This window comes from Pseudomonas sp. GW822-FHT05A08 (assembly GCF_058800485.1).
This window is the reverse complement of the sequence record NZ_CM179511.1, coordinates 281854-335722: the sequence shown is the minus strand read 5'-3', so window position 1 is coordinate 335722 and position 53869 is coordinate 281854. Positions and strand designations below refer to the sequence as shown.

Annotated in this window: 57 protein-coding genes (1 of these 57 cut by a window edge); 23 read left to right on the top strand and 34 right to left on the bottom strand. The window is 63.3% G+C overall.

The genetic code is table 11. The features are described from left to right. From AC3RCP_RS01610 to AC3RCP_RS01580, 7 genes are all read right to left on the bottom strand, one after another. Nucleotides 1–1243 carry the 5' portion of an EAL domain-containing protein gene (locus AC3RCP_RS01610; RefSeq protein ID WP_007924284.1) on the bottom strand. It extends 380 nt beyond the left edge of the window, so 1243 of the gene's 1623 nt are visible here — the first part of the coding sequence; its start codon is at nucleotides 1241–1243; the stop codon falls past the left edge of the window. A gap of 72 nt (nucleotides 1244–1315) precedes the next feature. Continuing rightward, a complete protein-coding gene (locus AC3RCP_RS01605; protein ID WP_007924286.1) occupies nucleotides 1316–2095 on the bottom strand; it encodes an N-acetylmuramoyl-L-alanine amidase in 780 nt (259 codons plus the stop codon). A gap of 105 nt (nucleotides 2096–2200) precedes the next feature. Then, nucleotides 2201–4351, bottom strand: coding sequence for a GGDEF domain-containing protein (locus tag AC3RCP_RS01600; protein ID WP_492570488.1), 2151 nt, complete (start codon nucleotides 4349–4351; stop codon nucleotides 2201–2203). Beyond that, nucleotides 4348–5226 (bottom strand): endonuclease/exonuclease/phosphatase family protein, encoded by an 879-nt coding sequence (locus tag AC3RCP_RS01595; RefSeq protein ID WP_101336398.1) that lies wholly within the window; start codon nucleotides 5224–5226, stop codon nucleotides 4348–4350. Before AC3RCP_RS01595 ends, AC3RCP_RS01600 begins: the two co-directional genes overlap by 4 nt. 13 nt (nucleotides 5227–5239) lie before the next feature. Next, complete coding sequence (locus AC3RCP_RS01590) at nucleotides 5240–5869, bottom strand: thiol:disulfide interchange protein DsbA/DsbL (RefSeq protein WP_009041530.1); 630 nt, start codon at nucleotides 5867–5869, stop codon at nucleotides 5240–5242. 195 nt (nucleotides 5870–6064) lie between these two features. Then, a complete protein-coding gene (locus AC3RCP_RS01585; protein ID WP_009041529.1) occupies nucleotides 6065–6670 on the bottom strand; it encodes a c-type cytochrome in 606 nt (201 codons plus the stop codon). Nucleotides 6671–6715: 45 nt separating this feature from the next. Then, nucleotides 6716–7006 (bottom strand): c-type cytochrome, encoded by a 291-nt coding sequence (locus AC3RCP_RS01580; RefSeq protein WP_009041528.1) that lies wholly within the window; start codon nucleotides 7004–7006, stop codon nucleotides 6716–6718. Between the two features lie 191 nt (nucleotides 7007–7197). Between AC3RCP_RS01580 and yihA the strand changes: the two genes are divergently transcribed. Next, nucleotides 7198–7839: a ribosome biogenesis GTP-binding protein YihA/YsxC gene (gene yihA, locus AC3RCP_RS01575; protein WP_007924293.1), complete on the top strand. Its 642-nt coding sequence runs from the start codon at nucleotides 7198–7200 to the stop codon at nucleotides 7837–7839. A gap of 423 nt (nucleotides 7840–8262) precedes the next feature. Here the strand turns inward: yihA and polA are convergent, their stop codons facing one another. Further along, nucleotides 8263–11061 (bottom strand): DNA polymerase I, encoded by a 2799-nt coding sequence (gene polA, locus AC3RCP_RS01570; protein WP_492570489.1) that lies wholly within the window; start codon nucleotides 11059–11061, stop codon nucleotides 8263–8265. Nucleotides 11062–11135: 74 nt separating this feature from the next. On the opposite strand from polA, the gene AC3RCP_RS01565 reads away from it, so the two are divergent. Continuing rightward, nucleotides 11136–11423, top strand: coding sequence for a DUF2782 domain-containing protein (locus tag AC3RCP_RS01565; RefSeq protein WP_007924295.1), 288 nt, complete (start codon nucleotides 11136–11138; stop codon nucleotides 11421–11423). A gap of 62 nt (nucleotides 11424–11485) precedes the next feature. Further along, complete coding sequence (locus AC3RCP_RS01560; RefSeq protein ID WP_007924297.1) at nucleotides 11486–12436, top strand: homoserine kinase; 951 nt, start codon at nucleotides 11486–11488, stop codon at nucleotides 12434–12436. Nucleotides 12437–12509: 73 nt separating this feature from the next. Here AC3RCP_RS01560 and AC3RCP_RS01555 read toward each other — a convergent pair whose 3' ends face one another. Then, nucleotides 12510–13439: a zinc ABC transporter substrate-binding protein gene (locus tag AC3RCP_RS01555; RefSeq protein WP_492570490.1), complete on the bottom strand. Its 930-nt coding sequence runs from the start codon at nucleotides 13437–13439 to the stop codon at nucleotides 12510–12512. 57 nt (nucleotides 13440–13496) lie between these two features. Here AC3RCP_RS01555 and zur point away from each other — a divergent pair, with 57 nt between their 5' ends. The 4 genes from zur to AC3RCP_RS01535 are packed head-to-tail and all read left to right on the top strand — an operon-like array spanning nucleotide 13497 to nucleotide 16296. Continuing rightward, nucleotides 13497–13979 (top strand): zinc uptake transcriptional repressor Zur, encoded by a 483-nt coding sequence (gene zur, locus AC3RCP_RS01550; protein ID WP_007924301.1) that lies wholly within the window; start codon nucleotides 13497–13499, stop codon nucleotides 13977–13979. Continuing rightward, on the top strand, nucleotides 13979–14764 hold the full coding sequence (gene znuC, locus AC3RCP_RS01545) for a zinc ABC transporter ATP-binding protein ZnuC (protein WP_007924302.1): 786 nt from the start codon (nucleotides 13979–13981) through the stop codon (nucleotides 14762–14764). Before zur ends, znuC begins: the two co-directional genes overlap by 1 nt. Next, on the top strand, nucleotides 14757–15545 hold the full coding sequence (gene znuB, locus AC3RCP_RS01540) for a zinc ABC transporter permease subunit ZnuB (RefSeq protein ID WP_007924303.1): 789 nt from the start codon (nucleotides 14757–14759) through the stop codon (nucleotides 15543–15545). The genes znuC and znuB overlap by 8 nt, the downstream gene beginning before the upstream one ends. Before the next feature lie 37 nt (nucleotides 15546–15582). After that, complete coding sequence (locus AC3RCP_RS01535) at nucleotides 15583–16296, top strand: PA5502 family lipoprotein (RefSeq protein WP_101336394.1); 714 nt, start codon at nucleotides 15583–15585, stop codon at nucleotides 16294–16296. A gap of 120 nt (nucleotides 16297–16416) precedes the next feature. Here AC3RCP_RS01535 and katE read toward each other — a convergent pair whose 3' ends face one another. After that, the gene (gene katE / locus AC3RCP_RS01530) at nucleotides 16417–18609 is read right to left on the bottom strand and encodes a catalase HPII (protein WP_492570491.1); all 2193 of its coding nucleotides are present in this window, start codon (nucleotides 18607–18609) and stop codon (nucleotides 16417–16419) included. A 213-nt stretch (nucleotides 18610–18822) separates the two neighbouring features. On the opposite strand from katE, the gene AC3RCP_RS01525 reads away from it, so the two are divergent. The 3 genes from AC3RCP_RS01525 to AC3RCP_RS01515 are packed head-to-tail and all read left to right on the top strand — an operon-like array spanning nucleotide 18823 to nucleotide 21333. Beyond that, on the top strand, nucleotides 18823–19830 hold the full coding sequence (locus AC3RCP_RS01525) for a methionine ABC transporter ATP-binding protein (protein WP_007924306.1): 1008 nt from the start codon (nucleotides 18823–18825) through the stop codon (nucleotides 19828–19830). Beyond that, the gene (locus AC3RCP_RS01520; protein WP_007924307.1) at nucleotides 19830–20504 is read left to right on the top strand and encodes a methionine ABC transporter permease; all 675 of its coding nucleotides are present in this window, start codon (nucleotides 19830–19832) and stop codon (nucleotides 20502–20504) included. Before AC3RCP_RS01525 ends, AC3RCP_RS01520 begins: the two co-directional genes overlap by 1 nt. Before the next feature lie 55 nt (nucleotides 20505–20559). Further along, nucleotides 20560–21333, top strand: coding sequence for a MetQ/NlpA family ABC transporter substrate-binding protein (locus tag AC3RCP_RS01515; protein WP_492570492.1), 774 nt, complete (start codon nucleotides 20560–20562; stop codon nucleotides 21331–21333). Between the two features lie 189 nt (nucleotides 21334–21522). On the opposite strand, the gene AC3RCP_RS01510 is transcribed toward AC3RCP_RS01515, so the two are convergent. The 5 genes from AC3RCP_RS01510 to AC3RCP_RS01490 are packed head-to-tail and all read right to left on the bottom strand — an operon-like array spanning nucleotide 21523 to nucleotide 25431. Beyond that, nucleotides 21523–22158, bottom strand: coding sequence for an SCO family protein (locus AC3RCP_RS01510; protein ID WP_009041520.1), 636 nt, complete (start codon nucleotides 22156–22158; stop codon nucleotides 21523–21525). Beyond that, the gene (gene cyoE / locus AC3RCP_RS01505; RefSeq protein ID WP_007924310.1) at nucleotides 22155–23054 is read right to left on the bottom strand and encodes a heme o synthase; all 900 of its coding nucleotides are present in this window, start codon (nucleotides 23052–23054) and stop codon (nucleotides 22155–22157) included. Before cyoE ends, AC3RCP_RS01510 begins: the two co-directional genes overlap by 4 nt. Next, nucleotides 23042–24121: a COX15/CtaA family protein gene (locus AC3RCP_RS01500; protein WP_492570493.1), complete on the bottom strand. Its 1080-nt coding sequence runs from the start codon at nucleotides 24119–24121 to the stop codon at nucleotides 23042–23044. Before AC3RCP_RS01500 ends, cyoE begins: the two co-directional genes overlap by 13 nt. Nucleotides 24122–24131: 10 nt before the next feature. Then, entirely contained in the window at nucleotides 24132–24725 is a 594-nt protein-coding gene (locus AC3RCP_RS01495; RefSeq protein WP_053263248.1) for a PA_0111/PP_0108 family redox-active disulfide protein, read from the bottom strand. Next, nucleotides 24691–25431: an SURF1 family protein gene (locus AC3RCP_RS01490; RefSeq protein ID WP_007924317.1), complete on the bottom strand. Its 741-nt coding sequence runs from the start codon at nucleotides 25429–25431 to the stop codon at nucleotides 24691–24693. The genes AC3RCP_RS01495 and AC3RCP_RS01490 overlap by 35 nt, the downstream gene beginning before the upstream one ends. A 69-nt stretch (nucleotides 25432–25500) precedes the next feature. On the opposite strand from AC3RCP_RS01490, the gene AC3RCP_RS01485 reads away from it, so the two are divergent. Beyond that, nucleotides 25501–25704, top strand: coding sequence for a twin transmembrane helix small protein (locus AC3RCP_RS01485; protein ID WP_007924318.1), 204 nt, complete (start codon nucleotides 25501–25503; stop codon nucleotides 25702–25704). An 8-nt stretch (nucleotides 25705–25712) separates the two neighbouring features. Here the strand turns inward: AC3RCP_RS01485 and AC3RCP_RS01480 are convergent, their stop codons facing one another. The 4 genes from AC3RCP_RS01480 to coxB all read right to left on the bottom strand — a co-directional run bounded on the left by AC3RCP_RS01480 (nucleotide 25713) and on the right by coxB (nucleotide 30043). After that, complete coding sequence (locus AC3RCP_RS01480; RefSeq protein ID WP_007924319.1) at nucleotides 25713–26600, bottom strand: cytochrome c oxidase subunit 3; 888 nt, start codon at nucleotides 26598–26600, stop codon at nucleotides 25713–25715. A gap of 27 nt (nucleotides 26601–26627) precedes the next feature. Then, complete coding sequence (locus tag AC3RCP_RS01475; RefSeq protein WP_007924321.1) at nucleotides 26628–27182, bottom strand: cytochrome c oxidase assembly protein; 555 nt, start codon at nucleotides 27180–27182, stop codon at nucleotides 26628–26630. 49 nt (nucleotides 27183–27231) lie between these two features. Next, on the bottom strand, nucleotides 27232–28833 hold the full coding sequence (ctaD, locus tag AC3RCP_RS01470) for a cytochrome c oxidase subunit I (protein WP_007924322.1): 1602 nt from the start codon (nucleotides 28831–28833) through the stop codon (nucleotides 27232–27234). An 82-nt stretch (nucleotides 28834–28915) separates the two neighbouring features. Then, complete coding sequence (coxB, locus tag AC3RCP_RS01465; RefSeq protein ID WP_053263243.1) at nucleotides 28916–30043, bottom strand: cytochrome c oxidase subunit II; 1128 nt, start codon at nucleotides 30041–30043, stop codon at nucleotides 28916–28918. A gap of 372 nt (nucleotides 30044–30415) precedes the next feature. On the opposite strand from coxB, the gene AC3RCP_RS01460 reads away from it, so the two are divergent. Next, nucleotides 30416–31066: a hypothetical protein gene (locus AC3RCP_RS01460; RefSeq protein ID WP_101336392.1), complete on the top strand. Its 651-nt coding sequence runs from the start codon at nucleotides 30416–30418 to the stop codon at nucleotides 31064–31066. A gap of 124 nt (nucleotides 31067–31190) precedes the next feature. Here the strand turns inward: AC3RCP_RS01460 and AC3RCP_RS01455 are convergent, their stop codons facing one another. From AC3RCP_RS01455 to AC3RCP_RS01430, 6 genes are all read right to left on the bottom strand, one after another. After that, complete coding sequence (locus AC3RCP_RS01455; RefSeq protein WP_101336391.1) at nucleotides 31191–32768, bottom strand: SulP family inorganic anion transporter; 1578 nt, start codon at nucleotides 32766–32768, stop codon at nucleotides 31191–31193. Nucleotides 32769–32858: 90 nt separating this feature from the next. Then, a complete protein-coding gene (locus AC3RCP_RS01450) occupies nucleotides 32859–33593 on the bottom strand; it encodes a carbonic anhydrase (protein ID WP_007924326.1) in 735 nt (244 codons plus the stop codon). Between the two features lie 244 nt (nucleotides 33594–33837). Further along, nucleotides 33838–34896: a PA0069 family radical SAM protein gene (locus AC3RCP_RS01445; protein ID WP_101336390.1), complete on the bottom strand. Its 1059-nt coding sequence runs from the start codon at nucleotides 34894–34896 to the stop codon at nucleotides 33838–33840. Between the two features lie 101 nt (nucleotides 34897–34997). After that, entirely contained in the window at nucleotides 34998–36323 is a 1326-nt protein-coding gene (locus AC3RCP_RS01440; protein WP_101336389.1) for a cytochrome c, read from the bottom strand. Nucleotides 36324–36335: 12 nt separating this feature from the next. Next, nucleotides 36336–38120, bottom strand: coding sequence for a GMC family oxidoreductase (locus AC3RCP_RS01435; RefSeq protein ID WP_101336388.1), 1785 nt, complete (start codon nucleotides 38118–38120; stop codon nucleotides 36336–36338). Nucleotides 38121–38122: 2 nt separating this feature from the next. Further along, on the bottom strand, nucleotides 38123–38866 hold the full coding sequence (locus AC3RCP_RS01430) for a gluconate 2-dehydrogenase subunit 3 family protein (protein WP_009041509.1): 744 nt from the start codon (nucleotides 38864–38866) through the stop codon (nucleotides 38123–38125). A gap of 298 nt (nucleotides 38867–39164) precedes the next feature. On the opposite strand from AC3RCP_RS01430, the gene AC3RCP_RS01425 reads away from it, so the two are divergent. Then, on the top strand, nucleotides 39165–39821 hold the full coding sequence (locus AC3RCP_RS01425) for a phosphatase domain-containing protein (RefSeq protein ID WP_101339370.1): 657 nt from the start codon (nucleotides 39165–39167) through the stop codon (nucleotides 39819–39821). Nucleotides 39822–39956: 135 nt separating this feature from the next. Here AC3RCP_RS01425 and AC3RCP_RS01420 read toward each other — a convergent pair whose 3' ends face one another. After that, a complete protein-coding gene (locus AC3RCP_RS01420; protein WP_007926162.1) occupies nucleotides 39957–40244 on the bottom strand; it encodes a YheV family putative zinc ribbon protein in 288 nt (95 codons plus the stop codon). Further along, nucleotides 40241–42319, bottom strand: coding sequence for an oligopeptidase A (prlC, locus tag AC3RCP_RS01415; protein ID WP_178081041.1), 2079 nt, complete (start codon nucleotides 42317–42319; stop codon nucleotides 40241–40243). The genes AC3RCP_RS01420 and prlC overlap by 4 nt, the downstream gene beginning before the upstream one ends. 75 nt (nucleotides 42320–42394) lie before the next feature. On the opposite strand from prlC, the gene AC3RCP_RS01410 reads away from it, so the two are divergent. Together AC3RCP_RS01410 and AC3RCP_RS01405 are read left to right on the top strand one after the other, a co-directional pair. After that, on the top strand, nucleotides 42395–42940 hold the full coding sequence (locus tag AC3RCP_RS01410) for a gamma carbonic anhydrase family protein (protein WP_101336387.1): 546 nt from the start codon (nucleotides 42395–42397) through the stop codon (nucleotides 42938–42940). Nucleotides 42941–42967: 27 nt separating this feature from the next. Next, nucleotides 42968–43618 carry an HAD family hydrolase gene (locus AC3RCP_RS01405; protein WP_492570494.1) on the top strand — a complete coding sequence of 217 codons (651 nt, stop codon included), beginning with the start codon at nucleotides 42968–42970 and terminating at the stop codon, nucleotides 43616–43618. A gap of 57 nt (nucleotides 43619–43675) precedes the next feature. Here AC3RCP_RS01405 and AC3RCP_RS01400 read toward each other — a convergent pair whose 3' ends face one another. After that, nucleotides 43676–44755 carry an aminopeptidase gene (locus AC3RCP_RS01400; RefSeq protein ID WP_101336385.1) on the bottom strand — a complete coding sequence of 360 codons (1080 nt, stop codon included), beginning with the start codon at nucleotides 44753–44755 and terminating at the stop codon, nucleotides 43676–43678. Nucleotides 44756–44814: 59 nt separating this feature from the next. Here AC3RCP_RS01400 and AC3RCP_RS01395 point away from each other — a divergent pair, with 59 nt between their 5' ends. Both AC3RCP_RS01395 and AC3RCP_RS01390 read left to right on the top strand, forming a co-directional pair. Continuing rightward, a complete protein-coding gene (locus tag AC3RCP_RS01395; RefSeq protein WP_007926170.1) occupies nucleotides 44815–45228 on the top strand; it encodes a PA0061/PA0062 family lipoprotein in 414 nt (137 codons plus the stop codon). Between the two features lie 42 nt (nucleotides 45229–45270). After that, nucleotides 45271–45690, top strand: a complete 420-nt coding sequence (locus AC3RCP_RS01390; protein WP_007926173.1) for a PA0061/PA0062 family lipoprotein — start codon at nucleotides 45271–45273, stop codon at nucleotides 45688–45690. 4 nt (nucleotides 45691–45694) lie between these two features. On the opposite strand, the gene AC3RCP_RS01385 is transcribed toward AC3RCP_RS01390, so the two are convergent. Together AC3RCP_RS01385 and AC3RCP_RS01380 are read right to left on the bottom strand one after the other, a co-directional pair. Then, on the bottom strand, nucleotides 45695–45934 hold the full coding sequence (locus tag AC3RCP_RS01385) for a DUF1161 domain-containing protein (RefSeq protein ID WP_007926174.1): 240 nt from the start codon (nucleotides 45932–45934) through the stop codon (nucleotides 45695–45697). Nucleotides 45935–46144: 210 nt separating this feature from the next. Further along, nucleotides 46145–46576 carry an OsmC family protein gene (locus AC3RCP_RS01380; protein WP_007926175.1) on the bottom strand — a complete coding sequence of 144 codons (432 nt, stop codon included), beginning with the start codon at nucleotides 46574–46576 and terminating at the stop codon, nucleotides 46145–46147. A gap of 242 nt (nucleotides 46577–46818) precedes the next feature. Between AC3RCP_RS01380 and AC3RCP_RS01375 the strand changes: the two genes are divergently transcribed. Continuing rightward, nucleotides 46819–47820, top strand: coding sequence for an LLM class flavin-dependent oxidoreductase (locus tag AC3RCP_RS01375; protein ID WP_009041499.1), 1002 nt, complete (start codon nucleotides 46819–46821; stop codon nucleotides 47818–47820). Between the two features lie 164 nt (nucleotides 47821–47984). Here AC3RCP_RS01375 and AC3RCP_RS01370 read toward each other — a convergent pair whose 3' ends face one another. Beyond that, nucleotides 47985–48209 (bottom strand): DUF1161 domain-containing protein, encoded by a 225-nt coding sequence (locus tag AC3RCP_RS01370; RefSeq protein WP_053263232.1) that lies wholly within the window; start codon nucleotides 48207–48209, stop codon nucleotides 47985–47987. A gap of 128 nt (nucleotides 48210–48337) precedes the next feature. After that, nucleotides 48338–48553, bottom strand: coding sequence for a dodecin (locus AC3RCP_RS01365; RefSeq protein WP_007926178.1), 216 nt, complete (start codon nucleotides 48551–48553; stop codon nucleotides 48338–48340). Between the two features lie 156 nt (nucleotides 48554–48709). Between AC3RCP_RS01365 and AC3RCP_RS01360 the strand changes: the two genes are divergently transcribed. Then, a complete protein-coding gene (locus AC3RCP_RS01360) occupies nucleotides 48710–49036 on the top strand; it encodes an ElaB/YgaM/YqjD family protein (protein WP_007926179.1) in 327 nt (108 codons plus the stop codon). On the opposite strand, the gene AC3RCP_RS01355 is transcribed toward AC3RCP_RS01360, so the two are convergent. Continuing rightward, nucleotides 49033–49926: a LysR family transcriptional regulator gene (locus tag AC3RCP_RS01355; protein WP_053276818.1), complete on the bottom strand. Its 894-nt coding sequence runs from the start codon at nucleotides 49924–49926 to the stop codon at nucleotides 49033–49035. The two genes, AC3RCP_RS01360 and AC3RCP_RS01355, sit on opposite strands and share 4 nt — an antisense overlap. Nucleotides 49927–50055: 129 nt before the next feature. Here AC3RCP_RS01355 and trpB point away from each other — a divergent pair, with 129 nt between their 5' ends. The 3 genes from trpB (at nucleotide 50056) to AC3RCP_RS01340 (ending at nucleotide 52692) form a co-directional block, all read left to right on the top strand. After that, a complete protein-coding gene (gene trpB, locus AC3RCP_RS01350) occupies nucleotides 50056–51291 on the top strand; it encodes a tryptophan synthase subunit beta (RefSeq protein WP_009046242.1) in 1236 nt (411 codons plus the stop codon). Further along, the gene (gene trpA / locus AC3RCP_RS01345; RefSeq protein ID WP_097306349.1) at nucleotides 51291–52103 is read left to right on the top strand and encodes a tryptophan synthase subunit alpha; all 813 of its coding nucleotides are present in this window, start codon (nucleotides 51291–51293) and stop codon (nucleotides 52101–52103) included. Before trpB ends, trpA begins: the two co-directional genes overlap by 1 nt. A 121-nt stretch (nucleotides 52104–52224) precedes the next feature. Further along, the gene (locus tag AC3RCP_RS01340) at nucleotides 52225–52692 is read left to right on the top strand and encodes an anti-virulence regulator CigR family protein (protein WP_053276815.1); all 468 of its coding nucleotides are present in this window, start codon (nucleotides 52225–52227) and stop codon (nucleotides 52690–52692) included. Nucleotides 52693–52801: 109 nt separating this feature from the next. Here the strand turns inward: AC3RCP_RS01340 and AC3RCP_RS01335 are convergent, their stop codons facing one another. After that, nucleotides 52802–53128 (bottom strand): DOPA 4,5-dioxygenase family protein, encoded by a 327-nt coding sequence (locus tag AC3RCP_RS01335; protein ID WP_492570495.1) that lies wholly within the window; start codon nucleotides 53126–53128, stop codon nucleotides 52802–52804. An 80-nt stretch (nucleotides 53129–53208) separates the two neighbouring features. Between AC3RCP_RS01335 and AC3RCP_RS01330 the strand changes: the two genes are divergently transcribed. Continuing rightward, nucleotides 53209–53859 carry an NAD(P)-dependent oxidoreductase gene (locus tag AC3RCP_RS01330; RefSeq protein WP_492570496.1) on the top strand — a complete coding sequence of 217 codons (651 nt, stop codon included), beginning with the start codon at nucleotides 53209–53211 and terminating at the stop codon, nucleotides 53857–53859. Nucleotides 53860–53869: the final 10 nt, after the last annotated feature.

The window sequence follows — 53869 nt, the reverse complement described above, 5'->3', positions numbered from 1 at the left end:
GGGCGACCACCACATCGATCAGCCCGCGCTCGGTGACTTCGAAGGCGATCTGCCGCGCCGCCACCCGATGCAGCGCCAACAGGCGCGCCATCACTTTGCCGATCCGCGGCACCATGACATCGCAGGCCGCCAGGTTGACCGAGATGTACAGCTGCGGGTTGGCCCGCAACAGATGCCCCAATTGTTCGAGCAGGCGTTGCAGGACAAAATCGGTGATCGGGCGGATCTGCCCGGTATTCTCCGCCATGGGAATGAACAGGTCCGGGCTGGTCAGGGTGCCGTCCGGACGGCGCCAGCGCAGCAGGGCCTCGGCGCCGACACACTGGCGCGTGCGCAGATCGAAGATGGGTTGATACAGCACCTGCAGCTCACCGCGGCGCAGCGCCCCCTGCAATTCGGCGCCCAGGGATTGGCGCTGCCCGGCCAGCTGAAAGGCCAGGCCACCGATGAAGACCGCCAGCACCAGGCTGCTGGGCAGCAGCCACCACCACCCCTCGAAGATTTCTCGGCGCATGTTGGTGCGGGGGGTGACGAGCACCATCTGATACTCCGGATTGCTGGTGGGCATCCGGTAGATCAATTGGTCCTGGGTCACCAGCAACGGGCTGCGTCCCGTGGGCGGCCACGGTTCGGTCGGCGGCCACTCCAGCGCCGGCCCCAGCACCGGGATGGCCCGCGAGCCATGGTCGAGAACCACCATCAGGCTGCTGTTGGCAGGCAGGTCGACCATATCGGTCAGGTGCCCGCGAGACGTCGCCACGCGGAAGTTACCGCGCCCGAGCATCAGCGCCGCGCGGTTTTCATTGGGTTCGGTAGAAGTGTTCAGCCAGTAGCTGTAGGTCGGGCCGCGGATATCCGGCGGTCGCATCACGGCCAGGTTGTCCTGGAGCGGCCAGTTGGTGCAGGCCTGGGCTGAATCGATATAGGCCGCTTCATAAATGAAGCGGTAACTGAAGCTGATCTGCTGCAGGGTCACGACCATCTCGGGGCTGCATCCGCGCAGGGGCTGCGCCTCGAGTACGTCCAGGCCTTCACGCAACTGACCGAACAGTTGCTCCAGGCGTTCGAGAAAACGTTGGCCCTGGGCATTCATCTGCTCGCTTTCGCGCAGTTGCGCCTCGTGCATCGCAATGCCCAGGCTCGCCGCCAGCAGCAGGGCCGCACTCAACACAGCCGCACACATCGCCAACAGCCAGGGGCGATAGAACCAACTGCGTAGGGGTTCGCGAGCGGCCGGCATCATTGGATATCCGAGGGTTACCAATGAGTTATAGCTACTGATTGAGAAAAAACCCTGACCGTCGGGCGGGCGTCATTATTTTGTCTGGTTGAGCACCTGCAGGATCGCAGCGCTTTCTGCATCCGGCTGGCCGTCGAAACGCGACGGCCGGTAATGCATCTGGAACGCGGCCAGCACGTGACGGGTCGCCACATCCAGTTCGCCGGTCTGCGGCGTCTCATAACCCAGACGCGCCAGGCCTTGCTGGAACCAGGCGATGCTCGGCAACTGCGCGGCAAAGAACGCCTGCTGGCGCGCCACCGCCTGGGCGTTCGGCCACCGGCCCAACCCGGCTTCGGCCAGACGCTTCCAGGGGAACAGCGGGCCCGGGTCGAGCTTGCGCAGGGGAGCGATATCACTGTGGCCAATGATGTGCTGCGGCGCGATGTTGTTGCGCTTGCTAATGTCCTTGAGCAGCACGATCAGGCTCTGGACCTGCGCTTCGCTGTAGGGATACCAGACACGCCCGGTGGGCAGGTCGCGAAAGCCCGGGTTGACGATCTCGATCCCGATGGAGCTGGAGTTCAGCCAGGTACGGCCTTGCCACTGGCTCTCGCCGGCGTGCCAGGCGCGGTATTGCTCGTCCACCAGTTTGTAGATGGTCGCCGCCTTGTCGTCGCCGATCAGGTAGTGGCTGCTGACCTGGCCATGGGTCAGCAGTTGCAGGGAGCGCTCCATCGAGGCCGAGGTGTAATGCACCACCACGAATTGCACCCGCTCATCGAAGTTGACCGAAGGGTGGCTGGTATCGAAACGCGGACCGCTGGCGCAACCGGCCAGCAATAGAAGGGACAAAGCGAGGACAAGAACTTTCATGGCAGAAGGCAGTACGCTGGAGAAAATAATGCAACAGTGTAACGTACTGCCTTGGCAGAAAACCGGCGAACACACCGGTTTATACAAAATGGAACAAATTATGCGTCAGCCCAGTTCCACCCGGTTGCGCCCCGCCTCCTTGGCCCGATAGAGCGCCTGATCGGCTCTCTTGAGCACCAGGTCGCTGCGTTCTCCCGGTTTGAACGCACTCATGCCGATGGACATGGTGATGGTCACCCGCTCGCCCTTGAAGTGAAACGGACAGGCTTCGATGGCCGCCCGTAAGGTTTCCGCCAGGCGCGCCCCGACCGGCCAGGTGGTATCGGGTATCAGCAGGACGAACTCTTCACCGCCGAAACGGGCGATGAAATCGTTGCCGCGCAGGCGCTTGCGCAGCACGCCGGCGATGATCTTCAGCACCTTGTCGCCGGCCAGGTGACCGTAGTTGTCGTTGATCCGCTTGAAGTGGTCGAGGTCGAGCATCGCCAGCAACAAGGTGTTGCCGTGCTGCTGCCACTGCGCCACTTCATGCTCCAGACGCTCGCTCCAGGCCGCCCGATTGGGCAGGCCGGTGAGGGGATCGATCAGCGCTTTCTGCCGCTGTTCTTCCAGGTGCTCGCGGTAGCCCTGGGCTTCCTGCTCCATGCTCGACACCCGCTCGGCCAGGCTTTGCAGGCGCGCAGCCACTTCCTTTTCGCGTTCGTCACGCTGCTTCTGGTGATGGTCCATGGTGCCAAGCAGACCTTCCAGGTGGCTTTCCAGCACCTGCTTGAGATCGTCCAGATCCGCCGCTTCCTGAACGCTGCTTTGCAGGCCATCGACCTGCTCGCGAATCTGCGTGTCCATCTCCCGCGCCGCCGAACTGCTGTCGGCATGGCCCTCGCTGGCGGCCTGCAGGTTGCTCTGGAAGGATTCCAGGCGCTCGTTGAGTCGCTTGAGATACGCCTCGAACTCATGCTGGCCGCTGTCGGTGATCGCCAGCATCAATACCGCCAGATCGTCGAGGATCGGCAGCAATTCGTACCAGTTCAACCCATGTTGCAAGCGATCGCGCATGGACTCGGCTTGCGGCCGATGACGTTCTGGCAAGCTCAGGTCATCCAGAAGGCCGAGCAGGGTATGTTCGATGTGCTTGGCCACCGAACTGTAGGAGGGCTCCGGCGTGTCGGGCAGGGCATACAGCACATCCTGCTCGGCCTGCTGCGGGTCGATCGCCGCCAGCGCCTCGGCCATGGCCGCCGGCAACGGCAAGCGATCGAGCAGCACAGGCGCCGGGGCCGCCTCGGCGGGTGCGGCAACGATCAATTCATCCGGGTTGGAAAGAGCAACCGCAGCGTCGACAGTCGAAGGCTGCACGGCCGGCGGCACTTCAATGGGTTCAGGCGCGGCTGGCGACGGCGATTCCTGTGAATCCAGCATCGGCGGGGCCGGCTCGACGGCGATGGGTTTCTCCGACTCCAGCACCGGCGGTACAAAGGCTTCGACCTGGGCAGCCGTGGTTACCTCGGGCAGTGCTTGCGGTTGTGGCTCGGGCGGCTGGCTGACAGCAGCGAGCTCCTCGACTACAGGCGCAGGCACAGGGGCTTCGGACGGCCGTGCGGACGCGGCTTCGACACGAGGCGGGGGCGTTTCAACCGCAGCGCTTTCAGCCGTTGCCAGTGGCTGTACCGCAACCGGGCTCGCCACCACCGCAGGCATTTCGGCCGCGGACAGGGCAGGCGTTTCGTCAGCGTCACGGCCACCAAACAGACGCTGCAGCAAACCTGGGCGGGGCGGCTCCGCGGGGTTCTCCAGCTGGCTCAGCGCCTTGCCTTGCAGGCCGCTCAGCTCACCCAGCAACAGTGGAATTTCCCGGGCTTGGCCGACACGACCATCCAGTTGCTTGGCGAAGTTTTTCAGCGGACGACTCACCTCGCGAGGCAACGGCAGCTTCTGCAACTGGCTGACCAGCGAGGTCAGGGCCGTGCTCATTTGCTCGATGCGGGTCTCGCGGCGCTGCTCGGAGTCCAGCACGGCTTTTTCCAGGCGCGGCAACAGGGCCGCCAAGGCCGCGTCCATATCGTCGGTGCGCACCACCTCGCGCATTTCCTTCATGCACTGATCGACAGCGCGATCAGTACCTTCGGCCGCCAGCGTGCTGCGCACCAGGCCACGGCGAAGCAGGTCGAGGCGGGCATTCCAGCGTCGCTCGAGTTTTTCCTGTTGTTCGATACTTTTGAGGTACTTCTCTTTCCAGCGCTGGGCGTCGTCGCTCATTCATGGGTTCCGCGAGGGGCAGGACTCAGCGCGGGCAATGCATCGGCCGTGAGCGAACCCGGCAGACGAATCTCTACCGCGACCGGCAGGTGATCGGAAATCGGTTGGGCCAGGACTTCGACCCGCTCCAGCGTCAGGCTGGGGCTGAGCAAAATATGATCAAGACAGCGTTGCGGGCGCCAGCTGGGGAACGTCGCTTCCAATTGCGGCGCCAGCAGACCGAGGTCGCGCAACGGCGAATGCTCCAGCAGATCGCTGGCATGGGTATTCATGTCGCCCATCAGCACCTGATGCTTGTAGCCGCCGATCATCTCGCGGATATAGGCCAGTTGCCGGGTACGCGTGCGGGCGCCCAGGGCCAGGTGCATCATCACCACCACCAACGCCTCGGAACCATCGCCGAAGCGCACGAGGATCGCACCACGCCCCTTGGGGCCGGGCAGCGGATGATCTTCGATCGCCCAGGGACGCAGGCGGCTGAGCACGCCATTGCTGTGCTGGGCCAGGCGGCCAAGGTTGCGATTGAGCTGTTGGTACCAGTAGGGGAAGGCGCCGAGTTGGGCCAGGTGCTCGACCTGATTGACGTAGCCCGAGCGCAGACTGCCGCCATCGGCTTCCTGCAGGGCGACCAGATCGAAGTCGCCCAGCAGATCGCCGATCTTTTGCAGGTTGTCGGCGCGCCCGTTGTGCGGCAGCAGGTGCTGCCAGCCACGGGTCAGGTAATGCCGATAACGTTCGGTACTGATACCGACCTGGATATTGAAACTGAGCAGCCGCAGACGGCTGTCTGCCGGCAGGCCGGAGGACGCCACATGGTGCTCGTTGACCCGCGGATCATGCAGGCCAACGATGCGTTCCGTACCCCAACGTCGCATGGCAGGGACTCGCTTACTTGGCCGCCCGCTCTTTGGCGATCAGCTGGTCGGCGACGCTCAGGGCACCTTCAGGGCCACCGGCGGTGCCCAGGTCGAAGCGGTACTTGCCGTTGACGACCATGGTCGGTACGCCAGAGATCTGATAGGCCTGGGCCTTCTTCTTCGCGTCCTCGACCTTGCCTTTGACGGCGAACGAGTTGTAGGTGCTCAGGAATTTGTCCTTGTCGACACCTTCGCCAGCCAGGAACTCGGCCATTTCCTCTGGGGATGCGAGTTTCTTGCCGCCATGGATGGCTTCGAATACCGCTTTGTGGACCTTGTGCTCGACACCCATGGCTTCCAGGGTGATGAACAGTTGACCGTGAACGTTCCAGATACCGCCGAACATGGCAGGGATGCGCACGAAGTTGACGTCGGCCGGCAGTTTTTCAGCCCATGGGTTGATGGTCGGCTCGAAGGCGTAGCAGTGCGGACAGCCATACCAGAACAGCTCGACCACTTCGATCTTGCCAGGCACCGCAACCGGAACGGCGCTGCTCAGCTCTACATATTGTTTACCGGCTTCAAGGGGCTCGGCGGCTTGAGCAGTCATGCCAAACAGGCTGGCGGTGACGAGAGCGGCGCTGAGAATCAGATTACGCATGCTTTACTCCTGAACAAGTAAGGTCGCCTCACGCGGCCTGTTCGCAGACAGGTCATGGCAGGGCTTGAGTTCGCTAGTGTAGCGGCAGACGCCATAAAAAAGGGCGGCCTGAGCCACCCTTTATGCTTTCATCGACAGATTAATCGATCATTAACGTTGCGCAAGATAGACCCTTTCGCAACATGATCGCCGGCCTCAGTGCAGGCCCTGGATGTAGCTGGATACCGCTTCGATGTCCTTGTTGCTCAGCTTGGCGGCGATGCTGCGCATGATCATGGTGTCGCCGTCGTTGGTGCGGTTGCCTTCGCGGAAGTCGGTCAACTGCTTGGCTACGTACTGAGCATGCTGGCCACCCAGGTGCGGGAAGCCGGCAGCGGCGTTACCCGTGCCATTTGGCGAGTGGCAACCGGTGCAGGAAGGCATGCCTTGATCCAGCTTGCCGCCACGGAACAACTCTTCACCGCGAGCCACGACTTTCGGGTCTGCCGCGCCGACGCTGCCTTTCTGGCTGGCGAAGTAGGCGGAGAGGTCGGCCAGGTCCTGATCGCTCAGGTTGGTCAGCAGGCCGGTCATTTCCAACACCTGGCGCTTGCCGGACTTGATGTCGTGCAACTGCTTGTTCAGGTAACGCTCACCCTGACCCGCCAGCTTTGGAAAGTTAGGCGCCATGCTGTTCCCATCCGGACCATGGCAAGCACCACATACAGCGGCTTTCGCCTGACCGGCAGCAGCGTCGCCTGCAGCATGGGCGACACCTGTGATGCCCAAGGTCAACAGCAGACTCACGAGTAATTTGTTCATCAGCTAATCCAACTACGGCTAAGGGTTAAGAGTTATGGACCGGGATCACTCGCTCATCCAAAGGATGATGGCTCGGTAATCCTCGGCACTGCAGTCCATGCACAAACCACGCGGCGGCATCGCCTTGAAACCCTGGGTCACGTGTTGCACCAGCGTCTCCATACCTTGCGCCAGCCTCGGCGCCCAAGCTCCCTGGTCCCCCTTGCGGGGAGCCGTTGGTAGTTGGCCGGAATGACAAGCCCCACAAACACGGTTGTACACAGCTTCCGGATCCTGTGTAGCCTGAGCGCTGTAAAGCGGTATCAGGACGCCGGCAGCCAGCAGCCATTTCGTCATAAAACGACCTTTTCAGGGTTGAGAGCGTGCTGCGTTCTAATGCGCAATCAAGGTCTATCGCTCTCGTGAACTTCATCCTACGCTGGGACAAAGCGCACACAAAATCTGCGGCATTATATACTGGCGCTACTGAAACGGAAACGACACCGCTCGCCGCGTCCATTCTCGGCACCGCCCCTATCGGAAATCCCATGCAACTCAAAAATCCCATTCTTGGTCTGTGCCAACAGTCCACTTTCATGCTCAGCGCCGCCAAAGTCGATCAATGCCCCGACGACGAAGGCTTCGAAGTGGCCTTCGCCGGGCGTTCCAACGCTGGCAAATCCAGCGCCCTGAATACCCTGACCCATGCCAGCCTGGCACGCACCTCGAAAACTCCGGGCCGTACGCAGCTGTTGAACTTCTTCAAGCTAGACGACGATCGCCGTCTGGTCGACCTGCCGGGTTACGGTTACGCGAAAGTACCGATCCCGCTCAAGCAACACTGGCAGCGTCACCTGGAAGCCTACCTGGGCAGCCGCGAGAGTCTGAAAGGGTTGATTCTGATGATGGACATCCGCCATCCGATGACCGACTTCGACCTGCTGATGCTCGACTGGGCCGTCGCCAGCGGCATGCCGATGCACATCCTGCTGACCAAGGCCGACAAACTGACCTACGGCGCGGCCAAGAACACCCTGCTCAAGGTGCAGTCGCAAATCCGTAAGGGCTGGGGCGATAACGTCACCATCCAACTGTTTTCGGCACCAAAACGCATGGGCCTGGAAGAGGCCTACACTGTACTGGCGGGCTGGATGGAACTGGCGGACAAAGGCGCCGAAACCGAGGCCTGAAAGACATACGCAAAACTGCCTGTGGTGTGATCAGGCAAGGCAAAAACTGGCGGAAACGGCTGGGGTCGCATTCGACTTTAGGGGCCTAAATGAGCATTTCCCGCCAGTTTTTAACGCAGCATGATCGCGCCACAGGCAGTTTTTGGGCAAAAAAAACCCCGGACTTCGTATGGGGAGGGGAAGTTCGGGGTCCAAGTTCCGGACCGCTAGGGCGGGGTCCAGATATCTGCCAACACTTAACACAACATAGGAGCATCGAAGGGCTTCACCAGCCATTCAGTTACTCTGAGTGGGCTTTCACTGATTAAGTTCCGGGAGGTTTCAAAAACTATTGGCAATAGTCGATGAAATTTTCCGCACTAATAGCTCTTCGCTAGCCTTCGCCGCGGCACTATGCCGCGGCCAAAGTACTGCCTTCTCGCCTCAGTGCGCCTCATCCCAGTTACTGCCCACCCCGACTTCGACCAGCAGCGGCACATCCAGGGTCGCGGCATTGCTCATGTAGCCGCGAATCTCCTCGCTCACCTTGTCCACCAGGTCTTCGCGCACTTCCAGCACCAGTTCGTCGTGCACTTGCAGGATGACCTTGGCATCCAGGCCTGAGGCCGTCAGCCAGTTGTCTACCGCCACCATGGCCTTCTTGATGATGTCGGCCGCCGTGCCCTGCATCGGTGCGTTGATCGCCGTACGTTCGGCGCCGGCGCGTTCCTGCGGCTTGTTGGAGTTGATCTCCGGCAGGTACAGGCGGCGGCCGAACAGGGTTTCCACATAACCCTGTTCCGCGGCCTGGGCGCGGGTGCGGTCCATGTATTCGCGCACGCCGGGGTAGCGGGCGAAGTAGGTGTCGATGTAGGCCTTGGCAGTCTTGGTATCGACGCCGATGTCCTTGCCGAGCTTCTGCGCGCCCATGCCATAGATCAGGCCGAAGTTGATCGCCTTGGCGCTGCGGCGCTGATCGGAACTGACGTCCTTGAGCTCGACCTTGAACACTTCGGCCGCGGTGGCCGTGTGCACGTCGAGGTTGTTACGGAAGGCATTCATCAGCCCTTCGTCGCGGGACAGGTGCGCCATGATCCGCAGTTCGATCTGCGAATAGTCCGCCGCCAGCAGCTTGTAGCCAGGCGGCGCGATGAAGGCCTGGCGGATGCGCCGGCCTTCGGCGGTACGCACCGGGATGTTCTGCAGGTTCGGATCGCTGGAAGACAAACGCCCGGTAGACGCGACTGCCTGGTGATAGGAGGTGTGGATTCGCCCGGTACGCGGGTTGATCTGCTCCGGCAGGCGGTCGGTGTAGGTGCTCTTGAGCTTGCTCATGGAGCGGTACTGCATCAGCACCTTGGGCAGCGGGTAGTCGTCCTCGGCCAACTTGGCCAGCACTTCTTCAGCGGTGGACGGCTGGCCTTTGGCAGTCTTCTTCAGCACCGGCAGGCCGAGCTTGTCGTAGAGGATGACTCCCAGTTGCTTGGGCGAACCCAGGTTGAATTCTTCGCCAGCGATCTCGAAGGCTTCACGCTCCAGCGCCACCATCTTGTCGCCCAGTTCGATGCTCTGCACGCCCAGCAGGTCGGCGTCCACCAAGGCACCCTGGCGCTCGATCCGCGCCAGCACCGGCACCACGGGCATTTCAATATCGCTGAGCACGCTGGCCAGGCTCGGGATCGCGGCCAGTTTTTCATGCAAGACCTGATGCAGACGCAGGGTCACATCGGCGTCTTCCGCCGCATAAGGTCCGGCCTGCTCAAGAGCAATCTGGTCGAAGGTCAGCTGCTTGGCGCCCTTGCCGGCGATGTCCTGGAAACTCACGGTGGTGTGGCCCAGGTATTTCTCCGCCAGGCTGTCCATGTCATGCCGGGTGGCGGTGGAGTTGAGCACGTAGGACTCGAGCATGGTGTCGAAGGCGACCCCGCGCACCGTGATGCCGTTGGCCTGATCGCCGCCGATGGCGCAGTTGGCCAGGATGTTCATGTCGAACTTGGCGTGCTGGCCGACCTTGAGCTTGTTCGGGTCTTCGAGAATCGGCTTCAGGGCGCGCAGGACGGTGTCGCGATCCAGTTGTTCCGGCGCGCCGATATAAGAGTGGGTCAGCGGAATATAAGCCGCTTCGTTGGCCTGCACGGCGAAGGACAACCCCACGAGCTGCGCCTGCTGGGCATCGATACCGGTGGTTTCGGTATCGAAGGCGAACAGCTTGGCGTTCTTCAGCTTTTCCAGCCAGACATCGAAACGCGCCTGATCGAGGATGGTTTCGTACTGGGCTTCGACAACCACCGGCACTTCGATCTCGACCTGAGTCAACAAGTCGGCCACCGGCTCGGAGGCGGCGACACTCAACTCCAGGCGCTTGGCATCGCGCTGCAGCTCGTCGAGCCAGCTCTTGAACTCCAGCAGGCTGTACAGCTCGACCAGTTTGTCGCGATCCGGTTCGCCCAGGTGCAGGTCGTCCAGGCCGACATCCAGCGGCACATCGACCTTGATCGTCGCCAGCTGATAGGAGAGGAAAGCCATCTCTTTGTGCTCTTCGAGCTTGGCCGGCAGGGTCTTGGCCCCGCGAATCGGCAGGCTCGGGACGATATCGAGCTGTGCATACAGCTCGTTGAGGCCACCGTTCACCCCCACCAGCAGGCCGGAAGCAGTCTTCGGGCCGATGCCCGGCACACCCGGGATGTTGTCGGAGGAGTCGCCCATCAGCGCCAGGTAATCGATGATCTGCTCGGGAGCGACGCCGAATTTCTCCTTCACGCCCTCCACGTCCATGCTGCTACCGGACATGGTGTTGACCAGCGTAATGTGCCCATCCACCAACTGCGCCATGTCCTTGTCGCCGGTGGAGATCACCACCGGCCGGTTGGCCGCCGCGCTGCTGCGGGCCAGGGTGCCGATCACGTCGTCCGCCTCGACGCCCTCGACGCACAGCAGCGGAAAGCCCAGGGCGATCACGCTGGCGTGCAGCGGTTCGATCTGCACCCGCATGTCGTCGGGCATGCTCGGGCGATTGGCCTTGTACTCGGCGTACATGTCATCGCGGAAGGTCCCGCCCTTGGCGTCGAACACCACGGCGAACGGGCTGTCCGGGTACTGCTTGCGCAGACTCTTGAGCATGTTCAGCACGCCCTTGACCGCACCGGTCGGCATGCCTTTGGAAGTGGTCAGCGGGGGCAGCGCGTGGAAGGCGCGGTACAGGTAGGACGAACCGTCCACCAGGACGAGGGGGGCTTGGCTCATGAGCAGGATCAACCTTTTCGGCGGGTCCGGCGCTAGAATAGCGGGACCGTTGACGACAAAGGGACAAGGTTATCATGCGCACACTAAATCGCTTGCTGCTGGCCAGCCTGATTGCAATCGCGCCGATGGCCGTGATTGCGGCGGAGGATGCGCCATCGGCGGATCCGGAAGTAACCATTCGCACGGAAGGCGACAAGACCATCCAGGAGTACCGCCAGAACGGTTTCCTGTACGCCATCAAGGTCACACCGAAGGTCGGCAAACCCTACTTTCTGGTGCGCGCCGACGGTTCCGATGGCAATTTCATTCGTTCTGACCAGCCGGATATGCTGATTCCGGCGTGGAAAATTTTCGAGTGGTAAACCACTCCTAACTTCAACCGGCGCTGGCTCGACAGCGGCGCCCGTACTGGCAGTTTTTAACCATGTCTGTGTTTACTCCCCTGGCTCGGCCCGAGCTGGAAACCTTTCTCGCCCCTTACGGGCTCGGCCGCCTGCTTGACTTCCAGGGGATTGCCGCTGGTAGCGAAAACACCAACTTCTTCATCAGCCTGGAACAGGGCGAGTTCGTCCTGACCCTGGTCGAGCGCGGCCCGGTCCAGGAAATGCCGTTCTTCATCGAACTGCTGGACGTGCTGCACGACGCCGACCTGCCGGTGCCTTACGCCCTGCGCACCACCGACGGCGTGGCCCTGCGCGAGCTGGCCGGCAAGCCGGCGCTGCTGCAGCCGCGCCTGGCCGGCAAGCACATCAAGCAAGCCAATGCCCAGCATTGCGCGCAGGTCGGCGAGCTGCTGGCGCATCTGCACCTGGCGACCAGGGACAACATGATCAAGCGCAAGACCGATCGTGGCCTGGACTGGATGCAGGAAGAAGGCTCGCAGATGCTGTCCCATCTCGACCCGCAGGCGCGGGACCTGCTGCAGCGGGCCCTGGATGAAATCGACGAGCAGAAGGTGAAGATCCTCGCGCTGCCTCGGGCCAACATCCACGCCGACCTGTTCCGCGACAACGCGATGTTCGAAGGCACGCACCTGACCGGGCTGATCGACTTCTACAATGCCTGCTCCGGGCCGATGCTGTATGACGTGGCGATTGCCCTGAACGACTGGTGTTCCGACGCCGACGGCCTGCTCGACGGCTCGCGCGCCCGGGCCCTGCTGGGTGCCTACGCGGCCCTGCGTCCGTTCACCGCCGCCGAGGCCGAGCTGTGGCCAACCATGCTGCGGGTGGCCTGTGTGCGCTTCTGGCTGTCGCGCCTGATCGCCGCCGAGTCCTTCGCCGGACAGGACGTGCTGATTCACGATCCGATGGAGTTCCAGTTGCGCCTGGCCCAGCGTCAGCAGGTCAGCGCGCCATTGCCGTTCGCCCTCTGAAAGCCTCGCGGGCAAGCCCGCCCCTACGCTCTCTTGTAGGAGCGAGGCTTGCCCGCGATAGCGTCAGCCGTCTTTACAACGACTCCAGGCAACCCGCCAGATCGTTGCCCAGCTTCTCCAGCACCTGCTCATAACCCCGCGCCGTGGCCGGGGTGTAGCCGCCCAGCGCATCGAGTTCCGCCAGCTTCACCGGCAAACCCGCCACCAGGGTTTCGGCCAGGCGCGGGCGCAATGGCGGCTCGCTGAACACACAGGTCTTGCCGACCTGCTGCAAGCGCGCGCGCATTGCCGCTACGTGCTGCGCGCCCGGCTGCACTTCGGCCGCCACGCTGAACACGCCCGCATGCTTGAGCCCATAAGCGTCTTCGAAGTAATCGAAGGCTTCATGGAAGACGAAATAAGGCTTGCCGGAGATCGGGGCCAGGCGGGCTTTCAAACGGGCATCCAGGGCATCCAGGCGTGCGTCGAAAGCCTTGGCGTTGCTCTGGTAACGCACGGCGTTGGCCGGGTCCGCGGCGCTCAGGTCGGCCGCCATGCGGTCGGCGATGACCCGCGCGTTGACCGGCGACAGCCACAGGTGCGCATCGAGGCTGCCTGGACGATGATCGTGGTCATGTTCGTCGGCTTCTTCAGCATGCGAGTGGTTATCTTCGGCGAAATGACGGAGTTTCAGGCCTGGCAGGTCCTGCACCGCCAGCGCTGGCAGCGTGCGGCCCTTGAGGACCCGCGGCAGGAAGCTCTCCATGTCCGGGCCGATCCAGTACAGCAAATCCACCGACTGCACCTTGCGCACGTCGGAAGGGCGCAGCGCATAGTTGTGCGGCGAGGCCCCCGGCGGCAGCAGGACCTCGGGCACGGCGATGCCGTCCTGGACGGCGGCGGCGATCAATTGCAGGGGTTTGATGCTGGTCAGGACCCGGACTTCGGCCTGGGCCGAGCTGATCACGAACAAACTGGCGGTAAAAGCGACAAAAAGGGCAAAAAGTCGGGACACAATGACCACTCGAAGAGGCGAGAACGGGTAACATAATAACGTCTCTCACCATTATCGTCGCCGCTCATGCCTAAAACCCCCCTTGCCAGTCGCCCCCACGACCACTCTCACTGCGTACACAGCGCACTGTCCGAGGCCGATGCCCTGTGCGCCCGCCAAGGCCTGCGCCTGACCGCCCTGCGTCGGCGGGTGCTGGAGCTGGTCTGGCAAAGCCACAAGCCGCTGGGTGCCTACGACATCCTCGCCGTGCTCAGCGAACAGGACGGTCGCCGCGCCGCGCCGCCAACCGTGTACCGCGCCCTGGATTTCCTCCTGGAAAACGGCTTGGTACACCGCATCGCCTCGCTCAACGCCTTCGTCGGCTGCAATCACCCGGAACACGCGCACCAGGGCCAGTTCCTGATCTGCCGCGTCTGCCACGCCGCCATCGAACTTGAACAGAAATCCATCAGCGACGCGATCATCAGCAGCGCGCGCGATGTCGGCTTCGTCGTCGAAGGCCAGACCGTCGAAGTGGTCGGCCTCTGCTCGGGTTGCCAGGGGGCTTGATGAGCAATGCCTTGATCCGCCTCGATCAGGTTGCGGTGACCTTTGCCGGGCAGACCGTGCTGGACAACATCCAGCTCAGTGTCGAGCCTGGGCAGATCGTCACCCTGATCGGTCCCAACGGCGCCGGCAAGACCACCCTGGTGCGCGCCGTGCTCGGCCTGCTCAAGCCCGACAGCGGCAGCGTCTGGCGCAAGCCGAAGCTGCGGGTCGGCTATATGCCGCAGAAGCTGCACGTCGACCCGACATTGCCGCTGTCGGTGCTGCGCTTCCTGCGCCTGGTGCCGGGCGTGGACCGCGCGACAGCCCTGGCCGCACTGAACGAAGTTGGCGCCGAACAGGTGATCGACAGCCCGGTGCAGAGCATTTCCGGCGGCGAGATGCAGCGCGTGCTGCTGGCCCGCGCCCTGCTGCGCGAACCGGAATTGCTGGTACTGGACGAGCCGGTACAAGGCGTGGATGTCGCCGGCCAGGCCGAGCTGTACAGCCTGATCACCCGTTTGCGCGACCGCCACGGTTGCGGCGTGCTGATGGTCTCCCACGACCTGCACCTGGTGATGAGCACCACCGACCAGGTGGTCTGCCTCAATCGCCACGTGTGCTGCTCCGGCCACCCGGAACAGGTCAGCGGCGACCCGGCCTTCGTCGAGCTGTTTGGCCAGAACGCGCCAAGCCTGGCGATCTATCACCACCATCACGACCACGCCCACGACCTGCACGGTTCGGTGGTCACCGGGGCCGCGGCCGGCCACGTTCATGTTCACGGAGATAGCTGCAAGCATGGCTGATTTTCTGTTGTACGCCCTGCTCGCAGGCCTGGCGCTGGCGCTGGTGGCAGGTCCCCTCGGATCGTTCGTGGTCTGGCGGCGCATGGCCTATTTCGGCGACACCCTGTCCCATGCCGCTTTGCTCGGCGTGGCCCTGGGCTTTCTGCTGGATGTCAGCCCGGCGGTGGCGGTGACCGTCGGCTGCCTGTTGCTGGCGGTGCTGCTGGTCACCCTGCAACAGCGCCAACCGCTGGCTTCCGATACGTTGCTGGGGATTCTCGCCCCCAGCACCCTCTCCCTCGGGCTGGTGGTACTAAGCTTCATGCATGACGTGCGGATCGACCTGATGGCCTATCTGTTCGGCGACCTGCTGGCGATCAGCCCCGGCGACCTGGCGTGGATTCTCGGCGGCAGCGCCGCGGTCCTGCTGCTATTGGTAGCCCTGTGGCGACCGTTGCTGGCGATCACCGTGCACGAGGAGCTGGCCAGGGTCGAAGGCTTGCCGGTTGCGTCGCTGCGCCTGGCACTGATGCTGTTGATCGCGGTGGTGATCGCGGTGGCGATGAAGATCGTCGGGGTCTTGCTGATCACTTCGCTGCTGATCATCCCGGCGGCTGCGGCCCAACGTCACGCCCGCTCCCCGGAGCAGATGGCGCTGGGCGCGAGCCTGCTGGGCATACTCGCGGTCTGCGGCGGGCTGGCGTTGTCGTGGTTCAAGGACACCCCTGCGGGGCCGTCGATCGTGGTCACGGCGGCCGCATTGTTTCTGCTGAGTTTTGTCCTGCCCCGTCGAGGGGTGTAGACTTGCTCGCTTTTTGCGCAATTAGAGAGTCGCAGGAATGAAGCCGTTCGCCTCCCGTTATCTGCTCCTTGTCGCATTTTCCCTGCTGCTGGGCGCCTGCCAGAGCACGCCGCCGGCTGAAGTGCCCGACGCCCGGGCCACTGCCATCGCACAGCTGCAGCAAAATATCGCCAGCAGCGAACTGGCCACCGCCGAAGACCAGTTGAGCGCCTTGCAGGCCCAGTCGCCCAACGACCCGCAGCTCGAGCAATACCAGCGTCAGCTGGCCGAAGCCTACCTGCAGCGCAGCCAGATCGTGTTGCAAAAGGGTGATGTCAACGCCGCCGCCACGGCCCTGAGCCGCGCCCGCGCGCTGATGCCCAAGGCACCGGCCCTGACCGGCGGCGTCGATGGCGCCATCACCCAGGCCCGTAAAGCCGAGCTGGAAAAAGCCGAAGCCGCACTCAAGGCAGCTGAAGCCCGGCCGCCAGCCAAGCTGATCGACCCGGCCGCCGAGAGCACCACCATTGCGCTGAACCTCAGTGATATCAAGCAACTGCGTCGGCAACTCGATGCGATCGCCGCCGATGTGGTGAATTACCAGTGCGACGTGAGCATCCAGGCGCCACGCACCGAAGATTACCCCTGGCTGAAGACCCTGCTGAGCAAGCGGGTGAAAAAGCTCGACGGCGAGTTCGACCTGCAGGTCAAGCGGCAGATCCTGCGCCACATCCCGGCACAGATGGTGCTGACGCCACGCAAAGCCCAATAACGCCACCTCTGTAGGAGCGAGCGGGTGGCGATCCGACTTGCCCGCGATGCGTGATGAACGCTAACGCGGTGCCAAACCCTTTCGCACGCAAGCTGTGCTCCTACAGAAGCGTCAGCAGCATCAGGCGGGAATCGCCTTGGCCTTCGGCTCCCGCTCCCAGACCCGGTGATGGGCAAGCGCGTTGAAGAACGCCTTCAACGCCTTGGCATCCCCGCCGACGATCAACCCCGCATCCACTTCCAGCTTGAGCACATCCAGCAATTGCTTGGCCTCGCCCTGCAAGGCAATTGCCTTGAGGTGCTTGTAGGCTTCGAGCAGGTAATGCAGGGCCACGCCATCGCCGCTCAAGGCCTGTATCGACTTGGCACCGCCCGGCACGAACACCGCGTCGAACGCCACTGACGGCAGCCCTTCCATGGAAGCGTCCACCGGCAGGGTCTTGCCATCCACCGTGGTCACGGGCGCCGAGGTCGGGCCCAGCAACCTGGCGTGGGCGCCTTCGGCTTGCAGGGCCTTTTTCAAGGCGTCGATCGCCTTGCCGTCGACCCCGTTCGCCGCCAGGATCGCCACTTTGCGGGTCTTGATATCCCCCGACAGCAGGTTGGCCTGGCTCAGGGCCGGTGAGTGATCGGGGGTCAGTTCAGGCACCTCGACAGTGCCCGCCTTGGGCACCGGCAAGCCCAGGTTCTGTGCGACCCGCCTGGCCAGCTCGAGATCGATATTGGCCAGGATCTCGTTGACCTGCCGCGCGCGGATCCACTCGCGCTCGACCTTGCCCAGCTCGAAGCTGTAGGCGGCGATGATGTGTTCCTGCTCATGCGTGCTCATGCTCTTGAAGAACAGTCGCGCCTGGGAGAAGTGGTCGCTGAAGGACGGGCTGCGCTGGCGGATCTTGTGCGCGTCGATGCGCTCGCTGTAGCTCTCGAAACCGCCATCCTCGGCCGCGGGCGGCGTCTCTTTCGGCCAGCCGCCATCGATGGAGTTGGGTTCGTAGGAGGCCCGCCCCTTGTCGATGGTGGTGCGGTGCATGGCATCGCGCTGGCCGTTGTGGAAGGGCGCCAGCGGGCGGTTGATCGGCAGTTCATGGAAGTTCGGCCCGCCGAGGCGGCTGATCTGCGTATCGGTGTAGGAGAACAGCCGGCCCTGCAGCAGCGGGTCGTTGGAGAAGTCGATGCCCGGCACGATATGCCCCGGGCAGAAGGCAACCTGCTCGGTCTCGGCGAAGAAGTTGTCCGGGTTGCGGTTGAGCACCATCTTGCCCAGGGGCGTGATCGGCACCAGCTCCTCGGGGATCAACTTGGTCGGGTCGAGAATGTCGAAATCGAACTTGTGCTCGTTTTCCTCGACTATCACCTGCACACCCAGTTCCCACTCCGGGTAATCGCCGCTCTCGATCGACTCCCACAGGTCGCGGCGATGGAAGTCGGTGTCCTTGCCCGCCAGCTTTTGCGCCTCGTCCCAGACCAGGGAACAGGTGCCCACTGTCGGTCGCCAGTGGAATTTGACGAAGCTGGAGGTGCCTTCGGCATTGATGAAACGAAAGGTGTGCACGCCAAAGCCCTGCATGCTGCGCAGGCTTTTCGGAATCGCCCGGTCGGACATGGCCCAGATCACCATGTGCGCCGATTCCGGCTGCAGCGACACGAAGTCCCAGAAGGTGTCGTGGGCCGAGCCACCGGTGGGGATCTCGTTGTGCGGCTCGGGTTTGACCGCATGGACGAAGTCGGGAAACTTGATCGCGTCCTGGATGAAGAACACCGGCATGTTGTTGCCCACCAGGTCGAAGTTGCCTTCGTCGGTGAAGAACTTCACGGCAAAACCGCGCACGTCGCGCACGGTGTCGCCAGAGCCGCGCGGCCCCTGCACCGTGGAGAAACGCACGAACACCGGGGTCTTCTTGCCCGGATCACGCAGGAAGCCGGCCTTGGTCAGGGCCGAATGATTCTCGTAGGTCTGGAAGTAGCCATGGGCGCCGACGCCACGGGCATGGACGATACGCTCCGGGATCCGCTCATGGTCGAAGTGCGTGATCTTCTCCCGCATGATGAAGTCTTCCAGCAGCGAGGGCCCGCGGGCGCCGGCCTTCAGGGTGTTCTGGTTATCGGCGACCTTGACCCCCTGGTTGGTGCGCAACGCCTGTTCGGTGGCGTCGGAGCGGAAGGTCTCCAGGCTGTGCAGCTTGCTGTTGGTGTTGCCGCGATCCAGGGTCTCGGTCCCGGCCAGCTGGCTTTTCGGTGCGCTTGGCTTCTTGCTGCTCATCAGGCAAAACTCCTCGTTGGCGAAGCCCCGGCGGGGCGGGGCTTCATCGGTCAAAATCGCCAGGCACGGCACCTGGCTTTTTTCGAGTGGCTTATTGAGTGACTGATGAGGTTTGGCGCCGTTCCTTTTTTATGACCTTTGATCGCGTTATTGCCAAATCGAAGGATGAATACAAAATAAATGCTAAGAACCTCTATACGGACAGGCTAAAATGCGCGCCCGGCTAACCGCTGATCCTTTTCTAACGCGCCCCACAAGGTTCGCTACGTGATCGAGTTTCAAAACGTCCATAAAACCTACCGGGTCGCCGGTAAGGATATTCCCGCCCTGCATCCGACCAGCCTGAAGGTCGAGAACGGCCAGGTATTCGGCCTGATCGGCCATTCCGGCGCGGGCAAAAGTACCCTGCTGCGCCTGATCAACCGCCTGGAAAACCCCAGCGGCGGCAAGATCGTCGTCGACGACGAGGAAGTCACCGCCCTGGACGCCAACGGCCTGCGCCGCTTCCGCCAGCAGGTCGGGATGATCTTCCAGCACTTCAACCTGCTGGCCTCCAAGACCGTGGCCGACAACGTCGCCCTGCCGCTGACCCTGGCCGGCGAGCTGTCGCGCAGCGCGATCGACCAGCGCGTGGCCGAGTTGCTGGCCCGCGTCGGTCTTTCCGATCACGCCAAGAAATACCCAGCCCAGCTGTCCGGCGGGCAGAAGCAGCGCGTCGGCATCGCCCGCGCCCTGGCGACCAAGCCGAAAATCCTGCTGTGCGACGAAGCCACCAGCGCCCTGGACCCGCAGACCACCGCGTCGGTCCTGCAACTGCTGGCCGAGATCAACCGCGAACTGAAGCTGACCATCGTGCTGATCACCCATGAAATGGACGTGATCCGTCGCGTCTGCGACCAGGTGGCGGTAATGGACGCCGGGGTGATCGTCGAGCAGGGGTCGGTGGCCGAAGTGTTCCTGCATCCCAAGCACCCGACCACCAAGCGTTTCGTCCAGGAAGACGAGCAGATCGACGAAAGCGAACAGCGCGACGACTTCGCCCACGTGCCAGGGCGCATCGTGCGCCTGACCTTCCAGGGCGATGCCACCTACGCGCCGCTGCTGGGCACCGTGGCCCGCGAAACCGGGGTGGACTACAGCATCCTCGCCGGCCGCATCGACCGCATCAAAGACGTCCCTTACGGGCAACTGACCCTGGCTATCACCGGCGGTGACATGGAGGCGGCCTTCGCCCACTTCACCGCGGCGGATGTCCACATGGAGGTGCTGCGCTAATGGAACTGCTGACAAGTTTCTTCGCCAATATCGACTGGTACGAAATCTGGCTGGCCACCGGCGACACCCTGCTGATGCTCGGTGGCTCGCTGCTGTTCACCGTGCTGCTGGGCCTGCCCCTGGGCGTGCTGCTGTTCCTCTGCAGCCCGCGCCAGCTGCTGGAGCAGAAGAGCCTCTACGCCCTGCTGTCGCTGCTGGTGAACATCCTGCGCTCGCTGCCGTTCATCATCCTGCTGATCGTGATGATCCCGTTCACTGTGCTGATCACCGGTACTTCCCTGGGTGTCGCCGGCGCGATCCCGCCCCTGGTGGTCGGCGCCACGCCGTTCTTCGCCCGCCTGGTGGAGACCGCCCTGCGCGAAGTGGACCGCGGCATCATCGAAGCCACCCAGTCCATGGGCGCGACCACCCGGCAGATCATCACCAACGCCCTGCTGCCGGAAGCCCGTCCGGGTATTTTCGCGGCAATAACCGTGACAGCTATTACCCTTGTTTCCTACACCGCCATGGCGGGCGTGGTAGGCGCGGGCGGTCTCGGCGACCTGGCGATCCGCTTCGGTTACCAGCGCTTCCAGACCGATGTGATGGTGGTCACCGTGGTGCTGTTGCTGGTGCTGGTTCAAGTTCTGCAAACCGTCGGCGACAAGCTGGTGGTGCACTTTTCCCGAAAATAAGTCGGCCCTGGCCGGCAGGCGTCCGGCACCGGGCGCCTCACAAGGAGCTAGCTGGATGAAAAAACTACTCGTCGCTTTCGCCGCCGTTGCCGCGTTCTCCGCGCACGCCGCTGACACCCTGACCGTGGCCGCCACTCCGGTGCCTCACGCCGAGATCCTCGAATTCGTGAAGCCGGCGCTGGCCAAGGAAGGCGTGGACCTGAAGGTCAAGGTCTTCACCGACTACATCCAGCCAAACGTGCAGGTCGCCGAAAAGCGCCTGGACGCCAACTTCTTCCAGCACCAGCCGTACCTGGATGAGTTCAACAAGGCCAAGGGCACCCACCTGGTGAGCGTCGCCGGCGTGCACCTGGAGCCGCTGGGCGCCTACTCCAACAAGTTCAAGAAGCTCGAAGAGCTGCCGGGCGGCGCCAACGTGGTGATCCCCAACGACGCCACCAACGGCGGCCGTGCCTTGCTGCTGCTGGCCAAGGCCGGCCTGATCAAGCTCAAGGATTCCAACAACATCCTGTCTACGGTCAAAGACATCACCGAGAACAGCAAGGACCTGAAACTCCGTGAGCTGGAAGCCGCGACCATCCCGCGCGTGCTGACCCAGGTCGACCTGGCGCTGATCAACACCAACTACGCCCTGGAAGCCAAGCTGGACCCGTCCAAGGACGCCCTGGTGATCGAAGGCAAGGACTCGCCTTACGTGAACATCCTGGTGGCCCGTCCTGACGACAAGGACTCGGACGCCATGAAGAAACTGGTTGCCGCCCTGCACAGCCCCGAAGTGAAGCAATTCATTCTCGAGAAGTACAAAGGCGCTGTGGTACCGGCGTTCTGATCGGTTGCAGAAACACAAACGGGGCGCCTTGAGGCGCCCCGTTTCGTTTCAGTTGCCTGCCGAGTTCCCTGTAGCCGCTGCCGCAGGCTGCGATCGGCTCCACAGGAGACGTGCTCTTGAGGCCCTCGGAAGGCGCTACGCGCCTTATCGCAGCCTGCGGCAGCGGCTACAGGATTCAGGCGTCCCGGGTTACTTGCGCTGCAACATCACCGGCAGCTGGGCCACCAGTTTCTGGTTGTTCAGCGGCGCGCGGATGAAGCCGCGCTGGGTGCCGTCCGGGCCGATCACCGCGAGGTTGCCGCTGTGGTCGACGGTATAATTGGGCTTGCTGGTGTCGGCGGGAATGAACGGGATGCTCACCGCGTTAGCGAGCTTCTGCACGTCCGCCACCGAGGTCGCGGTCAGGCCCTTGAAGTCCTTGTCGAAGTAGCCCAGGTACTGTTTCAGCTGCTGCGGCGTGTCGCGGTTCGGGTCGACGCTGACCAGCACCACCTGCAGGTTATCCACCGCCTCCTTGGGCAGCTCGCTCTTGATCTGGCGCAGCTGGGCGAGGGTAGTCGGGCAGATATCCGGGCAGAAGGTGTAGCCGAAGAACAGCAGGCTCCACTTGCCCTTGAGCTCATTGAGCACCACCGGCTGGCCTTCCTGGTCGGTCATCTTCACATCCGGCAGGTTGCGGCTCTGGGGCAGCAGGATGATCCCGGCGTCGATCAACGCGGTCGGATCCCCCTGGTTCTTGCCGGTCAGCACTTTGTTGACGGTGAGCCCCAGCACCAGGGCCACCAGCGCCACGAGAATAAAGACGGTTTTCTGAGTTCGAGTCATAGGTTCAACAATAGGTAGTGGTCTACGAGCAGCGCGATAAACAGCAGGAACAAGTAATAAATAGAGTACTTGAAGGTGTTGATCGCCGCGTGCGGCCGACTGCCACGGTACAGCACCCAGGCCCATTGCAGAAAGCGCGCGCCCAGGCCCAGGGCACAAATCAGGTAAAGCATGCCGCTCATATGGATCGCATAAGGCAGCAGGCTGACCGCCAGCAAGGCGCAGGTATAGAGCAGGATATGCACCTTGGTGTAGTGCTCGCCATGGGTCACCGGCAGCATCGGGATGTCGGCCTTGGCGTATTCCTCCTTGCGGTGAATGGCCAGCGCCCAGAAGTGCGGCGGGGTCCAGGCGAAGATGATCAGCACCAGCAGCAGCGGTTCGGCGGTCACATGGCCGGTGGCCGCGACCCAGCCCAACAGCGGCGGCGCGGCCCCGGCCAGGCCGCCGATCACGATGTTCTGCGGGGTCGCCCGCTTGAGGAAGCCGGTGTAGATCACCGCATAACCGAGCAACGACGCCAGGGTCAGCCAGGCGGTCAGCGGGTTGGTGAACGCCAGCAGCAAGGCTTGCCCGGCGATGGCCAGCAGCAGGGCGAAACCCAGCGCCGCCGCCGGCGACACCCGGCCTTCGGCCAGCGGCCGTTTGTGGGTGCGCGCCATGACTGCATCGATCCGCCGGTCCACCACATGGTTCACCGCCGCCGCCGCGCCGGCGCACAGGGCGATACCCAGGTTGCCGAACACCAGCACCGTCCACGGCACCCCGGCGCGAGTGGCGAGGAACATGCCCACCAGCGAGGTGATGAGCATCAGCACCACCACCTTGGGCTTGGTCAGTTCCAGGTAGTCACGCCAGATCGCCTGGCGGTGACGCTCGCCGATCAGAGTCGCCATGGCATCTCTCCTTTTATGGTTATGGGCCCGGCGGCGTGTTTGCGCGGGCTCAGGCGCCAGCCCAGCGGCAGGTGCGAGCGGGCGCGGACCAGGCTGGTGCGGGCGTGATAATTGACCAGCACCAGAGTCAGTAGCAGCGCAGCGCCGCCGGCGTTATGCGCCACGGCCACCGGCAGCGGCAGGTGGAACAGCACATTGCTGATGCCAAGGCCAATCTGCGCCGCCAGCGCCACCAGCACCAGCCCGGCGAGGCGGGTCATGCCCACATGCTTGAGTTGCCAGGCCAGGCCGAGCAACACCAGGGTCACCAGCAGCGCGCCGATGCGATGGGTCAGGTGGATAGCCGTGCGCGCGTCACTGTCGAGCTGCCCGCCCAGGTAGTTGGGGCCGATGTGCTGGGTCAGGTGAAAGCCATTGGCGAAATCCGCCGCCGGCCACCACTGGCCGTGACAGGTCGGCAGGTCGATGCAGGCCACAGCCGCGTAGTTGGAGCTGACCCAGCCGCCCAGGGCGATCTGCCCGATCACCAGCACCAGCCCGGCCGTGGCCCAGTATTGCAGGCGCCTGGGCACGATCAGCGCCGGCAGCACCCCGGACAGCCGTAGCGTCAGCAAGAACAGCAGGCTCAGGGTGGCGAAGCCGCCCAGCAGGTGCGCGGTGACGACTTGCGGCCACAGCTTGAGGGTCACCGTCCACATGCCGAACAAGGCCTGGGCGAACACCACCGAGAGCAGGAACAGCGGCAGTTTCAGCGGTTGCCCGGGATGATGCCGATGGGTCCAGGAGCGTGCCGCCAGCAGCACGATCAACAGGCCCAGGGTGCCGGCGAAATAGCGGTGGATCATCTCGTTCCAGCCTTTGTGGGCTTCCACCGGAGTGTCGGGAAAATGCAGTTCGGCATGGGCCAGCTGGGCTTCGCTTTTCGGCACGCCGATGAAACCGTAGCAACCCGGCCAATCCGGGCAGCCGAGGCCGGCGTGGGTCAGCCGGGTATAAGCGCCGAGCAGCACCACGATCAGCGCCAGCAAGGTGGCAAACAAGGCGAGGCGAAATCCAGGTTTGGCCATGACGATGCCCTTATCCGATGTTCGACAGTTTCAGCAGATGACGCAGGTCGTTGAGCAGGTCCTTGCCCTTGACCCGGGCGTCGTAGCGCAGGACCAGGTTGCCGTGCGGGTCGACGATCCACAGCAGCGGTGCGCCCTGGTCGCTGGCGCCCTTGGTGAAGGTCGGCAGGTCCAGTGGATAGCGTTGTAGTTGCGGGTATTCGCGTTGCAGCTTGGCCTGGTAGTCGGCGTCCAGCGGCTGGGCGGCGGCCAGGGCGTGGCTGGCCCGGGAGGCGTCGCGGCCGAGGGAGATCTGGATCTGCCGCGCCAGGTACACCAGTTGCTGGCAATCCACGGCGCAGTCCCTGGGCGCGGTGACCAGGATCTGCCAGCGCGTCTCGTCGGCCTGGACCCCGATGTCGGCGCGGCTCTGGCCGTTGCCGATCAACTCGCCGTGGTAGCTGCGGCTTTCCGGCACCCAGAACTGCAACTTGTACATGCCGGTGGCGAGGATCATCGGACCGATCACCATGGCCACGATCAGCAGCAGCTGCCAGCGTCCGCGACGCCGGTTATGCGGCGCCTGGGCCTCAGAAATGTTGGGTGGATTCATGGCCGCTCCCATGGTGTTTCTCCCTTGCGTTATGCCATCCGAGATAGAGGTACAAAGCGCACAGGGCCAGCGCCATGGCGAACCACTGCACGGCGTAGCCCAGGTGTTTTTCCGGCCCCATGGCCACCACCGGCCATTCGGTCATGTAGGCGCCCGGGCCAGCCTCCTGGCGCAGCTCGTAGGCAAAACCGCTGCGTCCCAGTTCGCTCCAGAGCCTGGCCGGATCGATCGTCGTCACCAGCCGCGGCCACTGGGCATTCAGTGGGTCGGCGTGCAGTTGAAAGGTCGCGCCGGAGGCGACATAGACCCAGGCATCGAGGCTCAACGACTGTTCCGGGGTGTTGAATGCGGGTGGCGTGCGCCGGTCCGGCCAGGGCAGCCAGCCACGGTTGAGCAGCAGCCATTGGCCGCTGGCCTGGTCGAGAAAGGGTTGCAGCAGCTCGACCCCGACCTTGCCTTCATGCATGCGGTTATCCAGCAACAGGCTGTGGGCCGCATCGAAGCGGCCATGCAATTGCACCCGACGGAAAGCCGGATCGCTGGCAGCCTGCAGTTCATCCACGGTCAAAGGCTCGGCCACCCGCCGTTCGGCGTAGCTGGCCAGCAGCTCGCGCTTCTGTTCGCCCCGCCCCAGTTGCCAGAACCCGAGCGTCACCAGCACCGGCAACAACGCCAACACCACCAGGGTCGGCAGCACGCCCGGACGAAAACCGTTCATGGCAGCGCCCGAAAGTGGCGAGATCGACTGGCTATACTCAAGCGCATCGCGTTTCTCCCGGAGCCCACCATGCTTAAAGCGGCCATCGTCCTGTTGCTGATCGCCACGCTCATCAGCCTGTTCAGCGGCCTGTTCTTTCTGGTCAAGGACGACAGCAGCTCCCATCGCCTGCTCAGGTCGCTGACCGTTCGTGTGTGCCTGGCCGCGCTCACCGTCGGCTTGATCGCCTGGGGTTTCTTCAGCGGCCAGCTGGTGTCGCACGCGCCCTGGTAACGCCGCGCTCAGAGCACGTAGACGAAGACAAACAAACCGATCCACACCACATCGACGAAGTGCCAATACCAGCTGGCCGCCTCGAAACCGAACTGATGCTCGGCGTCGAAGTGCCCCTTCATGATGCGCATCAGCATCACGAACAAAATCAGCGTGCCGATGGTCACGTGGGCGCCGTGAAAGCCGGTGAGCATGAAGAAGGTGGCGCCGTAGATGCCCGAACCCAGGGTCAGCCCCAGCTCGTGGTAGGCATGCAGGTATTCCTCGGCCTGGAAGCCGAGAAACGCACAGCCCAGCAGCACGGTGATCGCCAGCCAGATTTTCAGCGCGCCGCGGTGGCCGTTCTTCAGAGCGTGGTGGGCGATGGTCACGGTGACGCTGGAACTCACCAGCAGCACGGTGTTGAGCAGCGGCAGGCCCCAGGGGCTGATGACTTCCTTGGGCGGCGGGAACAGCTTGGAATCGGGGTTTTCGAGCAATGGCCAGACGAACTCGAAGTTCGGCCAGAGCATGTGCGCGATGCCCTTGCTGCCTTCGCCGCCCAGGGCCGGGCCAGCGATATGGCGCACGTAGAACAGCGCGCCGAAGAAGGCGATGAAGAACATCACTTCGGAAAAGATGAACCAGCTCATGCCCCAGCGGAACGAGCGATCCAGCTGGGCGCTGTACAGGCCGGCGCGACTTTCCTTGATCACCGCGCCGAACCAGCCGAACAGCATGTAGGCCAGCAGCAGGCTCCCGACGAAGAAAATCAGCGGGCCATGGGATTCCGGGCGCGCGGCCTTGAGGTCGTTGAACCAGGTGGCCAGGCCGAACACCGTAACGAACATGCCCACCGTGGCGATGATCGGCCACTTGCTCTGGGCGGGAACGTAATAATGCTCATGAGTTGCCATTTATTGTTCTCCTTATCGGGCACCGTCTTAACCGCCGGTGTTGGTGCTCACGGCCACCGGTGGATGACGCGCGGTGATATCGAACAGCGTGTAAGCCAGCGTCAGGTGCTTCACATCCTTGGGCATGTCGCGGTCAACGATGAAACGTACCGGCATCTCGATCTGCTGACCGGGTTGCAGCACTTGCTGGGTGAAACAGAAGCATTCGGTCTTGTGGAAATACATCGCGGCGCTGCTCGGCGAAATGCTCGGGATCGCCTGGGCGCTCATCGGCCGGTCGCTGGGGTTGCGGGCAATGAAGATCATCTCGTTCACTGCGCCGGGATGAACCACGATGTCGTCGGCCTTGGGATAGAAGTCCCAGACCATGTCGATCGCGTTGGTCGACAGGAACTGCACGCGCACCTGGCGCGAGACATCCACTTGCTGCTCGCCGGAATACTGCCCGCCGGTCTTGCCGTTGATGCCCAGCGCCTTGCACATCACGTCGTAGATCGGCACCAGGGCAAAACCGAAGACGAACATCGCCGCCACCACCAGCAACAGGCGGGTGACCAGCTTCTTCATCGAAACCTCGGCCATCAGCGACCTCCTGCTGTTTCAGAGGCGAGCGGGCATCGCACCAGGCTGTTCATTTCACTTCCGGCGGCGTGGTGAAGGTGTGGTACGGCGCCGGCGACGGCACGCTCCACTCCAGCCCTTCGGCACCGTCCCAGGGCTTGGCCGGTGCGGGTTGGCCGCCACGGATGCACTTGATGACGATGAACAGGAAGAAGATCTGCGTCGCGCCGAAGGTGAACGCGCCGATGGACGACACCATGTTGAAATCGGCGAACTGCAGGTTGTAGTCCGGGATCCGCCGCGGCATCCCCGCCAGGCCGACGAAGTGCATCGGGAAGAACGCCATGTTCATACCGATGAAGGACAGCCAGAAGTGCAGCTTGCCCAGGGTTTCGTCGTACATGTGCCCGGTCCACTTCGGCAGCCAGTAATAGGCCGAGGCGAAGATGCCGAAGATCGCGCCCGGCACCAGCACATAGTGGAAGTGCGCAACCACGAAATAGGTGTCCTGGTACTGGAAGTCCGCCGGGGCGATGGCCAGCATCAGCCCGGAGAAGCCGCCGATGGTGAACAGGATCACGAAGGCCACGGCGAACAGCATCGGCGTCTCGAAGGTCAGCGAGCCCTGCCACATGGTGCTGACCCAGTTGAAGACCTTGACCCCGGTCGGCACCGCGATAAGCATCGTGGCGTACATGAAGAACAGCTCGCCCACCAGCGGAATGCCGACCACGAACATGTGGTGCGCCCAGACGATGAACGACAGGAAGGCGATACTCGCCGTGGCGTAGACCATCGAGGTGTAGCCGAACAGCGGCTTGCGCGAGAAGGCCGGGATGATCGCGCTGACGGCGCCGAAGGCCGGCAGGATCATGATGTACACCTCGGGGTGACCGAAGAACCAGAACACATGCTGGAACAGCACCGGATCACCGCCGCCGGCGGCGCTGAAGAAGCTGGTGCCGAAGTGGATGTCCATCAGCATCATGGTCACGCAGCCGGCCAGCACCGGCATCACCGCGATCAGCAGGAACGCGGTGATCAGCCAGGTCCAGACGAACAGTGGCATCTTCATCAGGGTCATGCCGGGAGCACGCAGGTTGAGGATGGTGGCGATCACGTTGATCGCGCCCATGATCGAGCTGATGCCCATCAGGTGGATGGCGAAGATGAAGAAGGTCACGCTTTCCGGCGCGTAGGTGGTGGACAGCGGGGCGTAGAAGGTCCAGCCGAAGTTGGGTCCGCCACCGGGCATGAACAGGGTCGAGACCAGCAGCAGGAACGCCGCCGGCAGCAACCAGAAACTGAAGTTGTTCATCCGTGGCAGAGCCATGTCCGGCGCGCCGACCATCAGCGGGATCATCCAGTTGGCCAGGCCGACAAAGGCCGGCATCACCGCGCCGAAGACCATCACCAGGCCATGCATGGTGGTCATCTGGTTGAAGAATTCCGGCTGCACGATCTGCAGGCCGGGCTGGAACAGCTCGGCGCGGATCACCATGGCGAACGAGCCGCCGAGCAGGAACATGGAGAAGGCGAACCACAGGTACAGGGTGCCGATGTCCTTGTGGTTGGTGGTCAGCACCCAGCGCATCAGGCCCTTGGCGGGGCCGTGGGTGTGGTCATGATCGCCAACGATTGCATGACCGTGCTCATCGCTCACAGCGTTCATGGCCTGTCTCCTGTAAACGGTTGGGCTGGACGATCGAGGGCGACACGCCCCGAGCGGCTGCGGGAACACGCAATGGACCGGGTCATTTGCTTTGCGCCTGTTTCAGAGCCAGGACATCCTTGGGCGTCACCATGTCGCCTTTGTTGTTGCCCCAGGCGTTACGTTCGTAGGTGATCACCGCTGCCAGATCGACTTCCGACAACTGCTTGCCGAACGCCGCCATGGCGGTGCCGGGCTTGCCGTGGAAGACGATGTTCAAGTGATCCGCCACCGGCCCGGTGGCGATCTTCGAGCCCTTGAGCGCCGGGAACATCGGCGGCAGGCCCTGGCCTTCGGCCTGGTGACAGGCCACGCAGGTGGTGTGGTAGACCTTGTCGCCACGGGCCACCAGCTCTTCGAGGGTCCATTCCTTGCTGGTCAGTTCCTTGAGCTTGAGGGCTTCGGCCTTGCGTTCGCCCAGCCAGGTGTCGTAGTCGGCCTGGGTCTTCACGTCGACCACGATCGGCATGAAACCGTGGTCCTTGCCGCACAGCTCGGCGCACTGGCCGCGATACAGGCCGGGCTTGTCGACCCGGGTCCAGGCTTCGTTGACGAAACCGGGGATCGCATCGCGCTTGACCGCGAAGGCCGGAACCCACCAGGAATGGATGACGTCGGCGGAGGTCACCAGAAAACGCACCTTGGCGCCGATCGGCAGCACCAGTGGCTGATCGACTTCCAGCAGATAGTGCTCGCCCTTGGCGCTCTGGTTATGAATCTGTTCGGCGGGAGTGGTCAGGTTGCTGAAGAACTCGACGTCCTGGCCCAGGTATTTGTAGTGCCACTTCCACTGATAACCGGTGATCTGGATGTCCACATCCGGTTCGCTGGCGTCGTACATCTTGATCAGGGTCGCGGTGGCGGGAACGGCCATGGCCACCAGGATCAGCAGCGGCACCACGGTCCAGAGGATTTCCACCGTCGTGCTTTCGTGAAACTTGGCGGCCACCTGGCCGGTGGAGCGGCGGTGCAGGATCATCGACCAGAACATGGCGCCAAAGACAATGACGCCGATCACCACACAGATCCAGAAGATGGTCATGTGCAGGTCGAATACCGCGTGACTTATATCAGTCGCTCCAGGCGCCATATTCACGGTCCAGGCGCCATGCGCCTGGCTGAATACCGACCACAACAGGAGGCCCATCCAGACTTGTGGATGTCGCATCATTGCGGGTTCCCCTTATCGTTCTTGTTATCCCGCCGGCTTGCACCTGCGGCCAAGGGAGCGGCTGCCTAGACTACGAACTTAAACCGCCGAGCCTTCGCTGCGCATGCAGTCGGGCGTCATCAGCTAACTTCATTCAGACCCGAGTATAGACAGCGACTTCGACCTCGCAATGCGGTGCCGTAAATCCACTGAAACAGTTTGCCGCTGCCTTATAGGCCACGGTTGGAAAGGGATAGGGGATCAATGATGGCGAAGCGATATAACCCAGACGACTAACCATGAAATAATTATGAAAAATACGTCTTAAGCGATTTCGTGAGCAGGCTAACTTATGTCTTCCCTAATTAATTGCCCTTGTTTCCTGGAGTATTCATGAACACCGCCGCATTGCGCGAGCAGATCCAACGAGCCCATCAACATGAGTCCAGCACCGGGCAATTGCGCCGTCAGCTGGAAACCCAATTGCCACACCTGCACCCCGCCATCCAGCTCCCCGAAGTGGACGCCCAGGGGGTGATGACCCGTTTTGTCGCTGCTTATATCGATCAGGTTCCCGACCTGCTGGACGCCGCCAACGAAGTCGCGCGCGAAGCCGGTATCGAGTCGCAGATCAAGCCGGTGCTGAAGATCGCCGAGCAGTTCTTCCTCCAGCCGCCCGCCATCATGGCCGGCCACGAAGGCCTGGACAGCCTGCTGGACGAAGCCTATCTGGCCCATCGCCTGGTGGAGGAGGTCAACGACCTGTACATCACGCATTTCGGCCAGCCGCTGATTCCCCTGGACACCACGGTGGCCAACCTGATCGCCCACCAGTTGATCGGCGAAACCTTCGCCAACCAGCTGGACGAAGCGGTGCACCATGCGGTCGACGCGATGCTCGACGAAGAGAGCTTCGCCCTGGAGTCGGTCGAGGCCTACCGGGAAAAGCTCAACAGCCCCGACACCGATGCCGCCTGGAAACGCTGGCCGTGCCTGTCGCGCCAACTGGGCGTGGAGCTGGAACTCGACCAGCCGGCTGCCTGATGATTGCAGGTAGCGGCCCTCTAGCCGCTGCCGCAGGCTGCGATCGACCGGTACGGTCGCAGCGATATCACCGACGCTGAAGATCCTTCGGACCTTATCGCAGCCTTCGGCGGCGGCTACAGGGCTACAGACTTACGCCCGGCTCAGGCCTTTGGGCCCCCAGCTTCGAGGCCGGGCTCACGCCCACATTGGTGTGCAAGCGCCCCTCCAGCCGGCGCTTCAACCCGCGCGACTCGATCACCAGCTTCGAGCCCTTGGCCGCATTGGCTCGTCCCCACTCCTCGAGCAGCTCCAGGCAGGCATGGTCGATGTAGCCCAGGTTATTGAGCGGCACATGCACCGTGGTGCCCGGCGGGATGCTGCCCAGCGCCTGGGTCAGGGCCGGCACCTTGAGGAAGGTCGCGGCGCCCACCAGGCGCAGTTCCATTTCGCCTTCGGCGGGCAGGTCCACCAGGCTGATCTTCAGCCGCGAAGCGCCCCAGGCCAGCTTCACCAGGGTCAGGCCGAAACCGATCAGCACACCGGTCAGCAGGTCGGTGAAGACAATCGCCAGCGCGGTCACGCCGTAGATCAGCATCGGCATCGGCCCATAACGACCCAGCTTGCGGAACGACTTGAGGTCCACCAGCTTGAATCCGGTGTACACCAGCACACCCGCCAGGCTGGCCACCGGAATGCTTTGCAGCACGCTGGACAGCAACAGCACGAACGCCAGCAGCCACAAACCGTGGAAGATCGCCGACAGCCGCGTGGTCGCGCCCGCCTGGACGTTGGCCGAGCTGCGCACGATCACCCCGGTCATCGGCAGGGCGCCGAGCAACCCGCAGAGCATGTTGCCGATCCCTTGCGCCGACAGTTCACGGTCGAAATCCGAGCGCGTACCGCTGTGCATGCGATCCACCGCGGCCGCGGACAGCAGGGTTTCGGCGCTGGCGATAAAGGCCACGGCAAAGGCCGCGATCAGCAGCGTCGGGTCCGCCAGGTTGAGCAGGTCGGCCGGCCGCAGCCAGTCGATCGCCTCGGCAAGGTTTTCCGGCACCTCGACCCGCTTGACCTGCAGCGCCAGGGCCAGGCTGGCAAAGGTCGCCAGGCCGACGCCCAGCAGGGCGCCGGGGATGAAGCGCAGCGAATGCGGGCGCAGTTTTTCCCACAGGAACATCACCGCCATGGTCGACAGGCCCAGCAGCCCGGCCTGCCAGCCAAAGCCGCCGCCCAGGCTGGGCAAGGCCTGGGCCACCGCCTCGGGGAAGCCCGCGAGGTTATCCAGGCCGGACGCCTGGGGCTGGGCGTCGAGCATCACGTGCACCTGGGAGAGCACGATCAACACCCCGATCCCGGCAAGCATGCCGTAGACCACCGCCGGCGCCGTGACCCGAAACCAGCAACCCAGGCGCAGGCGCCCGGCCACCAGTTGCAGGAAACCCGCCAGTAGCAGGATCGGCCCGAGCATGGCGATACCGTGCTGGCGTACCAGCTCGAACACCAGGACCGCCAACCCTGCGGCCGGACCGCTGACCTGCAAGGGCGAGCCGGCCAGCCAGCCCACCACCAGGCCACCGATGATTCCGGTGATCAACCCCTTGGCCGGCGGCATGCCGGAAGCGATGGCGATACCCATGCACAAGGGCAGGGCCACCAGAAACACCACCACGGAAGCGAGCAGCTCCCGTGGCAAAACAGCTTTCAATTGTGCTGCACGCATGATGATTCTCCCGAAGCTTTCTTCAGGCGTGGCAAAGCCTGACCGCGCGGACGGCAGTCATGGCTGAACCCCACTGGGATTTAGGAGGATTTAGAAGCGCGCTTTAGGCGTCGCAACCGGGATCGGATGGCGTCCGTCCAACGGCAGGAAACACCCTTGATCCGCGTCGTAGGCTTTGATTTCGCTGGTTTCGATGTTGTACACCCAGCCATGGATGAACAACTGGCCGTTGGCCATGCGCGAAGCCACCGAAGGGTGGGTGCGCAAATGCTGCAACTGGGCGATGACATTCTCTTCGGTCAGCACATGCATGCTGGCGTTCTCGTCGGCGCAGTCGCAGTTCTCCTGGACCATGGTCTTGGCGACTTCGGCGTGGCGCAGCCAGGCTTTGACCGTCGGCATCTTTTCCAGGCTCTGCGGGTTGAGCACCGCGCGCATGGCGCCGCAGTCGGAATGGCCGCAAACGATGATGTGGTGCACACCCAGGGCCATGACCGCGTATTCGATGGCCGTGGACACACCGCCGTTCATCTGCCCGTATGGCGGTACCACGTTACCGACGTTGCGGGTCACGAACAGGTCGCCCGGGGCGCTCTGGGTAATCAGTTCGGGGACGATGCGCGAATCCGCGCAGGCAATGAACATCGCCCGCGGCCGCTGGGCCGTGGCGAGTTTCTTGAACAGTTCTTCCTGCTGTGGGAAGACCTCGTGATGAAAATGCAAAAAGCCGTCAACGATTATCTGCAGCGCTGCATCGGCGCTTTCGGCGACCTCCGGGGACGCTGAAGCCGACGCAGCCAACGGCTGTTTATCCTTGTCACTCATGATTCATCCTCTTTTGACGGATTAGGTGAATTTTCCAGTTTTATCCGGCACGACGCCAGCGATTGATTAAAAAACAACCAGCCCGCTGACAGCGACCCATCGGTCACTTGGTGAACAAGGTAGCCTTCCAAACTTAACTCAAACTGAACCGGCCGCTCTAAAACGCCACTATTGGCGATGCAAAAAGGTGACCAGCGTATAGACGACGGTGCACCGGCTCTACTCCACCATAGGCCAATACGTCCTAGAGCAACGACATCTGCCCACCCGGCGGACAGAACGCCGTGCAATCGAGGTTGTAGCCTTCGCGCCGATCGAGCCCCAGGCGTTTGCTGGCCTTGGCGAAACGCTGCGCCAGCAGGGCCGCGAAGGGGCCTTCGCCGCGCATCCGTGCACCAAAACGGCTGTCGTACAGCTCGCCGCCGCGACACTGGCGGATCAGGCTCAGGACATGGGCCGCCCGCTGCGGATAGTGGGCGTTGAGCCATTCCTCGAACAGCGGCGCCACTTCCAGGGGCAGGCGCAGCATCATGTAGGCGGCGCTTTGCGCGCCCGCGGCATGGGCCTCGGCGAGCAGGCTTTCCAGCTCGCTGTCGTTGATCATCGGAATCATCGGCGAGCACAGCACGCCCACGGGAATTCCCGCCTCGCGCATCACCCGGATCGCCCGCAACCGCGCCTTGGGCGCCGCCGCCCGGGGTTCGAGGATGCGCTTGAGCTCGTCGTCCAGGGTGGTCAGGCTGATCATCACCGCCACCAGCCGCTGCTCGGCCAGTTCGACCAACAGGTCGAGGTCGCGCAGGATCAGCGAGCCCTTGGTGACGATGGTCACCGGATGCCGGTAGCGCAGCAGCACCTCCAGGGTCCGCCGGGTCAGCTGGTGCTCGCGTTCGATGGGCTGGTAGGGGTCGGTGTTAGAACCCAGGTTGATCGGCGCGCACTGGTAGCCGGGCTTGGACAGCTGTTGTTCGAGCATCGCCGCGGCATTGGTCTTGGCGATCAGCTTGGTCTCGAAGTCCAGCCCCGGCGACAGGTCCCAATAGGCGTGGCTGGGCCGCGCATAACAATAGATGCAGCCGTGCTCGCAACCGCGATAGGGGTTGATGGAGCGGTCGAAGGGCAGGTCCGGCGAGCTGTTGCGGGTGATGATGGATTTCGCCGTCTCAAGGCGCACCTCCGTGCCCTGGGTCAGCGGGGCTTCCTGGTACCAGCCGTCGTCGAAGGCCACCGAGCGCTGCGGCGCAAAACGGTTGTGCGGGTTGGTCGCGGTGCCACGGCCGCGTGGGGGCAGGGGGCTGGACATGGGGAGGCGCTCCATTACTGTATCTATATACAGTAATGGAGGTTTGAGCTGTTGCAAAGCGCCGTCGGGCGGAGCACGCCGTTGGCGCTGATCGCGGTCGATCAGCCGCCGCTGTGCTTCGTCACCTGCCCCAGGTCGTCGTTCGAGGTGCTTTGCAGGTCACCCTTGCGCAGTCCCGCCACATCCGCGGCCTTCACCTCGGAACCCTGGTTGCCCCAACTGGTGCGGATGAAGTTGACCACATCGGCCACCTCCTGGTCCGACAGGCGCCAGGCGAAGGCCGGCATGGTGAAGGTCGATGGCGCGGTATGGGTCGCCGGCAAGGTACCGCCCTTGAGCACGATGTGGATCAACGACGTGGCATCGGCGCTTTGCAGCACCGGGTTGCCCGCCAGCGCCGGGAACACCCGGGTATAGCCATGGCCGTCGGTACGGTGGCACGCCGCGCAGTTGTCGATATACACCGCCGCCCCCGGCTTGCTGTCGTCACCTTTCCACAACGCCTCGGCCACCGCCTTGTCGTACTGGTGCGGCTGGTCGTTGGCGTCCACCGCCGGCAGCGACTTGAGGTAACGGGCGATGGCCGTCAGGTCGTCCGCGGACATGTACTGCATGCTGTGCACCACCACGTCGCTCATGCCGCCGAACACCGCGCCGCGGTCGCTGCGACCGGTCTTGAGGAACTGCACCAACTGCTCTTCGCTCCAGCTGCCGAGGCCGTCCTTGTGGTCACCGCGCAGGCTCTTGGCAATCCAGCCTTCCAGCGGCGCGCTGCCAGCCAGGAAGTCGCTGCCTTCGCTGGCGCTCAGGGCTTTCTCCTGCATGGTCAGGGCGCGCGGCGTGTGGCAGGCGCCACAGTGGCCGAGGCCTTCCACCAGATAAGCACCGCGGCTGACCACCGGGTCTTGCGCAGCCTGCGCCTGGCCACTGCCTTGCGCGCCCGCCACGCTTGGCGCGAACATCCAGCGCCAGCCGGCCAGCGGCCAGCGCATGCTCAGCGGCCAGGGGATGTCGCTGTCGCGGTTCTCCTGGACCACCGGCGCCACGCCTTGCATGAAGTAGGCATACAGCGCCTGCATGTCGGCGTCGCTGACCCGCGCATAGGACGGGTAGGGCATGGCCGGGTACAGGCTGCTGCCGCTCTTGGCCACGCCATGGCGCACGGCCTTGTCGAAGTCGTCGAAGCTGTACTCGCTGATGCCGGTCTTGTCCGGGGTGATGTTGGTGGAGTAGATCGTGCCGATCGGGGTTTCCATCGGCAGGCCGCCGGCGAACGGCTTGCCGTCCTTGGCGGTGTGGCAAGCCACGCAGTCACCGGCGCGGGCCAGGTATTCGCCCTGTTTGATCAAGGCTTGCCGATCGGTTTCGGCGGCGCAGAGGGAAGCGCTGCCGAGCAGCGCCAGGGTCGCGATAACGAGGGTTTTCATGGTCATCGCTCCTTATGCCTGGACCAGCGGGCCGGGGTTCTTCAGGTACCGCTCGCGGATCGCGCGGGCCGACCAGTAGGTCAACGCGGCCACCAGGCCGGTCGGGTTGTAGCCCAGGCCCTGGGGGAAGGCCGAAGCGCCCGGGACGAACACGTTGTGCACGTCCCAGCTCTGCAGGTAACGGTTCAGGGCACTGGTTTTCGGATCGGTGCCCATGATCGCGCCACCGTTGAGGTGGGTGGTCTGGTAGGACGCGGTGTTGAAATGCTCGCCGACCTTCTTGCCCAGCACCGCGATGGCCTTGGGGTTCATCGCCTCGGCGATCTTGCCCATCTTCTCGACCATGAAGCGGTTCATCTTGATGTCGTTTTCCTGCCAGTCGAAGGTCATGCGCAGCAGCGGCAGGCCGTAGGCGTCGCGGTACACCGGGTCAAGATCGAGGTAGTTGCCACGATAGGACTGGTGGGCACCGTGGGCGTCCATCGACACCTGGTGGGTGTAATAGTCGGCGGTGGCCTTCTTCCAGGCGCTGCCCCAGGCCGGGGTGCCCGGCGGGTTGGAGGTGCCGGCGATCGGCCGGCTGCCGGCCTGGTTGACCCAGAACGGCGAGCCACCGACGAAGCCGTGGGGGCCGTGGTCGAAGTTGTCGGCGTTGAAGTCGTCCACCGCCACGCCATTGCCGCCGGCACCGATGAAGTTGTTGGTGTGCACGTCCTTGTCGAAGTAGGCCTTGATGGTGGCCATGTTCTGGTAGGCGAAGTTCTTGCCCACCACGCCTTCGCCAGTGATCGGGTCGTAGGGCTTGCCGATGCCGGACAGCAGCATCAGGCGCACGTTATGGAACTGGAAGGCACCGAGGATCACCAGGTCCGCCGGCTGCTCGATCTCCCGGCCCTGGCCGTCGACGTAAGTGACGCCGGTCGCGCGGGTCTTGGTGCTGTCGAGGTTGACCTTGAGCACGTGGGAGTTGGGGCGCAGCTCGAAATTCGGCAGCGGCTTGAGGGCCGGCAGAATGTTCACGTTCGGCGAAGCCTTGGAGTACATGTAGCAGACGTAGCCGCTGCAGAACCCGCAGAAGTTGCACGGCCCCATTTGCGCGCCATAGGGGTTGGTGTACGGCCCGGAAGTGTTGGCCGACGGCAGGTTGTAGGGCTTGTAGCCGACTTCGCCGGCGGCCTTCTGGAACAGCTGGGCGGAGTAGGTGTTCTTCTGCGACTCCAGCGGGAAATGCTCCGAACGGTCCGGCGCGTAAGGGTTGCCACCCTTGCCTTCACCGACCAGCTGGCCTTTCACGGTCCAGGCCTGACCCGAGGTACCGAAGACTTTTTCCGCGTAGTCGAAGAACGGCTCCAGCTCTTCGTAGGTGACGCCGAAGTCCTGGATGGTCATGTCCTTGGGGATGAAGTGCTTGCCGTAGCGTTCTTCATAGTGGCTGCGCATGCGCAGCTCGATCGGATCGGCGCGAAAATGCACGCCGGACCAGTGCAGGCCGGCACCGCCGACGCCGTTGCCCGGCAGAAACGCGCCCAGCTGGCGGTTCGGCAGGGCCACGTCGTTGACGCTGTGGCGAATGGTCACCGTCTCCCGGGAGATGTCCTGGAAGAGCTTCTTGCGCACGCTGTAGGTGAGTTCGTCGATCACCTGCGGGTAATTGCCGTCCGGGTAGGTGTCCTGCATCGGCCCGCGCTCCAGCGCCAGCACGTTGAGCCCGGCCTCGGTCAGCTCCTTGGCCATGATCGCGCCGGTCCAGCCAAACCCGACGATCACCGCGTCGACCTTCTTCATTACCGTTGCCATGCTCAAGCCCTCTCGCCGCGAATCGACACTGCCGGGAAAGGGTATTGCTCGTTGCGTTCCACCCAGTCCATGAAATCGGCGCGCGCGCCGGGGAAGCCGATCAAGGTCCAGCCGACCATGCCTTTATTGCCCCCGTGGATCGGGTCACAGAAGAACCCTTCCTTGGTGTTTTGCAGCAAAAGGTTGAAGAAAATCTTCGGCGGAACGCTGTCGAATGGGGGTTTCCCCGCTTCGAGTTGCTTGAGCAAATCGTCTCGGGTAGCGCTGTCTTGCGCGGCAAATGTTTTACCGTTGAAGGCTTTCGACCATGCATCCGTCGCGGCAATGCCCAGGCGATAGATCTCCTTGGGTACCAGCTTGCTCTGCCAGCCCATCTCCGGCGCGGCGTCGGCGTTGAACGGGCCTTGCATGTACCACAGGGCGCCGGCGGCGTAAGGGGTATTCATCTGCCGGTCGATGTATTCCGGCACGCCGGCTTCCAGGGCGCCAGGGCCTTGTTCGTCGGCCGGGATCAGGCGCTCTACCGCGGCCTGGACAAAGGCCCACTCTTCGGCGGTGAAATAGGTCGGCTGGTAAGCCTCGGTGCTGACCGGGGTTCGGGCCGGCTCCACCGGCTTGGGCGCTTCGGGGGCGGCCATCAGCATCGAGCTGCCAAGACCGGTACTGGCGACCGTGACCACCGGGATCAAGGTCAGGGATTTGCGCAGAAACTCACGCCGCGGGTTGTCTTGATCGTGATCAGACATGGGGGGTGCACCTCACACTAGGCATTCACGGATTGGGCAGCCGCGTCATGGCGTGGCTTGTCGTTCTGGCGGCGATTGGGAGCGCCGGGGAAACACAGTTCAGCAAACTTTGGTTACAAATGGTAGCAGGCTAAGCATTCGAATAAATCGTTTGCGTGGGAAAAAAGTCGCGATTGCCGAGAAAAAACCTCTATCGCAGCGGCTTCACGTTTCTTTGACGAGCACCTCACAGGGCGTTGACCGGCCCGGATGGAAGCTAGGCTCCATCTACCCCCCATTTCCGGTCATGGCCTTCTGCATGCACAACTTTCGTAACCTTCCCGCCCTCTGCCTGTCCCTGCTGACGCTGCTTGCCTGGCCCCAGGCCCAGGCCGCCGAAACCGGCGCGACCCGCCCGGCCCAGTGGGCCCAGCCGGTGGAAACCCACTACAACCTGTACCAGATGTCGCCGACGCTCTACCGCAGCGCCTTGCCGGACGGCGGCGCCGTGCCTTTGCTGGAAAAGCTCAAGGTGGGCACGGTAATCAACTTTCTGCCGGAGTCCGACGCCAGCTGGCTGCAGGCCCCGGCAATCAAGCAGGTGCAATTGCCTTACCGGACCAATCACGTGGATGACGCCGATGTACTGGCGGCCTTGCGCGCGATCCAGAACGCCGAAAGCGAGGGCCCGGTGCTGATGCACTGCAAGCACGGCTCGGACCGCACCGGGCTGATGTCGGCGATGTATCGGGTGGTGGTCCAGGGCTGGAGCAAGGAGGAGGCGCTGAATGAAATGACCGGAGGCGGGTTTGGCGACAGTTCCCACTTCAAGGACGGCATTCGCTACATGATGCAGGCCGATGTCGACAAGTTGCGCACCGCCCTGGCCAATGGCGATTGCAGCACCAGCGTGTTCGCCACCTGTTCGGTGAAAAGCTGGTTCGAGACGGTGAGCGCCAGCAAGCCGGCGAATTGACCGGCTGCGTGGGGCTGCAGAATTGAGCTTTGACCGCATCCCGATAGGAGCCAAGCTTGCTGGCGATCAAAGCACCGCGGTGTATCTGATACACCGCTATCGCGCGCAAGCTGCGCTCCTACAGGGGATTTGCAGTTACTTGGGCTCGTCGGTCTTTTTCTTCAACTTGGGGTTGGGGAAAAACTGCACCGACTGGACCTTGGCATCCGGCGCCTTCAGGGCCGTGGTGTTGACTCGCGTGCCCAGTTCCTTGGGCACCGACAGCCCCTGTTCATTCAGGGTGTCGGAATAACCGCAGGCCACGCACTCGCGATGGGGAACGTCGTCTTCGCTCCACATCATCAACTTGTCCTGCTCGCTGCACGCCGGGCAGACCGCCCCGGCGATAAAGCGTTTTTTCGTCTTCACTGGCCCCTCGCTCATGCCGCTGCGTCCTCGGTGAGGCCGCTGTGGCGCAAGAGTGCGTCAATCGACGGTGCGCGTCCGCGGAAGTCGACGAACAGCACCATCGGCTCCTGGGAACCGCCACGGGCCAGGATCGCCTCGCGGAACGCGCGACCGGTCTCGGCATTCAGCACGCCTTCTTCCTCGAACTTCGAGAAGGCATCGGCCGACAGCACTTCGGCCCACTTGTAGCTGTAGTAACCCGCCGCGTAACCGCCGGCGAAGATGTGCGCGAAGCTGTTGGGGAAGCGGTTGTAGGCCGGCGGACGCATCACCGAGACCTCATCGCGCACGCCTTCGAGCACCTGCAGCACGCTACGGCCGTCACCATGGGTGGCATGCAGTTCGAAGTCGAACAGCGAGAATTCCAGCTGGCGCACCATCATCAGGCCGGACTGGAAGTTCTTCGCCGCGAGCATTTTTTCCAGCAGGTCCTGGGGCAGCGGCTCGCCGGTCTCATAGTGACCGGAGATCAGCGCCAGGCCTTCCGGCTCCCAGCACCAGTTCTCCATGAACTGGCTCGGCAGCTCCACCGCGTCCCAGGCCACACCGTTGATGCCGGAAACACCGGCATGCTCGACGCGGGTCAACAGGTGGTGCAGGCCGTGGCCGAATTCGTGGAACAGGGTGGTGACTTCATCGTGGGTCAGCAGGGCAGGCTTGCCGCTGTCGGCCGGTGTGAAGTTGCACACCAGGTTGGCCACCGGGCTTTGCAGTACACCGTCAACGGTGCGGCGACGGTCGCGGGCGCCGTCCATCCAGGCACCGCCACGCTTGTTGGCGCGGGCATACAGGTCGAAGAAGAAACGCCCCACGTGCTGGCCGTTTTCCTTGATCTCGAACAGGCGCACGTCCGGGTGCCAGCTGTCGAAGCCTTTCAGTTCGGCGATCTCGATGCCGTACAGGCGCTGGACGATGGCGAACAGGCCGCCGAGCACCTTGTCGATCGGGAAGTAGGCGCGCAGGGTTTCCTGGGCCACGCTGTAGCGCTGCTCGCGCAGCTTCTCGCCGTAGAAACCGCTGTCCCAGCTTTGCAGGTCCGGGCAGCCCTGTTCGGCGGCGTAGGCCTTGAGCTGTTGCAGGTCCTGGGCAGCGAACGGTTTGCTGCGCTTGGCCAGGTCCCGCAGGAAGCTCAGCACCTGGTCGCTGGACTCGGCCATCTTGGTAGCCAGGCTCAGCTCGGCGAAGTTGGCGTAACCCAGCAGTTGGGCCAGTTCCTGGCGCAGGTCGAGGATTTCCTGCATGACCGGGCCGTTGTCGTTCTGGCCGGCATTCGGGCCCTGGTCCGACGCGCGGGTGCAGTAGGCGGCGTAGACTTCTTCGCGCAACGCGCGGTCTTCGGCGTAGGTCATCACCGCGTAATAGCTGGGGAATTCCAGGGTGATCAGCCAGCCTTGCAGGTCCTTGGCCTGGGCCGCGGCAGCCATCTGCGCCTTGGCCGACGCGGTCAAGCCGGCCAGGGCCGCTTCGTCGGTGACGTGCTTGGTCCAGGCCTGGGTGGCGTCGAGCAGCTGGTTGGAGAAGCGGCTGCCCAGCTCGGAAAGCTTGCTCTGCACTTCGGCGTAACGCTTCTGCTGCTCTGGCGGCAGGTCGATACCCGACAGGCGGAAGTCACGCAGGGAATGTTCCAGAATGGTTTTCTGCGCCACGTCGAAACCGGCGGCTTGCGGGCTGCTCGCCAGGGCTTCGAAGGCCTGGAACAGCTCACGGTTCTGCCCCAGCTCGGTGGCGTAGGCGCTCAGGGCCGGCAAGCAGGACTCATAGGCTTCGCGTAGTTCGGCGCTGTTGCACACGGCGTTGAGGTGGCTGACCGGACTCCAGGCCGCGCCCAGGCGGTCGTTGAGTTCGTCCATGGCCAGAACCAGGCCGGCCCAGGTCGGTTGCGCGCCCTGGTTCTTGAGGATTTCAGCGATGGCGGCGCGGTTGTCAGCCAGGATCTGTTCGATGGCCGGCTGTACGTGCTCGGCGCGGATCGCCGAAAACGGCGGCAGGTCGTAGGGCTGCAGAAGAGGGTTGTTCACACTCACGGTTGGCACCTTGGCTGGAAGAAACATTGGGCCATCTTAATTACAATCGACGCACACCGCAGCTATCGACCCCATTAATAAATGTCAGAGCAGGTATCCAACTTGGCCATTCGCAGCTATCAGCACCACACGCCCATCCTTGGCCCGCAGGCCTTCGTCGACAGCTCGGCGGTGGTGATCGGCGACGTCGAAATCGGTGCCGACAGTTCGGTCTGGCCACTCACGGTGATCCGCGGCGACATGCACCGCATCCGCATCGGCGCCCGCACCAGCGTGCAGGACGGCAGCGTGCTGCACATCACCCACGCCGGCCCCTTCAACCCGGACGGCTTCCCGCTGCTGATCGGCGACGACGTGACCATCGCCCACAAGGTGATGCTGCACGGTTGCAGCGTCGGCAGCCGGGTGCTGATCGGCATGGGCAGCATCGTCATGGACGGCGCGGTGGTGGAAGACGATGTGATCGTCGGCGCCGGCAGCCTGGTACCGCCTGGAAAACGCCTGGAAAGCGGCTTCCTCTACGTGGGCAGCCCGGTGAAACAGGCCCGCCCGCTGACCGACAAGGAGCGTGCCTTCTTCACCTACAGCGCCGCCAACTACGTGAAGCTCAAGGACCTGCACCTGGCCGAAGGTTACGACCAGGCTTGAGCCCCGATCCACTGCCCAGGAATTCCCATGCATTACCAAACCGTTCTGTTCGACCTCGATGGCACCCTGACCGACCCGCGCGAAGGCATTACCCGCTCGATCCAGTTCGCCCTCGGCAAGCTGGGCATCGACGAACCCGACCTGAGCAAGCTGGAACACTTCATCGGTCCGCCGCTGCTACAGGCGTTCATGCAGTTCTACGGCTTCGACGAAGCCAGGGCCTGGGAGGCGGTGAATTTCTACCGCGAGCGTTTCAAGGTCACCGGCCTGTATGAGAACCGCGTGTTCGACGGCGTCACGCCCCTGCTGGAAACCCTCGGCGGGCAAGGCCGCCAGCTGTACATCGCGACGTCCAAGCCATGGCTGTTCGCCCGCGAGATCGCCCGGCACTTCGATTTCGCCCGGCACTTCAAGGTGATCTACGGCAGCGAACTGGACGGCACCCGCACCGACAAGGTCGAGCTGATCCGCCACCTGATCAGCGAAGAAGGCCTGGACCCCAGCGATACCCTGATGATCGGCGACCGCAAACACGACCTGATCGGCGCCCGCCGTAACGGGCTGGATGCGGCGGCGGTGGGTTATGGCTTCGGCAGCCACGAAGAACTGAGCGCCGAGGCCCCGGCCTATCACTTCCAGACCCTGGATGAGCTGCATCAGGCGTTCCTGCAGCGCTGAGCCACCGGCCATCGCGGGCTTCTGATCGACGCTCGCTTGCCCGCGATGGCGTCCCTTTCAGGCGCCGCCCATCAAGGCTTGCAACGCCGCCTTGCGCTTTTCAGCCGGCAGCGCGCCGAGCTTCTCCACGGCCAGGTAAAAGGCCGGCCAATCCCCGTTCACCTGCTTGAACAAGGCGGCGAATGCCGGTACCCACTGGTCGTACAGGCCAAAAGGCAGCAGCCTGGCATTGTTCAGCGGGGTGTTGATCCAGAAGTCGTAGCGCGCGTCGCCATGCCATTGGCTGTCCTTCAGCTGCCGGTAATCCCGGCGCAGCTGTTCGAATTCGGCGGCCTTGCGCTGGCGCATCTGCTCGGTTGGCAGTGGCAGGGCATACAGGCGTTCCAGGCGCTGGCGGGTATCGAGGATCAGCTGGATGAACTGGTCCTTCTGCTTCACCAGGGCATCGCTGGCCGGCGCCAGGCCGCGGGCCGCGCGCCATTGCCGGGTGCCTTCCTGCTCGACGAAGGTGGCGAAGGATTCGTTGAACTCGGTGTCGTCCTTCACATAAAAGCGCTGATGGGCCAGCTCATGGAAGATCAGGGTCGCCAGGCGCTCGTCGCCCCAATGCAGCATCGAACTGAGGATCGGGTCATTGAACCAGCCCAGGGTCGAGTAGGCCTCCACCCCACCGATGGCCACATCCATGCCCTGCTGTTTCTGCAAGGCCGCCTCGCCCCGGGCCGCGCCCTGGCTGTAGTAGCCGCGATAGGCCACGCAGCCGGCAATCGGGAAGCAGTGGGTCTTGGGGCTCAGGGAAAACTCAGGGGTGCTGAATACATTCCACACCACGTAGGGCCGGCCGATGTCGGCGTAGAGGCGATAGCTCTGGTTGTCCGGCAGGTGCAGGTGCTGACTGGCAAAAAGCCGGGCTTTCTGCGACTGGGCCAGATGGGCGCGCAATAACGGGTCGCGAGTCGGGTCGGCGATGACCTGCTCGACCGGCGTGCGGGCCTGCAACAGCTGCCATTGGCCACTGGCCAGCTGGCCGTAGTAACCCACGCTGGAACAACCGTTGAGCGACAAAAGCAGCAAGCCCGGAAACAAAAAGCGCAAAAGATGATCAAGTAACCCATGGCTTGAACGCGGCCTAATCAAATCGAATCATCCTTCGAGAGTCTGCCCCCAAGACTATCTCGCCTGCCTGGAGTTTCGCTATGCGCGTGTTGCTGCTGACCACCGGACTCTTGACCTTGAGCGGCTGTGCCGGATTGCCCGCCCCCGATCCGACGCAAGCCTGGATCGACCTCGACACCCACCAGGACACCGCCCTGCAGGCGCTGGAGGTCGACGAAAAAGCCTGGGTGGACCGCCGATATTTCGAGGTCCAGCCCGGCAACCATGAGCTGAAGGTGCGCTACCAGTTCGCCGTGGAGCCCACCAACATCGGCCCGGACAGCGAACCGCTGTGGCGCGACTGCCAGCTGAATGTGAAATACAAGGACTTCAACGCCGGCCAGCGCTATCAGTTGCAGACCGGCAATATCGGTTTCCGGCCCTGGGCCAAGCTCTATGACCAGCAGCGCAATCTGGTGGGTACCGGCCAACCGGCGGGCTGCCAGCGCACCTGATCGGCGCTATGCTTGAGGCCTTTCCCCGGACGGCCCGACCTCATGCGCCAACCCTTGCTGCTGCTTGCCCTGACCGGCCTCGTTGCCTGCTCCAGCCCCCTGCCGGCGGTGGACCCGCAGCAGGCCTGGGTCGATTTCGCCACCCCGACGCCGGGCGGCAAGCTGCTGATGGCCGAGCGCCTGGACAACCAGCGCCTGACCGACGGCCGCTATTTCCAGGTCACCCCGGGCAGTCATGAGTTGATGGTGCGTTTCGATTTCGAGGTGTTCAGCGGGCGCCTCGGCATGATGAATGATCCGGCCGAGCGCCTGTGCTACCTGAGCGTGCGCTACGACCATTTCGAAGCCGGCCAGCGTTACCTGCTGGAAGCCCGCTCGCTGGGTTTCACTCCCAGTGCCCGGCTGTACAACGCCAAGCGTGAGCTGCTGGCCGAAGACCATAGGGTCAACTGCGTGATCTGAACGATCAGCTGTCGTTGCGCTGATAGATGATTGCCTTGGTGCCGTTTTCACAGGTACCGACCACCATGGCCACGTCGTGCTTTTCGGCCTCCTCCTTGCTGACAATCTCCAAGGTGTAGGAGGGCACGGCGTTGGCCTGGATCTTGATTTCAATCTCTTTCTTGAGTTCTTCGCAATCCTTCGGAGCCGCCAGGGTCGAGGTGGCCAGCGCGCAACAAACAACTGCCAGGGCAAAACGTTTCATGATGTGGAGCTCCCTTTGATGCAGCGCCCATGGTCATGGGCTGAGCCTGCAGTCGTGCATTCGACCACATTTTCATGAAGCGAGTTCTGACGCCGCGCATATCGGGTGCGGGAGTTTCGGCAGGAGTGCAATCGAGAGCCAGTTCGCGCCTATGGGTTCGAAGGCGTGAGCGAGCTGGCTCGCGAAGCGATAGAGCAGGTTAAAACACCGTCAGCTGAGCAGCGTCGCATCCAGGCTGATCCTGGCATTCAGCACCTTGGACACCGGGCAACCTTCCTTGGCCTTCTTGCTCAGCTCATCGAACTGCTGCTGGCTGGCGCCGGGAATCTTCGCCTTGAGGATCAGGTGCACCGCGGTGATCGCAAAACCGCCATCGACCTGGTCCAGCGTCACTTCGGCATTAGTGTCGATACTGTCAGCCTTGAGCCCGGCCTCGCCGAGAATCATCGAGAAGGCCATGGAAAAACACCCCGCGTGCGCGGCGCCGATCAGTTCTTCCGGGTTGGTGCCCTTGCCGCCCTCGAAACGCGCCTTGAAGCCGTAAGGTGCATCGCGCAGTACCCCGGTTTCCGTGGAAATCGAGCCGATGCCGGTTTTCAGGTCGCCTTCCCAGTGAGCCGATGCTTTCTTGATGATGCTCATGTCTGTCTCCTCGAGAACGGGCGCGAAAGGCCGCGCCCTTGTGGTTTTCTGCTACTCAGGGTTCTAGAGGATAGAAGGCCCGGCGAAGTTCATCCTGTCTGAATCCGCCGTTTGTCCGGACAGCAAATTCAGCCTGGCTATTGAAACTCGGGTATATGCCCACATTGCATGAAACAGGCTTACAGCATTCGGCAGGTTTTGGCTCATGACAAAGGCCTGCACACCAAAGGAGAAGCAGGTTCATGAAACCACTGTCCGACGTTAAGTTTTCCACCCTCGACCTGGTCCCCGTGCGCGAGGACGGCAGCCCGGCGCAATCGCTGCGTAATTCCCTGGACCTGGCCCGCCATGTAGAGAAATTCGGCTACACCCGCTTCTGGGTCGCCGAACACCACAACATGGACGGTATCGCCAGCTCCGCGACCTCGGTGCTGCTGGGCTATCTGGCCGGCGGCACCTCGAGCATTCGCGTCGGCTCTGGCGGCGTGATGCTGCCCAACCATGCGCCGCTGGTGATCGCCGAGCAGTTCGGCACCCTGGAAAGCCTGTACCCGGGGCGTATCGACCTGGGCCTGGGCCGCGCGCCGGGTTCGGACCAGATGACCGCCCGCGCCCTGCGCCGCGAACGTTCCGGCAGCGCCGACGACTTCCCTGAAGACGTGGCCGAACTGATGGCCTACCTCGGCCCACGCACCCCGGAACAACGGGTGATCGCGGTGCCAGGAACAGGTACCCAGGTGCCGGTGTGGTTGCTGGGCTCGAGCCTGTTCAGTGCGCAACTGGCCGGCGAGCGCGGCTTGCCTTACGCCTTCGCCTCACATTTCGCACCGCGCTACATGCACGAGGCGATTCGCGTGTACCGCAATCACTTCAAGCCTTCGGCCGTGCTCGACAAGCCTTACGTGATGCTCGGCGTGCCGCTGGTGGCGGCCGATACCGACGAACAGGCCGACTATCTGGCGACCTCGGTGTACCAGCGGATCCTCGCGCTGATGCGCGGCCAGAGCCTGGTGCAGCGCAAACCGGTGAAGAGCATGGACGGCCTGTGGCTGCCCCATGAAAAAGAGGCCGTGGGTAGCTTCCTCGGCCTGGCCATGATCGGCAGCCCGGCGAAGATCCGCGCCAAGCTCGAAGTGCTGATCGAACAGACCGGCGCCGACGAGCTGATCTTCACCTGCGACCTGTACGAGCACGCCGACCGCCTGCATTCCTACGAATTGCTGGCGCAAGTGATGAAGGGTTGAGTCTGCAATCGGGCCGAAGGGACTGGGTGATCCAGAGGCCTTGCGCGCCCTTAGGTCGCGATCGCAGCCTGCGGCAACGGCTACAGGGGCACGCCTGGCCTGGCTAAACGCCGGGCACAAAAAAGCCGACGCAGCGCGTCGGCTTTGTTCATTGCTACAAGGGCTCAGCCACGCTTGTAGACGATTTCCTTGGTACCGCCTTCGCAGGTACCGACCACTTTGCCGTCAGTCGCGCTGCCTTTTTCGACAATTTCCAGCGAATAACCCGACGCGCCTTTGGCGTCGATCTTCGCGGCGATTTCGCTTTTCAGCTCTTCGCATGGCTTGCCGGCAGCAAGGGCTGTTCCCGCGACACTCAACAACACTAAAGCCATTACCTGTTTTTTCATCGGTCACATTCCCTGGTCGAATCAAATAAGCGTCAAGCCCCGGCTTGCTCGGCATCGAGGCAGATATAGCGCTTTGCCATTCCCTATGGCAATCGGCCAGCGCACAAGTTCAACAGCCTAGCCCAGGTTCAGCTGTTGGCAATGCGGAAACCGACTTTGAGCGTGACCTGGAAATGCGCGGCCTTGCCATCCTTGATATGCCCACGGGTTTCCGTGACCTCGAACCACTCCAGGTGCTTGATGCTTTTGCTGGCTTCGGCCAGCGCATTGTTGATGGCGTCTTCGATGCTGCTAGGGGACGAACCGACCAGTTCGACTTTCTTGTAGGTGTGATGATCAGACATGGCGCGCTCTCCTTATGAGGTAGATCAAAGCCTAGCAGCGATTACCAGCAACACTGGAATAAGCCCCGGCCCATCGTCATGCAGATTTAATGCACTTTCGCCAGGCCGCGCAGTCGGACCCTACAGACCCTCAATCAACAATGCAGGAGAGCCACCATGGCCAACACTTCGTTACGCAAAGCCTCATTGGAAAGCATGGAAGCCGAGATCGAAAGTCTGCTCAAGTCCCTGGAGAGCCTCAAGGACGACGCTTCGGACGAATCGCGCAAAACCCTCAAGGCGCTGAAAAGCAATGCCGAGAGCGCGCTGAGACATTCGCGCAGCCTGCTCAGCGATGCCTATGAAGAAGTCAAAGTGAAAACCCGTGAAACCGGGATCGCCACCCGCGACTACGCCCAGCAACACCCCTGGACCACCGCCGGCGTCGCCGTGGGCGCGCTGGGCCTGCTGGCCGCTTACCTGCTGTGCAAGCGCGGCAATTAAGGCGTCTGGCGCAGCTCGTTGCTGAGCCATTGCGCCAGTTGCCTGGCGCGCCCGTCCGCGGCGCGCTTGGGTAGCCACAACGCCAGTTGCCCCGGGGTTTCACAGAAGCCCCACGGGGCAACCAGGCGCCCGGCACGCAGGTCCTCGGCCACCAGCGGCTGCGGCGCGATCGCCACGCCCAGCCCGGCCACCGCCGCCTCCAACAAATAATACAAATGCTCGAAACCCTGGCCGAACTTCAGCGCCCCGGCATCGATGCCGTTCTGGCGTGCCCAGCTGGGCCAGGCCTGCGGGCGCGAAGTGGTCTGTAGCAATGCCTCGCCGAGCAGCGCGCTGGCCGGCGCCTCGCGCAGTTGCTCGTAGCGGCTGTAGCGCGGGCTGAGCACCGGACCGATGCGCTCGCTGGCCAGTTCATAGACCTGCATGTCCGCCGGCCACGGCGGCTCGGCGAATACCAGCAAGGCATCCAGCCCCGGCCGGCGCGGGTCGAGATCGCCTTCGCCGGCCGACAGGTGCAGGCGCAGGTCCGGCAGGTCGGCATTCAGCCGCCCCAGGCGCGGAATGAACCAGCGCGCCAGCAGGCTGCCGGAACAACCGAGCACGAAGGGCGCGTCGGCGGTGCTCTGGCTCAGCTCGGCGCAGACCGTGCGCAGGCGCTCGAAGGCATCGCTGCTGGCATCGCGCAGGCGCACCCCGGCATCTGTGAGTTTCAGGCCGCGCCCCTCCTTGACGAACAGGCTCACCCCAAGATGCTCTTCAAGCACCTTCAACTGGCGGCTGACCGCGCCATGGGTGACGTGCAGCTGTTCGGCCGCCTGGCTGACGCTGTTCAGGCGGGCGGTGGCTTCGAAGGCCCGGAGGGCGTTCAGCGGGGGCAGGTCGTGGCTCATGGGATATGTGAGTTTTCCTGACAGGTTGTAGCGATCTTATCGGTTTTCAGCCTGGGGCGTCAGGGGTAGAGTGAACGCCATTGCCTATCCACGCATTCACCCTTTTGACGAATCACCGGGAGCGCCCCAATGACCCAGACCAACCTGCGCAACGGTCCTGATGCCAACGGCCTGTTCGGCGCGTTCGGCGGCCGCTATGTCGCCGAAACCCTGATGCCGCTGATCCTCGACCTGGCCCGCGAATACGAAGCGGCCAAGGAAGATCCGGAGTTCCTCAAGGAACTGGCCTACTTCCAGCGCGACTACGTCGGCCGTCCAAGCCCGCTGTATTTCGCCGAGCGCCTGACCGAGCACTGCGGCGGCGCCAAGATCTACCTCAAGCGCGAAGAGCTGAACCACACCGGCGCGCACAAGATCAACAACTGCATCGGCCAGATCCTCCTGGCGCGGCGCATGGGCAAGAAACGCATCATCGCCGAGACCGGCGCCGGCATGCACGGCGTGGCCACCGCTACCGTGGCGGCGCGTTTCGGCCTGGACTGCGTGATCTACATGGGCACCACCGACATCGAGCGCCAGCAGGCCAACGTGTTCCGCATGAAGCTGCTGGGCGCCGAAGTGATCCCGGTGGTCGCCGGCACCGGCACCCTGAAGGACGCGATGAACGAAGCCCTGCGTGACTGGGTGACCAACGTCGACAGCACCTTCTACCTGATCGGCACCGTGGCCGGTCCGCACCCTTATCCCGCTATGGTCCGTGACTTCCAGGCGGTGATCGGCAAGGAAACCCGCGAACAGCTGCAAGCCCAGGAAGGCCGCCTGCCGGACAGCCTGGTGGCATGCATCGGCGGCGGTTCCAACGCCATGGGCCTGTTCCATCCGTTCCTCGACGACAAGAGCGTGCAGATCATCGGCGTCGAAGCCGCCGGTTACGGCATCGAGACCGGCAAGCACGCGGCCAGCCTGAACGGCGGCCTGCCTGGCGTGCTGCATGGCAACCGCACCTTCCTGCTGCAGGACGAGGATGGCCAGATCATCGACGCCCACTCGATTTCCGCTGGCCTCGACTACCCGGGCATCGGCCCTGAACACGCCTGGTTGCACGATATCGGCCGCGTCGAATACACCTCGGTGACCGACGACGAAGCCCTGGCCGCGTTCCACCAGTGCTGCCGCCTGGAAGGCATCATCCCGGCCCTGGAAAGCGCCCACGCCCTGGCCGAAGTGTTCAAACGCGCGCCGAACCTGCCCAAGGATCACCTGATGGTGGTCAACCTCTCGGGCCGCGGCGACAAAGACATGCAAACCGTGATGCACCACATGGAACACTCTCAACAAGAGCACTCCCAGCAGGAGAAACACTGATGAGCCGCCTGCAAACGCGCTTTGCCGAGCTTAAGCAGCAGAACCGCGCCGCCCTGGTGACCTTCGTCACCGCCGGCGACCCGGGCTACGACGCCTCCCTGGCGATCCTCAAAGGCTTGCCGGCAGCCGGCGCCGACGTGATCGAGCTGGGCATGCCCTTCACCGATCCGATGGCCGACGGCCCGGCGATCCAGCTGGCCAACATCCGCGCCCTGGAGGCCAAGCAGAACCTGGCGAAAACCCTGCAAATGGTTCGCGAGTTCCGCGCCGGCAACAACGACACGCCGCTGGTGCTCATGGGTTACTTCAACCCGATCCACCACTATGGCGTGCCGCGCTTCATTGCCGAAGCCAAGGAAGCCGGTGTCGACGGCCTGATCGTGGTCGACATGCCACCCGAGCACAACGCCGAGCTGTGCGACCCGTCCCAGGCCGCCGGAATCGACTTCATCCGCCTGACCACGCCGACCACCGACGACGCGCGCCTGCCGAAGGTACTGAACGGCAGCTCGGGCTTCGTCTATTACGTCTCCGTGGCCGGTGTCACCGGTGCCGGTTCCGCCACCCTGGAGCACGTGGAAGAGGCGGTGACCCGCCTGCGCCGCCACACCGACCTGCCGATCAGCATCGGTTTCGGCATCCGCACCCCGGAGCAGGCCGCGGCTATCGCCCGCCTGGCCGACGGCGTGGTGGTGGGTTCGGCGCTGATCGACCAGATCGCCAATGCCACCAGCTCCGAGCAGGCCGTGGACGGCGTGCTGAGCCTGTGCGCCTCCCTCGCCGAAGGGGTGCGTCAAGCCCGTGTCAGCTGAGGGTAAAGTTCCTGATACAGAGGAATTAGCCTCGGGATCCACAGACTAAACCGGCAAGACCAAGGGGTTCAGGACCAGGTTCTGAACCCCTTTTTGTTGTTCGTGTTCTGAGGAAGACCCGATGAAAATGCCCAAACGCCTGATTGCCGGTCTCGGTGTGCTGATGCTCAGCGCCAGCCCGCTGCTGCACGCGGTCGCCGACCCACGTGACGACCACGATCGCGGAGGTCCGCAACAGGGTCGCTACGACAATAGAGGGGACAATCGCGCGGACAATCGTGGCGATGAACATCGCGGCCCGCAGGCCGATCGGCGTGGCGGTCCGCCCCGGGATTTCGGCCCGGTGCGCGAGACCATTCGCGACAACCACGCCTACTTCGTACGTGGCGCGCCGCCGCCCCACGGCATCCATCTGGTGCGCGGCCAGCCGCTGCCTCGCGGCTACTATGGCGAACGCCTGGACAACCGCGCCCTGGCGCACCTGCCGTACTACCAGGGTTATGAATGGCGGCGCATGGGCGCCGATATCGTGCTGATCGCGGTGGGCAGCGGGATCGTCTACGAGATCCTCGACGGCGTGTTGTATTGACTAGGAGCACAGCTTGCGTGCGATGAAGGCGATGCGGTGTGTCTGTCACAACGCGCCATCGTTCATCGCGGGCAAGTCGGATCGCCGTCCGCTCGCTCCTACGAAAAGCTTAAAAAGCGGACAGGTTCAGCGGCCTGATCGCCCCCATCCAGACCGCATGCTCCGTGTGATCCTTCAGATCGTCGCCGGTATCCGGGTGCAGAAACACCACCAACCCGTTGCGATTGAGCGCCAGCCACGGCAGCACCACCCCCAGGTACTGCGGCTCGAACGCCAGCTGGCAGCTCCAGTCCGGATGCGGGCCGACCGGCCGTTCATGCACCCGCCCCATCTTCAACGGGAACAATTGCGCCGCCTGTTCACACAGGGCTCGCGCCTGGTCGATGGTGCTGGCGTCGAAATACACGTGGGCGTGATAGCCCTTGATTCGTTGCATGGAAACCTCGTGACTGAAGTCGAACCCTGGCGACTGCCTACAGGTCAAAATATCACCAGTGTAAAGAAATGAGCCGCGCCATGAAAAATGCCGAAACCCCGGTGGTCAAGCTGGTGCTCTATGGTGCCATGAGCGGCCTGGGCAGCGCGCTGATGGCGGAATTCATGCGGCGCCAGCATGAAGTCATCGCCATTCTCGACGACCTGACGGCCCTCGCCCCCCTTCCCGGTTTGCGCACCAAATGCGGTGACCTGTTCGATGCCGAGCGGGTCAGGCAAAGCGTGGCCGGAGGCGACGTGGTGGCCTGCCTGCTGGATGCTCCGGGGCTGCCCATGGGCCTTGAACAGCAGGAAAACCTGCTGCTCGAACCCCGGGAGCAACTTCGCGCGGTCGAAGCGCTGATCGCTGGCATGCAGGCCGCGGGCGTCCGGCGCCTGTTCCTGTTGGGGCATTTCGAGGTGCTGGACCAGCCGGAGGTGGAAGGCTACCCACACCGCCAGACGGCCGAAGCCATCCTCGACGCGCTGCAAGGCAGCACCTTGCGCTGGACCCTGGTGAATGCACCGCAGAGCCCCCCCGGGCTGACCCTGGAGCATTTCAGCCAGCCCGCCGGCAGCCTCCCGCCGAAGCTGGACGAGCCAGTGCAGCGACTCGCCCGGGTGGCTGCCGGCATTGCCGATGAACAGCAGCTGAACCTGCACGTGGGCGAACATGTGAACTTCGTATGTTGAATCCTTATCG

What these genes read in the sequence shown, in the direction of transcription:
- AC3RCP_RS01605 (WP_007924286.1), bottom strand. Translation starts at nt 2,095, where the DNA reads ATGAAAGTTCTTGTCCTCGCTTTGTCCCTTCTATTGCTGGCCGGTTGC.
- AC3RCP_RS01600 (WP_492570488.1), bottom strand. Translation starts at nt 4,351, where the DNA reads ATGAGCGACGACGCCCAGCGCTGGAAAGAGAAGTACCTCAAAAGTATC.
- AC3RCP_RS01595 (WP_101336398.1), bottom strand. Translation starts at nt 5,226, where the DNA reads ATGCGACGTTGGGGTACGGAACGCATCGTTGGCCTGCATGATCCGCGG.
- AC3RCP_RS01590 (WP_009041530.1), bottom strand. Translation starts at nt 5,869, where the DNA reads ATGCGTAATCTGATTCTCAGCGCCGCTCTCGTCACCGCCAGCCTGTTT.
- AC3RCP_RS01585 (WP_009041529.1), bottom strand. Translation starts at nt 6,670, where the DNA reads ATGAACAAATTACTCGTGAGTCTGCTGTTGACCTTGGGCATCACAGGT.
- AC3RCP_RS01580 (WP_009041528.1), bottom strand. Translation starts at nt 7,006, where the DNA reads ATGACGAAATGGCTGCTGGCTGCCGGCGTCCTGATACCGCTTTACAGC.
- yihA (WP_007924293.1), top strand. Translation starts at nt 7,198, where the DNA reads ATGCAACTCAAAAATCCCATTCTTGGTCTGTGCCAACAGTCCACTTTC.
- polA (WP_492570489.1), bottom strand. Translation starts at nt 11,061, where the DNA reads ATGAGCCAAGCCCCCCTCGTCCTGGTGGACGGTTCGTCCTACCTGTAC.
- AC3RCP_RS01565 (WP_007924295.1), top strand. Translation starts at nt 11,136, where the DNA reads ATGCGCACACTAAATCGCTTGCTGCTGGCCAGCCTGATTGCAATCGCG.
- AC3RCP_RS01560 (WP_007924297.1), top strand. Translation starts at nt 11,486, where the DNA reads ATGTCTGTGTTTACTCCCCTGGCTCGGCCCGAGCTGGAAACCTTTCTC.
- zur (WP_007924301.1), top strand. Translation starts at nt 13,497, where the DNA reads ATGCCTAAAACCCCCCTTGCCAGTCGCCCCCACGACCACTCTCACTGC.
- znuC (WP_007924302.1), top strand. Translation starts at nt 13,979, where the DNA reads ATGAGCAATGCCTTGATCCGCCTCGATCAGGTTGCGGTGACCTTTGCC.
- znuB (WP_007924303.1), top strand. Translation starts at nt 14,757, where the DNA reads ATGGCTGATTTTCTGTTGTACGCCCTGCTCGCAGGCCTGGCGCTGGCG.
- AC3RCP_RS01535 (WP_101336394.1), top strand. Translation starts at nt 15,583, where the DNA reads ATGAAGCCGTTCGCCTCCCGTTATCTGCTCCTTGTCGCATTTTCCCTG.
- AC3RCP_RS01520 (WP_007924307.1), top strand. Translation starts at nt 19,830, where the DNA reads ATGGAACTGCTGACAAGTTTCTTCGCCAATATCGACTGGTACGAAATC.
- AC3RCP_RS01515 (WP_492570492.1), top strand. Translation starts at nt 20,560, where the DNA reads ATGAAAAAACTACTCGTCGCTTTCGCCGCCGTTGCCGCGTTCTCCGCG.
- AC3RCP_RS01510 (WP_009041520.1), bottom strand. Translation starts at nt 22,158, where the DNA reads ATGACTCGAACTCAGAAAACCGTCTTTATTCTCGTGGCGCTGGTGGCC.
- cyoE (WP_007924310.1), bottom strand. Translation starts at nt 23,054, where the DNA reads ATGGCGACTCTGATCGGCGAGCGTCACCGCCAGGCGATCTGGCGTGAC.
- AC3RCP_RS01500 (WP_492570493.1), bottom strand. Translation starts at nt 24,121, where the DNA reads ATGGCCAAACCTGGATTTCGCCTCGCCTTGTTTGCCACCTTGCTGGCG.
- AC3RCP_RS01495 (WP_053263248.1), bottom strand. Translation starts at nt 24,725, where the DNA reads ATGGGAGCGGCCATGAATCCACCCAACATTTCTGAGGCCCAGGCGCCG.
- AC3RCP_RS01490 (WP_007924317.1), bottom strand. Translation starts at nt 25,431, where the DNA reads ATGAACGGTTTTCGTCCGGGCGTGCTGCCGACCCTGGTGGTGTTGGCG.
- AC3RCP_RS01485 (WP_007924318.1), top strand. Translation starts at nt 25,501, where the DNA reads ATGCTTAAAGCGGCCATCGTCCTGTTGCTGATCGCCACGCTCATCAGC.
- AC3RCP_RS01480 (WP_007924319.1), bottom strand. Translation starts at nt 26,600, where the DNA reads ATGGCAACTCATGAGCATTATTACGTTCCCGCCCAGAGCAAGTGGCCG.
- AC3RCP_RS01475 (WP_007924321.1), bottom strand. Translation starts at nt 27,182, where the DNA reads ATGGCCGAGGTTTCGATGAAGAAGCTGGTCACCCGCCTGTTGCTGGTG.
- ctaD (WP_007924322.1), bottom strand. Translation starts at nt 28,833, where the DNA reads ATGAACGCTGTGAGCGATGAGCACGGTCATGCAATCGTTGGCGATCAT.
- coxB (WP_053263243.1), bottom strand. Translation starts at nt 30,043, where the DNA reads ATGATGCGACATCCACAAGTCTGGATGGGCCTCCTGTTGTGGTCGGTA.
- AC3RCP_RS01460 (WP_101336392.1), top strand. Translation starts at nt 30,416, where the DNA reads ATGAACACCGCCGCATTGCGCGAGCAGATCCAACGAGCCCATCAACAT.
- AC3RCP_RS01455 (WP_101336391.1), bottom strand. Translation starts at nt 32,768, where the DNA reads ATGCGTGCAGCACAATTGAAAGCTGTTTTGCCACGGGAGCTGCTCGCT.
- AC3RCP_RS01450 (WP_007924326.1), bottom strand. Translation starts at nt 33,593, where the DNA reads ATGAGTGACAAGGATAAACAGCCGTTGGCTGCGTCGGCTTCAGCGTCC.
- AC3RCP_RS01445 (WP_101336390.1), bottom strand. Translation starts at nt 34,896, where the DNA reads ATGTCCAGCCCCCTGCCCCCACGCGGCCGTGGCACCGCGACCAACCCG.
- AC3RCP_RS01440 (WP_101336389.1), bottom strand. Translation starts at nt 36,323, where the DNA reads ATGAAAACCCTCGTTATCGCGACCCTGGCGCTGCTCGGCAGCGCTTCC.
- AC3RCP_RS01435 (WP_101336388.1), bottom strand. Translation starts at nt 38,120, where the DNA reads ATGGCAACGGTAATGAAGAAGGTCGACGCGGTGATCGTCGGGTTTGGC.
- AC3RCP_RS01430 (WP_009041509.1), bottom strand. Translation starts at nt 38,866, where the DNA reads ATGTCTGATCACGATCAAGACAACCCGCGGCGTGAGTTTCTGCGCAAA.
- AC3RCP_RS01425 (WP_101339370.1), top strand. Translation starts at nt 39,165, where the DNA reads ATGCACAACTTTCGTAACCTTCCCGCCCTCTGCCTGTCCCTGCTGACG.
- AC3RCP_RS01420 (WP_007926162.1), bottom strand. Translation starts at nt 40,244, where the DNA reads ATGAGCGAGGGGCCAGTGAAGACGAAAAAACGCTTTATCGCCGGGGCG.
- prlC (WP_178081041.1), bottom strand. Translation starts at nt 42,319, where the DNA reads ATGTTTCTTCCAGCCAAGGTGCCAACCGTGAGTGTGAACAACCCTCTT.
- AC3RCP_RS01405 (WP_492570494.1), top strand. Translation starts at nt 42,968, where the DNA reads ATGCATTACCAAACCGTTCTGTTCGACCTCGATGGCACCCTGACCGAC.
- AC3RCP_RS01395 (WP_007926170.1), top strand. Translation starts at nt 44,815, where the DNA reads ATGCGCGTGTTGCTGCTGACCACCGGACTCTTGACCTTGAGCGGCTGT.
- AC3RCP_RS01390 (WP_007926173.1), top strand. Translation starts at nt 45,271, where the DNA reads ATGCGCCAACCCTTGCTGCTGCTTGCCCTGACCGGCCTCGTTGCCTGC.
- AC3RCP_RS01385 (WP_007926174.1), bottom strand. Translation starts at nt 45,934, where the DNA reads ATGAAACGTTTTGCCCTGGCAGTTGTTTGTTGCGCGCTGGCCACCTCG.
- AC3RCP_RS01380 (WP_007926175.1), bottom strand. Translation starts at nt 46,576, where the DNA reads ATGAGCATCATCAAGAAAGCATCGGCTCACTGGGAAGGCGACCTGAAA.
- AC3RCP_RS01375 (WP_009041499.1), top strand. Translation starts at nt 46,819, where the DNA reads ATGAAACCACTGTCCGACGTTAAGTTTTCCACCCTCGACCTGGTCCCC.
- AC3RCP_RS01370 (WP_053263232.1), bottom strand. Translation starts at nt 48,209, where the DNA reads ATGAAAAAACAGGTAATGGCTTTAGTGTTGTTGAGTGTCGCGGGAACA.
- AC3RCP_RS01365 (WP_007926178.1), bottom strand. Translation starts at nt 48,553, where the DNA reads ATGTCTGATCATCACACCTACAAGAAAGTCGAACTGGTCGGTTCGTCC.
- AC3RCP_RS01360 (WP_007926179.1), top strand. Translation starts at nt 48,710, where the DNA reads ATGGCCAACACTTCGTTACGCAAAGCCTCATTGGAAAGCATGGAAGCC.
- AC3RCP_RS01355 (WP_053276818.1), bottom strand. Translation starts at nt 49,926, where the DNA reads ATGAGCCACGACCTGCCCCCGCTGAACGCCCTCCGGGCCTTCGAAGCC.
- trpB (WP_009046242.1), top strand. Translation starts at nt 50,056, where the DNA reads ATGACCCAGACCAACCTGCGCAACGGTCCTGATGCCAACGGCCTGTTC.
- trpA (WP_097306349.1), top strand. Translation starts at nt 51,291, where the DNA reads ATGAGCCGCCTGCAAACGCGCTTTGCCGAGCTTAAGCAGCAGAACCGC.
- AC3RCP_RS01340 (WP_053276815.1), top strand. Translation starts at nt 52,225, where the DNA reads ATGAAAATGCCCAAACGCCTGATTGCCGGTCTCGGTGTGCTGATGCTC.
- AC3RCP_RS01335 (WP_492570495.1), bottom strand. Translation starts at nt 53,128, where the DNA reads ATGCAACGAATCAAGGGCTATCACGCCCACGTGTATTTCGACGCCAGC.
- AC3RCP_RS01330 (WP_492570496.1), top strand. Translation starts at nt 53,209, where the DNA reads ATGAAAAATGCCGAAACCCCGGTGGTCAAGCTGGTGCTCTATGGTGCC.